The organism is Desulfatibacillum aliphaticivorans DSM 15576, from assembly GCF_000429905.1.
In the GTDB taxonomy this organism is placed as follows: Bacteria; Desulfobacterota; Desulfobacteria; order Desulfobacterales; family Desulfatibacillaceae; genus Desulfatibacillum; species Desulfatibacillum aliphaticivorans.
Genome location: NZ_AUCT01000009.1, coordinates 1 through 57671 on the forward strand (window position 1 = coordinate 1; position 57671 = coordinate 57671).

At 54.8% G+C, this 57671-nt stretch carries 50 protein-coding genes (1 of these 50 running past the window's edge); 25 read left to right on the top strand and 25 right to left on the bottom strand.

The genetic code is table 11. The annotated features are described in order from the left end of the window. The coding region (tnpA, locus tag G491_RS34900) for an IS66 family insertion sequence element accessory protein TnpA (RefSeq protein WP_428829355.1) at positions 1-228 on the bottom strand (228 nt) is incomplete at its 3' end. Positions 229-506: 278 nt separating this feature from the next. Here tnpA and G491_RS30175 point away from each other — a divergent pair. Continuing rightward, positions 507-1055 carry an AAA family ATPase gene (locus G491_RS30175; protein ID WP_248635359.1) on the top strand — a complete coding sequence of 183 codons (549 nt, stop codon included), beginning with the start codon at positions 507-509 and terminating at the stop codon, positions 1053-1055. Between the two features lie 17 nt (positions 1056-1072). On the opposite strand, the gene G491_RS0109860 is transcribed toward G491_RS30175, so the two are convergent. From G491_RS0109860 to carA, 4 genes are all read right to left on the bottom strand, one after another. Continuing rightward, the gene (locus G491_RS0109860; protein ID WP_051327178.1) at positions 1073-1801 is read right to left on the bottom strand and encodes a DUF429 domain-containing protein; all 729 of its coding nucleotides are present in this window, start codon (positions 1799-1801) and stop codon (positions 1073-1075) included. Positions 1802-1874: 73 nt separating this feature from the next. After that, positions 1875-3287: an amidophosphoribosyltransferase gene (gene purF, locus G491_RS0109865; protein ID WP_028314476.1), complete on the bottom strand. Its 1413-nt coding sequence runs from the start codon at positions 3285-3287 to the stop codon at positions 1875-1877. Positions 3288-3415: 128 nt separating this feature from the next. After that, positions 3416-6643, bottom strand: a complete 3228-nt coding sequence (gene carB / locus G491_RS0109870; protein ID WP_028314477.1) for a carbamoyl-phosphate synthase large subunit — start codon at positions 6641-6643, stop codon at positions 3416-3418. Next, the gene (gene carA, locus G491_RS0109875; RefSeq protein WP_028314478.1) at positions 6643-7773 is read right to left on the bottom strand and encodes a glutamine-hydrolyzing carbamoyl-phosphate synthase small subunit; all 1131 of its coding nucleotides are present in this window, start codon (positions 7771-7773) and stop codon (positions 6643-6645) included. The genes carB and carA overlap by 1 nt, the downstream gene beginning before the upstream one ends. A gap of 741 nt (positions 7774-8514) precedes the next feature. On the opposite strand from carA, the gene G491_RS0109885 reads away from it, so the two are divergent. From G491_RS0109885 to G491_RS0109955, 14 genes are all read left to right on the top strand, one after another. Next, positions 8515-9297, top strand: a complete 783-nt coding sequence (locus tag G491_RS0109885) for a hypothetical protein (protein WP_035218414.1) — start codon at positions 8515-8517, stop codon at positions 9295-9297. Continuing rightward, a complete protein-coding gene (locus tag G491_RS0109890) occupies positions 9278-9991 on the top strand; it encodes a hypothetical protein (RefSeq protein WP_028314480.1) in 714 nt (237 codons plus the stop codon). The genes G491_RS0109885 and G491_RS0109890 overlap by 20 nt, the downstream gene beginning before the upstream one ends. 178 nt (positions 9992-10169) lie before the next feature. Next, positions 10170-12107, top strand: coding sequence for a caspase family protein (locus tag G491_RS0109900; protein ID WP_084511473.1), 1938 nt, complete (start codon positions 10170-10172; stop codon positions 12105-12107). Between the two features lie 91 nt (positions 12108-12198). Then, a complete protein-coding gene (locus G491_RS0109905; protein ID WP_248635361.1) occupies positions 12199-13032 on the top strand; it encodes a formylglycine-generating enzyme family protein in 834 nt (277 codons plus the stop codon). Between the two features lie 108 nt (positions 13033-13140). Next, complete coding sequence (locus G491_RS0109910; protein ID WP_015948220.1) at positions 13141-14121, top strand: AAA family ATPase; 981 nt, start codon at positions 13141-13143, stop codon at positions 14119-14121. Positions 14122-14225: 104 nt separating this feature from the next. Beyond that, the gene (locus G491_RS0109915; RefSeq protein WP_015948219.1) at positions 14226-15113 is read left to right on the top strand and encodes a DUF58 domain-containing protein; all 888 of its coding nucleotides are present in this window, start codon (positions 14226-14228) and stop codon (positions 15111-15113) included. Further along, positions 15110-16084 carry a hypothetical protein gene (locus G491_RS0109920; RefSeq protein WP_028314483.1) on the top strand — a complete coding sequence of 325 codons (975 nt, stop codon included), beginning with the start codon at positions 15110-15112 and terminating at the stop codon, positions 16082-16084. The genes G491_RS0109915 and G491_RS0109920 overlap by 4 nt, the downstream gene beginning before the upstream one ends. Before the next feature lie 6 nt (positions 16085-16090). Then, entirely contained in the window at positions 16091-17017 is a 927-nt protein-coding gene (locus tag G491_RS0109925; RefSeq protein WP_028314484.1) for a VWA domain-containing protein, read from the top strand. Next, positions 17014-18024 carry a vWA domain-containing protein gene (locus G491_RS30180; protein WP_035218418.1) on the top strand — a complete coding sequence of 337 codons (1011 nt, stop codon included), beginning with the start codon at positions 17014-17016 and terminating at the stop codon, positions 18022-18024. Before G491_RS0109925 ends, G491_RS30180 begins: the two co-directional genes overlap by 4 nt. Continuing rightward, positions 17996-18919: a tetratricopeptide repeat protein gene (locus G491_RS30185; protein WP_028314485.1), complete on the top strand. Its 924-nt coding sequence runs from the start codon at positions 17996-17998 to the stop codon at positions 18917-18919. Before G491_RS30180 ends, G491_RS30185 begins: the two co-directional genes overlap by 29 nt. Before the next feature lie 14 nt (positions 18920-18933). Further along, a complete protein-coding gene (locus G491_RS0109940; protein WP_169829417.1) occupies positions 18934-20721 on the top strand; it encodes a BatD family protein in 1788 nt (595 codons plus the stop codon). Further along, complete coding sequence (locus G491_RS0109945; RefSeq protein WP_028314487.1) at positions 20718-21500, top strand: SH3 domain-containing protein; 783 nt, start codon at positions 20718-20720, stop codon at positions 21498-21500. Before G491_RS0109940 ends, G491_RS0109945 begins: the two co-directional genes overlap by 4 nt. Beyond that, positions 21501-24323, top strand: coding sequence for an excinuclease ABC subunit UvrA (gene uvrA / locus G491_RS0109950; protein ID WP_028314488.1), 2823 nt, complete (start codon positions 21501-21503; stop codon positions 24321-24323). 72 nt (positions 24324-24395) lie between these two features. Continuing rightward, complete coding sequence (locus tag G491_RS0109955) at positions 24396-24983, top strand: hypothetical protein (protein WP_028314489.1); 588 nt, start codon at positions 24396-24398, stop codon at positions 24981-24983. 205 nt (positions 24984-25188) lie between these two features. Here the strand turns inward: G491_RS0109955 and G491_RS0109960 are convergent, their stop codons facing one another. The 5 genes from G491_RS0109960 to proC form a co-directional block, all read right to left on the bottom strand. Then, positions 25189-25659 carry a hypothetical protein gene (locus tag G491_RS0109960; RefSeq protein ID WP_028314490.1) on the bottom strand — a complete coding sequence of 157 codons (471 nt, stop codon included), beginning with the start codon at positions 25657-25659 and terminating at the stop codon, positions 25189-25191. Positions 25660-25729: 70 nt separating this feature from the next. Then, positions 25730-29206: a UvrD-helicase domain-containing protein gene (locus tag G491_RS0109965; protein ID WP_028314491.1), complete on the bottom strand. Its 3477-nt coding sequence runs from the start codon at positions 29204-29206 to the stop codon at positions 25730-25732. Between the two features lie 22 nt (positions 29207-29228). Next, the gene (locus G491_RS33670) at positions 29229-29711 is read right to left on the bottom strand and encodes a thioredoxin family protein (RefSeq protein ID WP_051327153.1); all 483 of its coding nucleotides are present in this window, start codon (positions 29709-29711) and stop codon (positions 29229-29231) included. A gap of 12 nt (positions 29712-29723) precedes the next feature. Continuing rightward, entirely contained in the window at positions 29724-30482 is a 759-nt protein-coding gene (locus tag G491_RS0109975) for a cytochrome c biogenesis CcdA family protein (protein WP_028314492.1), read from the bottom strand. A 61-nt stretch (positions 30483-30543) separates the two neighbouring features. Next, entirely contained in the window at positions 30544-31389 is an 846-nt protein-coding gene (gene proC, locus G491_RS0109980; RefSeq protein ID WP_028314493.1) for a pyrroline-5-carboxylate reductase, read from the bottom strand. A 153-nt stretch (positions 31390-31542) separates the two neighbouring features. Between proC and G491_RS30195 the strand changes: the two genes are divergently transcribed. After that, positions 31543-32427 carry a cation diffusion facilitator family transporter gene (locus G491_RS30195; RefSeq protein WP_035218421.1) on the top strand — a complete coding sequence of 295 codons (885 nt, stop codon included), beginning with the start codon at positions 31543-31545 and terminating at the stop codon, positions 32425-32427. A 12-nt stretch (positions 32428-32439) separates the two neighbouring features. Here the strand turns inward: G491_RS30195 and G491_RS0109990 are convergent, their stop codons facing one another. The 4 genes from G491_RS0109990 to G491_RS0110000 all read right to left on the bottom strand — a co-directional run bounded on the left by G491_RS0109990 (position 32440) and on the right by G491_RS0110000 (position 34206). Further along, positions 32440-33207 (bottom strand): TIGR02757 family protein, encoded by a 768-nt coding sequence (locus G491_RS0109990; protein WP_028314494.1) that lies wholly within the window; start codon positions 33205-33207, stop codon positions 32440-32442. Then, the gene (locus G491_RS34905) at positions 33161-33352 is read right to left on the bottom strand and encodes a rubredoxin (RefSeq protein ID WP_084511474.1); all 192 of its coding nucleotides are present in this window, start codon (positions 33350-33352) and stop codon (positions 33161-33163) included. Before G491_RS34905 ends, G491_RS0109990 begins: the two co-directional genes overlap by 47 nt. A 43-nt stretch (positions 33353-33395) precedes the next feature. Beyond that, positions 33396-33812 carry a Fur family transcriptional regulator gene (locus G491_RS0109995; RefSeq protein ID WP_282705984.1) on the bottom strand — a complete coding sequence of 139 codons (417 nt, stop codon included), beginning with the start codon at positions 33810-33812 and terminating at the stop codon, positions 33396-33398. Positions 33813-34023: 211 nt separating this feature from the next. Continuing rightward, positions 34024-34206 (bottom strand): hypothetical protein, encoded by a 183-nt coding sequence (locus G491_RS0110000; protein ID WP_015948202.1) that lies wholly within the window; start codon positions 34204-34206, stop codon positions 34024-34026. A gap of 188 nt (positions 34207-34394) precedes the next feature. Between G491_RS0110000 and G491_RS0110005 the strand changes: the two genes are divergently transcribed. Beyond that, on the top strand, positions 34395-36041 hold the full coding sequence (locus G491_RS0110005) for a fumarate hydratase (RefSeq protein WP_028314496.1): 1647 nt from the start codon (positions 34395-34397) through the stop codon (positions 36039-36041). Between the two features lie 152 nt (positions 36042-36193). Here the strand turns inward: G491_RS0110005 and G491_RS0110010 are convergent, their stop codons facing one another. After that, the gene (locus G491_RS0110010) at positions 36194-36772 is read right to left on the bottom strand and encodes a flavodoxin family protein (RefSeq protein ID WP_028314497.1); all 579 of its coding nucleotides are present in this window, start codon (positions 36770-36772) and stop codon (positions 36194-36196) included. Between the two features lie 177 nt (positions 36773-36949). Here G491_RS0110010 and G491_RS0110015 point away from each other — a divergent pair, with 177 nt between their 5' ends. The 6 genes from G491_RS0110015 (at position 36950) to G491_RS0110045 (ending at position 45813) form a co-directional block, all read left to right on the top strand. Next, entirely contained in the window at positions 36950-37933 is a 984-nt protein-coding gene (locus tag G491_RS0110015) for a rhomboid family intramembrane serine protease (RefSeq protein WP_028314498.1), read from the top strand. 256 nt (positions 37934-38189) lie between these two features. Further along, positions 38190-38798 carry a Crp/Fnr family transcriptional regulator gene (locus G491_RS0110020; RefSeq protein WP_028314499.1) on the top strand — a complete coding sequence of 203 codons (609 nt, stop codon included), beginning with the start codon at positions 38190-38192 and terminating at the stop codon, positions 38796-38798. A 121-nt stretch (positions 38799-38919) separates the two neighbouring features. Beyond that, entirely contained in the window at positions 38920-39900 is a 981-nt protein-coding gene (locus G491_RS0110025; RefSeq protein ID WP_035218425.1) for an NAD-dependent epimerase/dehydratase family protein, read from the top strand. Between the two features lie 11 nt (positions 39901-39911). Beyond that, positions 39912-41621, top strand: a complete 1710-nt coding sequence (locus G491_RS30200; RefSeq protein WP_169829418.1) for a thiamine pyrophosphate-binding protein — start codon at positions 39912-39914, stop codon at positions 41619-41621. Positions 41622-41643: 22 nt separating this feature from the next. After that, positions 41644-42912 (top strand): spinster family MFS transporter, encoded by a 1269-nt coding sequence (locus G491_RS0110035; protein ID WP_028314501.1) that lies wholly within the window; start codon positions 41644-41646, stop codon positions 42910-42912. 1929 nt (positions 42913-44841) lie between these two features. Beyond that, the gene (locus G491_RS0110045; RefSeq protein WP_028314503.1) at positions 44842-45813 is read left to right on the top strand and encodes a hypothetical protein; all 972 of its coding nucleotides are present in this window, start codon (positions 44842-44844) and stop codon (positions 45811-45813) included. Positions 45814-45917: 104 nt separating this feature from the next. Here G491_RS0110045 and G491_RS0110050 read toward each other — a convergent pair whose 3' ends face one another. From G491_RS0110050 to G491_RS0110070, 4 genes are all read right to left on the bottom strand, one after another. Then, a complete protein-coding gene (locus G491_RS0110050) occupies positions 45918-46418 on the bottom strand; it encodes a hypothetical protein (RefSeq protein ID WP_028314504.1) in 501 nt (166 codons plus the stop codon). Positions 46419-46504: 86 nt separating this feature from the next. Beyond that, positions 46505-47845: an ATP-dependent 6-phosphofructokinase gene (locus tag G491_RS0110055; protein WP_028314505.1), complete on the bottom strand. Its 1341-nt coding sequence runs from the start codon at positions 47843-47845 to the stop codon at positions 46505-46507. An 87-nt stretch (positions 47846-47932) separates the two neighbouring features. After that, the gene (locus tag G491_RS0110060; RefSeq protein ID WP_028314506.1) at positions 47933-48916 is read right to left on the bottom strand and encodes a KpsF/GutQ family sugar-phosphate isomerase; all 984 of its coding nucleotides are present in this window, start codon (positions 48914-48916) and stop codon (positions 47933-47935) included. Positions 48917-49241: 325 nt separating this feature from the next. After that, positions 49242-51008 carry a glutamine--tRNA ligase/YqeY domain fusion protein gene (locus G491_RS0110070; protein ID WP_028314507.1) on the bottom strand — a complete coding sequence of 589 codons (1767 nt, stop codon included), beginning with the start codon at positions 51006-51008 and terminating at the stop codon, positions 49242-49244. A 198-nt stretch (positions 51009-51206) separates the two neighbouring features. Here G491_RS0110070 and cls point away from each other — a divergent pair, with 198 nt between their 5' ends. Together cls and G491_RS0110080 are read left to right on the top strand one after the other, a co-directional pair. Further along, complete coding sequence (gene cls / locus G491_RS0110075) at positions 51207-52610, top strand: cardiolipin synthase (RefSeq protein WP_015948190.1); 1404 nt, start codon at positions 51207-51209, stop codon at positions 52608-52610. A 7-nt stretch (positions 52611-52617) separates the two neighbouring features. Then, a complete protein-coding gene (locus tag G491_RS0110080) occupies positions 52618-52851 on the top strand; it encodes a hypothetical protein (RefSeq protein ID WP_015948189.1) in 234 nt (77 codons plus the stop codon). 13 nt (positions 52852-52864) lie between these two features. On the opposite strand, the gene G491_RS0110085 is transcribed toward G491_RS0110080, so the two are convergent. The 6 genes from G491_RS0110085 to ccsB form a co-directional block, all read right to left on the bottom strand. Beyond that, complete coding sequence (locus G491_RS0110085; RefSeq protein ID WP_028314508.1) at positions 52865-53491, bottom strand: response regulator transcription factor; 627 nt, start codon at positions 53489-53491, stop codon at positions 52865-52867. Between the two features lie 147 nt (positions 53492-53638). Continuing rightward, complete coding sequence (locus tag G491_RS0110090) at positions 53639-54244, bottom strand: hypothetical protein (RefSeq protein WP_157468154.1); 606 nt, start codon at positions 54242-54244, stop codon at positions 53639-53641. A gap of 120 nt (positions 54245-54364) precedes the next feature. Then, positions 54365-55267: a COG1361 family protein gene (locus G491_RS0110095; protein ID WP_028314510.1), complete on the bottom strand. Its 903-nt coding sequence runs from the start codon at positions 55265-55267 to the stop codon at positions 54365-54367. A 27-nt stretch (positions 55268-55294) separates the two neighbouring features. Further along, positions 55295-56236: an ACP S-malonyltransferase gene (gene fabD / locus G491_RS0110100; RefSeq protein WP_028314511.1), complete on the bottom strand. Its 942-nt coding sequence runs from the start codon at positions 56234-56236 to the stop codon at positions 55295-55297. Positions 56237-56242: 6 nt separating this feature from the next. Next, positions 56243-57547 carry a glutamyl-tRNA reductase gene (gene hemA, locus G491_RS0110105; protein ID WP_028314512.1) on the bottom strand — a complete coding sequence of 435 codons (1305 nt, stop codon included), beginning with the start codon at positions 57545-57547 and terminating at the stop codon, positions 56243-56245. Between the two features lies 1 nt (position 57548). Beyond that, a protein-coding gene (gene ccsB, locus G491_RS0110110) for a c-type cytochrome biogenesis protein CcsB (protein ID WP_028314513.1) crosses the window boundary here: on the bottom strand, positions 57549-57671 show its end. 690 nt of this gene lie beyond the right edge of the window; the window shows 123 of its 813 coding nt (coding positions 691-813); its start codon lies beyond the right edge, outside the window; the stop codon is at positions 57549-57551.

The following is a 57671-nucleotide window of genomic DNA, read 5'->3' on the forward strand; positions in this document are numbered from 1 at the left end:
CGAGACTTTGCCATGATCCTGCATCAGCCGCTTCTTCCAGTAATAAAACTGATGGAGCTTGAGACCGTGTTTTTGGCAATAGGCTTTTTGCGTAAGGCCGCTCTGGCGGCATCGGGCGAGGTGATGCTCCCAGAACCGACGTTTGGCTTTGGGATCGGACAGGTCTTGGCTTGGTGCGAAAAAACGATCTTCTCGGCTCTTCGTCGGATAAATTGCTTCTTGTGACATGGAATCTCCTTTCAAAAGATGGAAATTCTTATGCCACATCCCAACCACCCCGTGAAGATGCGGTTGTTTAGACGGTTACCGAAAAAATCACTCATCTTTTCTCCGGGGAGTTTTACGGCGAGCACGTCAGCCAAGCCCTTGGCGCACATGACCGCCGCGTAGACCCCGACCGGAGGCATCTTCCCGTATCCGGGACGCAAATCCGCCAAGACCTGTTCGCCAATCGTAAGTTTGTGGACCCTCTGGTTTATAGGGATTTAATAACCTGGGTGTGCTTTATGGGCGCGCCCTCCACGGGCAAGACCACCCTGGTCCAGGCCCTGGCCGAAAAATATCAGACCGTATTCATGACCGAGTACGGCGGGGAATACTGGAGGGAAAACCATGTGGACCGCCGCATTACCCTGGATCAATTCGAGGAAATCCCCCTGGAGCACATGCGCCGGGAGGACGTTCTCGTTCAGGACGCCAATCAGTACCTTTTTTGCGACACCTGCCCCATAACCACCTACGTGTTCGCCAAGGATTACCACGGCGAGGCCGGCCCTGTGCTGGAAAAGGCGGCGCGCGATTCCCAAAGCCGGTACGACCTCTTTTTCCTGTGCGATACGGACATCCCCTACGCCGATACCTGGGATCGAAGCGGGGACGTAAAAAGGCGGTGGTTTCAAAACCAGATTATTGGAGACCTGGCCGAGCGGCGTTTACCGTATTTTGTCCTGCGGGGAAGCGTGGAAGAGCGAATCGCCCAGGTGGAGCATGTTTTAAGCCGGCACAAAAAGTTCGGAAACCTGACGGAGCTTTTTGCAGAGCCTTCAACCGAATAACTGCGGCGCGCCAATCTTCAAAGCCAAATCCACCCTTCCTTGCGGGCCAGTTCCTCGTTATCAGGAAAGCACACGTCGCCCATTAAAAAATTGCGCCCGGCTATAAGGCACAGGGCCGCGTCCAGGGCGTCCGCGTTTTTAACCAGCAATTCCAGATTTTCGGCCCCCTTCAATCGAGGAATAATTCCGTCCAGGATTTTCCGGCGGATATCCAGGCATTTTTGGCTTTTATCGTCCTTGTACCCGGAGGAGGGCAGGCCGTATTTGATAAGCACGGCTGCGGGATAGATTTCCCCGGCGCAGACCTTTTCCTGGTAATCCGGGGACCACGCCAAGGGGATGGGTTCTCCCGTCAACATCCGCAATTCCAGCAAAATTTCCAGGGCCGCATGGGCCGTGCGTGCAATTCGGTCCGCTCCTACGTCCAACGGCAGCTTGCCGATTTTTTTCCAGCAGAACCTGTCCGTATGCCTGCGGAAAAGGTCATTGGCCTTGCCGGGCAAGGGATCGCCCGCCTGATGATCGGCCAGTTCCTTGGCCAAAAGGGCGGGCCAGCCCAAAGGCGCGTCCATGGCCAGAAAAACCCGTTCCGCCTTTGCGACAGCGGCCGCCATGTCCTTGACCATTTCCGGGTTGCGGACCTCTACATGGTTGATTCGAAGGTCCGTCCCCTCGCATTCTCCGTATGCGACGCCGGTCCGGGTGTGCGCGGTGGCGCAATCTATGCCGATGATACAGGTTTTCATAATGGATTCATGAATAAAAAAAGGCCCCTGCAAGAGAGGCCTTTTGATTTTTATATATATCAGGAACTGCGTTTTACATAAGTTCCAGACAGTCCTTGGTGACGCTGTCGTCAAAGGCCACGGGGTAGCAGCCGTCAAAGCAAGCCTTGCAGAACATGGTTTCCGGCTCCGGCACGTTGGTGGATTCCAGAAGCCCGGGCAGGGACAGATAGTGCAGGGAATCCAGGCCCAGGTAGTCCCTTAATTCATCGATGCTCTTATCCGACGCCACCAGCTCGCCGCTGGAGGAAAAATCAATGCCGTAATGGCAGGGGAATTTGTGCGGCGGGCAGCTCACCCGCATATGCACTTCCTTGACGCCCAGATCGCGCAGAGCCTTGACCCTGGTCTTGGCGGTCGTGCCGCGGATGATGGAGTCTTCCACAATGATGATTCGTTTGCCTTCCAGCACGCTTTTGATGGGGTTCAGCTTCACCCGCACCCCGAAATCCCGCATGGTTTGGCTGGGCTGAATAAAGGTTCTGCCCACGTAGTGATTGCGGATCATGGCCATTTCAAAGGGCAGGGCGGAATGCTCCGCATAGCCTATGGCCGCGTAGTTGCCCGAGTCCGGAAAAGGCATGACCAGGTCGGCGTCTATATGGGACTCCCGGGCGAGTATCTGCCCCATGCGTTTGCGCATGCTGTATACGTTATGTCCGTAGATATTGCTGTCCGGGCGGGCGAAGTATATGAATTCGAATATGCAGAAGGATTTTTGTTTGGGCACGGGCATGTGGATGCTGCGGATGCCGTCCTTGCTGATGATGACGATCTCGCCCGGATCCAACTGGCGAACGAATTCCGCCTCCACCAGGTCCAGGGCGCAGGTTTCGGAAGCCAGCACGTAGTTTCCGTTATCCAGCTTGCCCAGGCAAAGAGGCCGGAACCCATTGGGGTCCTTAATGCCTATCATCTCTCCTTTGCTGGTGAGCAAAACAAAGGAATAGGCCCCCTTAATCTTTTCCACCGTTTTAAGCAAGGAGCCTTCGAAGCCCAGCTTCAGGTTTTTCACCAGAAGATGGAGAAAAATTTCCGTGTCCATGGTGGTTTGAAAAATTGAGCCGGTCTCTTCCAACTCTTTGCGCAGAATGTGGGCGTTCACCAAATTGCCGTTATGAGCCAGGGCGTAGGTGCGCATATTGTGCCTGACCACAAAAGGCTGGGTGTTGACAATATTGGAGCCGCCCGTGGTGGAGTACCGAACCTGGCCGATGGCGGTATCTCCCGGCAGGCTGGCTATGATGTCGTCGTCAAAAATGTCAGGCACCAGCCCCATAGCCTTATGGGCGTGGAGGGTTCCATCCTGATAAGAAGCTATTCCAGCGCTTTCCTGGCCCCTGTGCTGCAGGGCGTACAAGCCGAAATAGGTCAGTTTCGCCGCTTCCGGATGTCCGAAAACTCCAAAAACGCCGCATTCATCCCGGGGCTTTCCCGATTCTAACATTATCACCGCTCACTTTCCCAATCCTGGTTCTTCAGGCACGGGTAAACCGGGCGCCGGAGCGTCCGGCTTAAAAATTTGGGGGCGGCGCTAAAACGCACGCCGTGACGATCCCCCCGACAAACAAGTATTTATCCTGCGTGGTACTCCTGCAAGCAGCACACACCCAGGGTCTCCTCTTTCATGGAGGCGATGCCTTCGCACATGGCCAAGGCGCCCGGCACGGTGGTTGTATAAGGCACTCCAAATCTCAGGGCGGCCCGGCGGATCTTGTATCCGTCCCTGGTGGAGCGCTCTCCCACGCCGGTGTTTATGATCAGGTGGATCTCCTGATTCTTGACGGCGTCCACAACATGAGGCCGGATTCCCTCGGACACCTTGGATATCATCTTGTTCTCCACCCCGTGGGACGTGAGAAACTCAGAAGTCCCCCGGGTGGCTATAATGGTGTATCCCAGCTGCTTGAGATTGCGCATGGGCTCCAGGATTTTTTCCTTGTCCGAGTCCATGACGCTGCAAAAAATCGTGCCTTCCTCCGGGAGGTTCTGGCGTCCGCCCAACTGCGCCTTGGCGAAAGCAGGACCGAAGGTCCGATCCACGCCCATGACCTCGCCGGTGGATTTCATCTCGGGCCCCAACAAGGTGTCCACTCCCGGGAACCGGTCAAACGGGAAGACCGCTTCCTTGACCGATACATACTCGGGGATGACCTCTCCGGTAATGCCCAGATCCGCGAGTTTGCGCCCCAGCATGACCTTGGTGGCTATCTTGGCCCAGGGCACGCCGGTCGCTTTGCTCACAAAGGGTACGGTCCGGGACGCACGAGGGTTGACCTCGATGACGAAAAGTTCTTCATCCTTGACTGCATACTGGATGTTCATGAGCCCGATGACGTTCAGTTCTTTGGCAAGGGCCTGGGTGGCGGTGCGGATTTGATTCTTGATGTTTTCGGAAAGGCTTTTGGGAGGCAGGACGCAGGCGGAATCTCCGGAATGGATGCCCGCTTCCTCGATATGCTCCATAATGCCCGCCACAATGGTGGTTTCGCCGTCGCACACGGCGTCCACGTCCACTTCCACGGCGTTTTCCAAAAACTTGTCTATCAGAACCGGATGCCCTTCGCTGGCTACGATGGCCTCCCGGGCGAATTCCTCCAAAGCTGAGGAGTCGTAAACGATCTTCATGGCCCGGCCGCCCAGCACAAAGGAGGGCCTCACAATCACAGGATAGCCGATTTCCTCGGCAATGGCCAGGGTTCCGGGAATGTCCATGGCGGTGCCGTTTTCCGGCTGCACAAGGCCCAGTTTTTTTAACATGACCTTGAACAATTCCCTGTCCTCGGCCCGGTCGATGCTCTCGGGCTGAGTTCCTATAATGGGCACGCCGGCCTTGTTAATGGCCGTGGCGATGTTTAAGGGAGTCTGGCCGCCGAACTGGACGATCACGCCCGCGGGCTTTTCCGATTCCGCAATATGCAGCACGTCCTCCGCGGTCAAAGGCTCAAAATAGAGCTTGTCCGAGGTGTCGTAGTCCGTACTGACCGTTTCCGGGTTGGAGTTGACCATGATGCTTTCCACCCCTTCCTCGCGCAGGGCGAAGGAAGCGTGCACGCAGCAATAGTCGAATTCAATGCCCTGGCCGATCCGGTTGGGCCCGCCGCCCAGGATCATGACCTTTTTGCGGTCCGAAATCCTGGCTTCGTCCTCTTCCTCGTAAGTGGAATAATAGTACGGCGTGGCCGCCTCGAATTCCGCGGCGCAGGTGTCCACCAGTTTGTACACCGGCCGGACGCCTTTTTCGTACCGCTTGGCCCGGACGGTTTCTTCATCCGATCCGGTCAGGAAGGCGATCTGCTTGTCGGAAAAGCCGAAGCGTTTGGCTTCCAGCAGCGCGTCCTCATCCATATCCAGCCCGGCGCCCGCGATCTTCTTTTCCATCTCCAGGATGGTGGACAAATGATACAGGAACCAAGGATCGATCTTGGTCAGCTCGTGGATTTCCTCCAGAGGCATGCCGGACTCCATGGCGTACCTCAAATAGAACATCCGCTGGGAGTTGGGAACCGCCAGCCTCTGCCGCATTTCCTGCGGGTCTGGAAATACTCCGTTGCAATAGGCGTCCTTGCCGTCCGCGCCGAATCCGAATCGCCCGATTTCCAGGCTTCGCAGGCCTTTTTGCAGGGCTTCGGTAAAGGTTCTGCCTATGGCCATGGTTTCGCCCACGGACTTCATGGAGGTGGTGAGCAAGTCCTCGGTTTCCGGGAATTTTTCAAAGGTCCACCTGGGGATTTTCACCACGCAGTAGTCCAGGGTGGGCTCGAAAGAGGCCTTGGTTTCCTTGGTGATGTCGTTGGGGATTTCATCCAGGGTGTATCCCACGGCCAGCTTGGCGGCGATTTTTGCAATGGGAAAGCCCGTGGCCTTGGAGGCCAAGGCGCTGGACCGGGACACCCGGGGGTTCATCTCGATGACGATCATGTCCCCGTTTTCCGGGTTAATGGCGAACTGGACGTTGGAGCCGCCCGTATCCACGCCGATTTCGCGCATGACAGCCAGGGTGGCGTCCCGCATGATCTGGTATTGCTTATCCGTCAGGGTCTGGGCCGGCGCCACGGTAATGGAATCCCCGGTATGTACGCCCATGGGGTCCATGTTTTCGATGCTGCAGATAATGACCACGTTGTCGGCCTTATCCCGCATGACCTCCAGCTCGAATTCCTTCCAGCCCAGCACGGATTGCTCCAGCATGACCTGATGGATCAGGCTGGCGTCCAGGCCGCTCTTCACAAAGACGTCCAGGTCTTCTACGTTATAGGCTATGCCGCCGCCGGTGCCGCCCAGGGTGTAGCTGGGGCGGATGATGATGGGAAAGCCGATGTCCTTGGCTGCCTTCCGGGCTTCTTCCAAAGTGTGGACGATTTCGCTCTGGGGAACGCTCAGGCCGATGTTCTCCATGGCTGTGCGAAAAAGCTCCCGGTCCTCCGCTTTTTCAATCACTTCCACCCGGGCGCCGATCATCTCCACGCCGTATTTTTCCAGCACGCCTCGTTTGGCCACCTCAATGGCCGTGTTCAGGCCGGTCTGGCCGCCCAAAGTAGGCAGCAAGGCGTCGGGGCGCTCCTTGGCGATGATTTTCTCCACGGCGTCGGGGGTCACGGGCTCCACGTAGGTGCGATCCGCGGTTTCCGGGTCGGTCATGATGGTGGCGGGATTGGAGTTCACCAGGACGACTTCGTAGCCCTCTTCCTTCAGGGCCTTGCACGCCTGGGTTCCCGAGTAGTCGAACTCGCAGGCCTGACCTATGATAATGGGGCCTGCGCCAATGATAAGAATCTTTTTAATATCGGTTCTCTTGGGCATTATTTCATTAACCCCACAAATTCCTTAAACAAGTAATGGGCGTCATGAGGGCCGGGCGAGGCCTCGGGATGGTACTGCACGGAAAAAACCGGCAACTTGTTATGCCGGATGCCTTCCACTGTGTTGTCATTGAGATTGATGTGCGTCACCGTGGCCTCTCCCTTTGGCAGGGAGTCGAAATCCACGGAAAAGCCGTGATTCTGGCTGGTGATCTCAATGGCGCCCGTCGGCAAGTACTTCACCGGCTGGTTGATGCCCCTGTGTCCGAATTTCATCTTATACGTCTTGCCGCCGAGAGCCAGGCCAAGCAACTGGTTGCCCAGGCATATGCCGAACAACGGCTTGTAGCCGATCAACGGTTGAATGTTCTTCACCGCGTACTTGAGCGGCTCCGGGTCGCCCGGGCCGTTGCTTAAAAACACGCCGTCCGGGTTCATGGCCTTGACTTCATCCGCCGTCGTGGAGGCGGGAACCACAAATACCTCGCAGCCCAGGCCTTCCAGGCAGCGCAGGATGTTGTACTTGATGCCGTAGTCAAAGGCGACCACGCAATGCTTGTCCCCGCGATGACGCCAGATTTTCGGCTGCTGCCATTCGTTTTCCGTGACCGCTTCCACCTTGCCGTCAACCCATCTGTAGGGCCTGTCCGTGGTTACGCCGGTCACCAGATCCGACCCCGCCATGGACGGAATGGCCCGGGCCTTGGCCGCCAAAGATTCGGGATCAAGATCCCGGGTGGATATCATGGCGCGCATGGCGCCTTTGCTGCGTATATGCCGGGTGAGCGCACGGGTGTCGAAATCATGCACACCCAGAACCCCCTGGCTTTGCAAATAATCGGCCAGGCTTCGGAGCGAAGTGAAATTGCTGGGATATGGCTGGTATTGTCGGAGAAGAAAGGCTGCAACCTGGATGCGGTTTGATTCCACATCCTCGTCATTGATTCCATAGTTGCCAATCAGGGGGTAGGTCATGGTCACCATCTGCCCCCGGTAGGAGGGGTCGGTAAGCACCTCCTGGTAACCGCTCATGCCCGTGTTAAACACCACCTCGCCCTGGGCTTCCCCAGAGCCGGTGAATGAGCGGCACTTGAACGTCCGGCCATCTTCTAAAGCCAGCAAGGCTTTCATGTATGATCCTCGTTGCTCAATTCATTGCGAATGATCGCAATCTACAATCCATTAGTATTACTTAATATTTTCCTAACGCGGAAAAAGCGTCGGATTCCGCATATCATACCCACGGTTTTTATCAACCTGTTTTTCCCGGTTTTCAGGGGGGAAAGTCCGGTTGCATCCGCTTCTCCTTTTTCATGGAAAAATGCAACGGACCCATTTTGATATTCAAATATCATACCATATATAGGTCGGCCGGTCTCACCATTTTTAAAATGCGCACGGAAGCCCCATACGTCCAGAGGCCCTCTTGGACTTTTCAATAGTTTTCCCTCAGTTTATTCTTTTCATCCCGGATTGTGTTAACGTTCAAGAAACTGTTAAGGCTATCCCGATAGCTCCCTTTGCTGGACGGCCAACAGGATGGTTTCAGCAAAATGGGAGAATGATGGGGAGCCAGGAAAGCACTTCCTTCCGTTTCTTCAGAAATAAAGATACGGCACGTTTAAGGCAATGCCGCCTGAGGTTAATAGCCATTGCGGCAAGTTAACCGGTCAAGTCTAAAACTTTTTAATCCGATGGAGTAACTGATCGCGATGGTTTTTAAACCCCTTATTGGGACCGAGGCCGATTGCCAATGAGTTTGAAACATTTTGTCATGAATAATTTCAGTTGCACCGGTTCGACTAAGGCTTTACTTTGTAAACGGGATTTGATTTAATAATAATCCTTCTTTTGAAAGGGCGCATACCAAAGATGACAGATTACGCTAAAATAGACCTTTTATTTCAATATATTTTAACCCTGGCTGGGGAAGAGGAATGGGATGACAGGGAACTCGGACCCATTCATCTTATAAAATACCTTTATCTTTCCGACTTGGCCTATGCGGAGCGGAACAACGGAGAAACGTTCACCGGTCTGCCATGGCGATTTTACCACTTTGGTCCGTGGGCCGAGGAAGCTCATGGACGGATAGAGCCTGCTTTAATGGCCATCGGGTCGGAAAAGCGGACTTTTTCCACCCTAAAATACGATGAGGTCAGGCGGTACTCCCCAAAAAAAAGCAGCCATTTACTCCATCAATTGGAGCAACAGGTTCCTCTTTCCATTGACGGACCGCTTCGGAAAGCTGTTCATAAATTCGGTTCCGACACTGAAAGTCTTTTGGATCATACATACAGGACCTTGCCCATGTTGACGGCTGCCCCCAATGAATTGCTAGATTTTTCCCGAGCCGCTTTAAAGCAGGTCGTGCGTGAGGAGGAGGAAAAACCCAAAACGTTGACTACGCGGCAAATGAAAAAACGGAAGCAGGCTATAGAAGACCTTAAAAACAGGTTAAAGAACAGCTCTCCCCCCAAGGACGACGCCTTAGTCACTCCGGAGGAAGAGCCTCGCTATGACGATGTCTTTTTTGAAGGGGTGGAATGGCTGGATCTTCTCGCTGGTGAACCGGTTACGCCCTTGGAAGGGACGGCGCACTTCAGCCCGGATGTCTGGAAATCAAAGGCCAGATATGACTCGGAAATATCCTGAGAACACATTTCAACATTGCTTAGGTGAATGGTGGGAAGAAGATGAGGGTAAAGACTATTGCAGAGGGAGGCTAGTCCGGGTTTTCATCCCTCATGTTGATCAGACGCCTTCCCAAATGATACCCACGGGCCGTGAAGAACCCACAAATCACGAAAAGGCCCAATTTAAAATTAGCCCGCTGCGCACCCATCAGCAGCAGCCCTCCCTAAAACTGCCGGTGGCGGCAATGCCAGCCTATCCCGGCGAAGTCCGGGCCGTATATCGAGCCAAGCTCAGGCCAGCCTTGATAGTCGGTCGGGAAGGTAAAATGGTGGAAAGGACCTTTCGCCAAGGGAAACCCAAATGGCAAACAGCCCCCACCATTCTCGTCGCTCCCTATTATGGAGCCGATGAAGGAGAAAAGAGATCGGGTTTCAAGCGGGAATTCCTGTTGCGCATTTGCGCCGGAGAATACCCTCAGTTTGTTTGGGACAGCCTGCCTATAGGCTCTTCCACAGATGAATCTATTTTAAGGCTGGACCATATACAACCCGTCGGCGCCCATCACGACTCCATCAATCTGACCCAGTTCAGACTGTCTGAACAAGCCCTTGAAGTTATTGATGAATGGATCAGATGGCTGCTTTGGGGAGGATGGAAAAAGGATTCATATTTTGACATGATCAGAACGGTCCTAATGGATTTGCCGGGGTAGAGACTTTTTTTTCCTGAGGCGCCTGTGAGGATCATCCATGAAGCAGACCTTTGCCCCACTGAAATTGCTCTCTCAAAAATTGCCTCCAGCTTGTTATTTCCCGCCGTCTGTGCCATAATGAATATAAACAACGTTTTTTATAATTTTATCCGCTCCGCTTGCCTTGGCCTTGTTAAAAATGCGAGTAGCAACTTCTTTAAAAACAACCGGTTTCGTCCTGGTTTTGTGCATAGTCTGCCTGCTGGCCGGAGTACGCGTTTCAGCCGAGATGGACTGGACGGAGTTGGAGCCCGACGCAGAAGCCGCCTATCAAAAGGAATTTCGCGAAAAAACCACCCATTTGGACGGCCTGATCGAAAAAGGCGAATATGTTGCCGCCGTGGAATACGTCTTTGGCGAGGCGGCGCCCATGCCCAAGGAGTATCGTAAAAAGGCTGTGGACAATGCCGTGGACGAAATCAGGCGCCGATACGATTCCGGCGAACGCGCAGAGGCGGCTCTGGAAATCATGGACCTGGCCATTCGTTTTTCGGACGTCAAGGTGCTCAAAAGGGCCAGAAACCGCCTGTTCGCGTCATTGGCGGAGGACTGGCGGCAAGATGCAAAAAGCGGGGCGGAAAGCGTTCAACTCCCTGAACAGGCCAATGGCGCCATGTGCGTCCTGGCCCGGGGCTTGACTTCGTGGGGGCGGCGAAATTTCCGCAAGCATCCGGACCGGGGCCTGGCCGCCATGGAGTTGGCGCAGTTCTATTGTCCGGAGGGCGCGGACATCGCCTATAATTTGGGAGTAGCCCAATACCGTACCGGAAGCGTTTCCCAGGCTCGAAAAACCTGGGAGGAACTGGCGGGGGATCGCTCCTGGGACACGGTTTTGCTCTGCAATTTGGGCTGGCTTTGCCTGGAGACAGGCGACGTGGACCAGGCTGATCACTACGCCATGCAAGCCCTGGCCGCCGCCCCGGATTCCCCGAACGCCATGGCCATCCGTTTGGAAGTGCTGTTCGCCCGGGGGCAATACACGAATGCCGTGCAGATGGTTTTCGCCAACGAACGCCAGACAACGCCCTGGTATGAAGAACGCGCCGTCGCATATGCGGTTGCAGCAGGTTGGAAGTCGTTTCAGACCGGAGGAGGACAGGACGCCCTATCAAGCATGGAAAGCCTGGCTGAAGAATTTCCCCAGGCGGAGTCTTTCTCTCAGGCGGCGACGACCATGAAGGATGCACTGGAAGGCCGGCCGAAGCATTTGCCCGAGACTGCTCCCTTGCCGCATCTCCGCAACCCCGGAGATCCCATTTATCCCCCGGACCATGGCGTAGCGTTCGATCCTCTATCAGTTGACCAGGGACCGAAATTCCGCCGAAAAGAAGACGGCGCCTTCGCCTTGGTTGTGGGCTTAAAAAATTACAAACACATGATAGGCCCCCGCTACGCCGAAAAAGACGCCCTGATGTTTCGCGACCTGCTGCTCTCCTATATGGGCTTCCCCAATGAAAAGAGGAATATTCGACTTAACCTTGGGACGGAAGCCAAATCCGGCGATCTCCGTCAAAACATCGCCTGGCTGGGAAGAAAGGCTTCCGAAAACCCCGGCGCCCTGGTCATCCTGTACTTTTCCGGCAAAGGCATGCCGGTGTATGCCGAGGACAAGCATACCGTCCTGGATTGCCTGATCATGCCTTATGACGCAGACCCGGACCACCCGGAGAAAGGCCAGCCTATTTCGCTGTCGGAGATCAAGGAGGCTTTTTCCAACAGCGGCTCCTCCAATGTACACATTATTTTGGATGCAGGCTTTTATGGGGACGGAAAATCCGTGGGCCTGGGTAAAGGCGTGGTTCCTGCGCCGGTTACGGATCTTTTTGCAGCCAGGGCGTCCATCCTGACGGCGGCGGGCGTGACGCGAGAGGCGGTGGAGCTTCCTCCTGGCGAGCAGGGGGCTTTCAGCTATTTTTTGTTGGAAGCCTTAATGGGGAAGGGCGATCTAAATCAGGACGGCTGGGTGGACGCCCGGGAGGCGTTTGACTGGACATCCAGGGAAATGAAGGAGCAAGGCGTCATGCAAATTCCCTATGCGGAAATCAACAACCCTGTGAAACTGAGCAAGGTGAAATAAATTGGCAAAACGGCTGCTTTCCATAATCGCTTTAGTTTTCCTGCTCCCTATGTTCGCCGTCCCCGCTGCTGCGCATCAGCCGAAGATAGGCATGGATCTTTCGTGGAGAATCATATCCAGCAAGGGCGACGCCCCCACCGAGCCCCAGGATAAGCCCGGGGATGTATTTGTAGAGCCGGTCACGGGCATGGAGTTCGTGTTCATTCCCGGTAAATGCTTTGTGATGGGCAGCACGGAGAAAACCGATCCGGATCGCTATCAGGACGAAGGGCCGGTCCACAAAGTTTGCCTGGACGGATTTTGGATGGGCAGATACGAGGTGACCAACGCCCAGTATCATTATTTTCGGCCGGGGCACGACAGCGGGGAATACGAAGGCCATCCCCTGAACATGGACGCCCAGCCCGTGGTCAATGTCTCGTGGAAAAACGCCCGGGCTTTCGCCATCTGGCTTTCCGCCCAAAACCAGGGGCAGTACTCCTTTTGGCTGCCCACCGAAGCGGAATGGGAGTTCGCCTGTCGAGCCGGAACCGAGACGTCCAGATATTGGGGCGACGATGTTTCCCAAACCTGCCAGTACGCCAATGTGGCGGACCAAACCGCCGGGAAGTACTGGCCCTCCTGGAATGTGCACCCCTGCAACGACGGCTTTGCCGTGTCGGCGCCTGTGGGCAGTTTTTCTCCCAATGCATTCGGGTTGTACGATATGATGGGCAATGTCTGGGAAGCCTGCCAGGATTGGAAAGCCCCCTACCGTCCGGGCGAGCAAGTCAACCCCGCCGGCCCTCAAACCGGCAAACGCCGCATGGTGCGCGGAGGAAGCTGGGATAATGAAAGCCGGGGCATACGCAGCGCCAACCGCAGTTACGCCACTCCCTCTTTTAAACGCTACAATAACGGATTCCGTCTGGTAAGAACCCGATAAAATTAATTGGGTTGACGCCGCTCAGAATTGCATTAGCTTAATTCTTGGTGGAAACGGGGCCTGTCGGAAACAGTAGTCTTCAGATCTTTTTTGCGAGGACGGTTTCAAATGGAAATCCAAGAAATCACCCAGGAAGTTGAAAAACAAAATGTGGTAATCCGCCAGGTTATGGCGGAGGTGGAAAAGGTGATCGTAGGACAGAAAGACCTGCTGGAACGGCTCATGGTCGGCCTGCTCTGCGACGGACACCTTTTGTTGGAAGGGTTGCCGGGCCTGGCCAAGACCACGGCCATCAGGACTCTGGCGGCGGCCATTGACGTGGGCTTTCAAAGAATTCAGTTCACGCCCGACTTGCTGCCCGCGGACATTTTGGGCACCCAGATCTTTCGGCCGGACACCGGACAGTTCGTCATCCGGAAAGGGCCGATCTTCAACAACATTATTCTGGCCGACGAAATCAACCGTGCTCCGGCGAAGGTGCAAAGCGCCCTGCTGGAGGCCATGAGCGAGCGCCAGATCACCCTGGCCGGCAAATGTTTTGAGCTGGAAAAGCCCTTTATGGTGCTGGCCACCCAAAACCCCATCGAGCAGGAAGGCACCTATCCTTTGCCTGAAGCCCAGGTGGACCGGTTTATGTTGAAAATCAACGTGACCTATCCCACCGAAGCCCAGGAAAAGGAGATCATGAATCGCGTCCGCCAGGGCGTGACCGAAAACGTGTGCTCAGCCGTGTCTTCCCAATCCATTGATGAGGCGAAAAAAGCAGTGCAGGCCGTGCACATGGAAGAAAAAATCACGGACTACATCATCTCTCTGGTCAGGGCCACCCGCGACCCCGCCGCCTACGGCCTGGATTCTCAAAACCTCATACGTTACGGGGCCTCACCCCGGGCTTCCATCTACCTGGGCGCAGCAGCCAGAGCCCATGCGTTCATCAACGGCCGCGCCTATGTAATCCCGCAGGACGTCAAAGCCATGGCTCCGGACGTGCTTCGCCACCGCATTATGGTCAGTTACGAGGCGGAGGCCGAAGGAATCGACTCTGACCAACTGATTAAAACCTTGCTCGAGAGGATCGAAGTCCCCTGACAACTTTGCCAGGCAAGGGCCAGGAGAGTTGTACCTGACCAACTGACATGAAACCTGTTGGAACGGATTGAAGTTCCCCAAAATCAAATGATGGCGATGGAATTATGCTGCCCAAGGAACTAATCGGGAAAATTCAAAAATTCCATTTCCGTACACGCTTTTTGGCCAATGACCTGTTCGCGGGCCAGTACGTGAGCGCCTTTAAAGGCAAGGGTATGGAATTCTCGGAAGTGCGGGAGTACGTCCCGGGCGACGACGTGCGGGACATCGACTGGAACGTCACCGCCCGTATGGGGCATCCCTACGTCAAGGTGTTCTCCGAAGAAAGGGAGTTGACGGTTCTCTTACTCCTGGATCTTTCGGCCTCCAACCTGTTCGGGACCTCCAAGCGCTTCAAACGGGAGCTGGCTGCGGAAGTCGCCGGTCTGCTCGCTTTTACAGCCGTACGCACCAACGACAAAGTGGGCGCCATCCTGTTTTCCGATAAGGTGGAGCGTTTCATCCCGCCGAAAAAAGGCGCCGGCCATGTCTGGGGCTTGATCCGGGATATCTTCTCCCACGAGCCTCAGTCTGCAGCTACTAACCTGAGCGCTCCCCTGGATCATCTAAACAAGCTGGTGCGCCGCCACGCCGTGGTGTTTCTTATTTCGGATTTTATGGTTCCTGAGTTCGACCATAAAACCCAGACCTCCATGTACCTGGCGTCCCGCAAGCACGACCTGACGGCCATCCGAATTCAGGACCCGGCGGAGCGCGTCCTGCCCAACGTGGGGCTTGTCTGGATGCGGGATCCCGAAACTGGGCAGGCCCTGGCCGTCGACACATCCAACAAGGGCGTTCGCCGCCGTTGGGAAGAGGACGTGGCCCACCGGGACGCCGAGTTGAAGACCTTGCTCACAAAGTCCGGCGTGGACAGGGTGGAGCTTTCCACGGGCGGGTCCGTGGTTCAGCCCTTGACCGAGTACTTCCGCAGAAGGGAGGCGCGTAAATGATGAAACGCTTCCTGAACATTCTGCTTATATTGCTAATCTTCCTGTTTTCGTCCTTGCCCTTGTGGGCGGACGAAATTGCGCCGGCTCAGCCCTCCTGGAACGCAAAATTTTTATCGGAAAAAGCCGTGCTGGGAGAACCGGTATCCCTCAGCCTGGAAGCCTCCCTGCCTGAAGGCGCCTCCCTTACCGATCCGGTGGAAATAACCGGCCTGGATGCCTTGGTGATCCTGGATAAAAAACCTACGGATAAAGGCCTGGATCTTTCCTTGCTGGTCAATTCCCTGGACCGCTTTAAAGTCCCTGGTTTCAGCGTGGCTTTCATAAATAAGGACGGAGCCAAGCAATGGCTGGATTTTTCCTCCCAGGAAATTCAGGTGGATAACGGCCTGCCTGACGATCCCTCCAAGATGCAGCCAAGGCCCATCAAAGGCCTGATTCCCGGCAAGTCGTTTTTCAGCAAATACGCGCCGTGGATCGGAGCCGGGCTGTTGTTGCTGGCCCTGGCCGCCTTCGCCCTGTGGTTTTATTTGCGGAGCCGCCGCATCCAAACCCTGGAAATCCAGACAGCGGCGCCCCATGAAGTGGCCCTGGAAAATCTGGACAAGCTGGAGTCGTGGTGGGCCTCCAAAGGCGAGGACAAGGAGGGCTATTTCAGGCTGTCCGCCATTGTCCGGGCTTATATGGGGGCCATCAGGCCCTTTCCCGCCGAGGAATTGACAACCTCGGAAATCCGGACCCGCATCCAGGAGCGGGAGGATTGGGAAATCATGCCCTTGTTGGAAGAGGCGGACATGGTCAAGTTCGCAAAGGCCCGTATCGCCGAAGCGACCCGGAAGGAGCACATCGCCATGGCGCGGGATTACGTGAACAAAACCTATTCCTGGATGGAGGACGTGCAGGAAGTTCAGGCCGAGGTTGTGGACAACGAAGTGAAGCCAAACCCGGCGGATTTCAAAGGAAAGGCGGAGTAGGGCGTTATGTTTGAATTTGCCTATCCATATTTTTTTCTGCTGCTCATACCCATATTTTTGTGGGCCGGAGTCTCCCTGAAAAAAAGGCCTCCTGCGGTGACCTATTCCGCAGCCTCCCGTCTCGGGCGGATCGCCGGAAAAAATGCAGAGATACGGGCGCGCATTCCTCTTCTGGTTAGGACGCTCGCCCTGGTCCTGCTGGTGGCGGCCGTCGCCCGGCCCCAAACCGTGGACGCCTCGCGGGAAATCAAAACTCCGGGCGTGGACATCATCCTGTGCCTGGACGCCTCGGAGTCCATGGCGCAGCCGGACTTCGCCATAGACGGCCAGCGCGTCAACCGTCTCACCGCCGTCAAAAAGGTTGTCCATGACTTTGTAAAACGCCGGGACACAGATCGAATCGGCCTGGTGGTGTTCGGCGATTACGCGTTCACCCAGGCGCCGCTGACCCTGGACAAAGGTCTTTTGCTCAATCTCATCGAAAATCTGCGAATCGGCATGGCGGGCCGTAAGACAGCCATCGGCGACGCCCTGGGCGTCGCCGGAAAACGCATCAAAGACATCCCCGCCATGTCCAAGGTGGTCATCTTATTGTCCGACGGCGAAAACACGGCCGGAGACATGACGCCTCAAGGAGCGGCGGAGGCCCTGGCCGCCCTGGGAATCAAGATTTACACGATTGGCATGGGCACGGAGCAGGCTGGCTCCAAGGAACTGGCCCAGATCGCCGTTATCGGTCAGGGAAAATATTACCACGCCTCCAATACGGAACAGTTGGACTCCATCTATAAGGAAATCGACAAGGCCGAAAAAACCGAAGCCAAGGTTAAGGAGTTCTTTCATTACAAGGAGCATTATCGCTGGTTCTTATTGGCAGCCCTGGCTTTGGTCCTTTTGGAGGCGACCGGGTTGTTGGGGAGGGCCGTCCCATGACCTTTGATAAACTGTGGATACTAAATTTTTTGCTGGCCATTCCGTTGCTGGCGTTCCTGCAAATTCTGGCCAAACGAAGAAGAAGAAAAAGTCTGGCCGCCTATGCGGACGAACATCTGCTGCCGCGTCTGGCGCCCCTGGAGTCCCGAGCCCGGGCCGTGGTGCGGGCGGTGATGTTCATCAGCGCAGTCGCCTTGATGATTTTCGCCCTGGCCGGCCCGCAATGGGGCGAGCATTACCAGGAGGTCTCCCGTAAGGGGGTGGACATCATGGTGTGCGTGGACATCTCCAACAGCATGATGGTGGAGGACGCCCAGCCAAACCGTCTGGAACGAGCCAAACGCGAGGTGGCGGACCTGATTCGGGTGGCCACCGGCGATAGGCTGGGGCTGGTCGCTTTTTCCGGCGTGGCCTTCACCCAATGTCCGTTGACTCTGGATTACCAGGCCATTCAAATGTTTTTGGACCAATTGACCGTGGACCTGCTGCCCTTGCGATTCCAGGGCACCGACCTGGGCGCCGCCATTGAAATGGGCATGACCGCTTTTGATCCCAAGTCTTCCACGGATAAGGTCATCCTGCTCATCACAGACGGCGAAGACAACGAGGAGGCCGGGCTGAAAGCCGCTGAAAAAGCCTCTGACGAAGGCATTCGCATTTTCGTCCTCGGCATAGGAGATCCGGCCGGCGGCCCCGTGCCCAGCCTGGACGGCAGCGGCTTCGAAAAAGACGCCGACGGTAAAATAATCCTGTCCAAGCCGGACGAAAGCACGCTGCAGGCCATTGCCAATGAAACCGGCGGCGATTACATTAGGTCCGAGGCCGGGGATTTCGACCTGGATCAATTGTATTTCAACGGAATTAAAAAGAAAACCGAAGCCGAGATTCTAAAAACCGGCAAAATCACCATCCGGGAAGAGCGTTTTTTTATCTTCCTGATAGCAGCGTGGGCGCTGCTGTTGATTGAAGGGGTGCTCCGTGAAAGAATTCTTGATATCCGTGCTTAGCCTGTTTTTGTGCGCTTCCCTCGCCTGGGGCGCCGCCGACGGCGAGGCCCTGTTCAAGGAAGGGAAGTACAAGGATGCGGCCCAGGCCTTCGCCGACAAGGACATGGAAAATCCGCGGGACGTCCGCTGGCGCTACAACCGGGGCGTGGCCTCGTTCATGGCGGAAGACATGGAAGCCGCCCAGTCCGCCTTCGCCAGCGCCGCCGTACGCAGCGACGACCCTGAAATCCAGTTTCGGTCCGCCTACAACCTGGGCGCGACCATGATGAAAGGCGAGGACTATGAAAAGGCGGCCAAGGAATTCCAAAAAGCCCTGGCCCTGAATCCCCAGGACGAAGACGCCAAGGAGAACCTGAAGCTCGCCTTGTGGCGCCAGGCTCAGGTTCAGCAGCAACAGAATCAGGATCAGCAAGGAGATCAGCAGGGCGATCAGCAACAGCAGCAGGACGGCCAGCAGGGCGACCAAAACGGGCAAGGCCAAAACCAGGACTCCCAAAGCAAGGATAAACAGGACGGCAAGCAGCAGGGCGACCAGGATAAGCAGCAGTCGGGAGATCAGCAACAAAAAAACCAGGGCGAGAATCAGAAGCAAGGCCAGGAGCAGCAACAGCAACAATCTGAAAGCGCTCAGGGTCAACAGCAGGACCAGCAATCCGCCGCCCAGGCCGGTGACGAGGAAAAACAGGATCAGGCCGACCTGGACGGCCAAATGCAGGCCCTGAACAAGCCCGAGCAAGACGCCCAGGATCAGGACGGACAGACTGCAATGTCCTCCATGGAAAAAAAGATGGCCGACACCCTGCTGGACAATGTGAAGGAAAACAGGGTATTCAGACCGGATAACAAAAGCGCGATCATAAGCGACGACCGCGCCAATTCAGGGAAACGATGGTAAAAAAGCCTGCAGCCATGAAATCATTGAGGGAATACATAGCGGAAGCGTGTAAAATCATACCTATCGTGCTGATTCTCGCTTTCCTGCTGGCGCCCGGCTTGTGCATGGCGGACGTCTCCGTCTCCCTGGACGCCGCCCCGAACAGGGTGCAGACCGGGGACGTCTTTAACCTGACTGTCACGGTTTCCGGCTCAGGGTCCGCGGATGACATTCAACTTAGGGGAACCAACGGCCTTCAAGTGGGCAGGCCCGGCCAGTCGTCCCGGACGAGCATCGTCAACGGGCGGATCGACCGCAGCATTACCTACACCTATGGAATCAGCGCCCCTAAAACCGGAACCTACACCTTGGGGCCGGCCATCGTAACCATTGGCGGCAAGCAGTATAACAGCAACACCGTGCGGCTGACCGTGGACCCCTTGGGGGAAATCAAGGGCCGCGAGAACGACGCCATGTTTTTCACTGCGGAAGTCCTGCCCAAGCAGGCTTATGCAGGCCAGGACATTCTTTGCCGCGTCCGGTTTTATTGGAGCATCCCGTTGCGGGACATCCAGTTTGAGGGCTTTCCCGACATGGAAAATCTGGAGTTTGCCCAAATCGGAGACTCCCGCCAATTCCAAAAGACCGTTAACGGCAAGACCTTCAATGTGGCCGAACTGGTGCATCAGGTCATTCCCTCCGCAACCGGCGATTATGAAATTCCCCCCCTGGCCGTCAAAGCCGAGGTGATCAAATCCTCCGGCAGGCCCTCCCGTTTTCCCAGGGGCTTTTTTGACGATCAGTTTTTCGGCAACGAACAAGTCGTTAAAACCCGGGTGTTGTCGGAACCGGTTTCGTTTTCCGTCAAAGCATTGCCCACGGAAGGGGCGCCTGGCGGTTTCAACGGACTCATCGGCCGATTTTCCATCCAAGCGGACCTGGACCCCAAAGAGGTGAAAGCCGGGGACTCAGCCACCCTCACGGTAACGCTGTCAGGCAGGGGAAACGTGCAGTTGCTGCCGGACCTGGATTTGCCGCCTTTGCCCGGGGTGAAGGTGTACCCCAGCGATCCCCAATTGGAGGATAACCGCGACGGGCAAGGCCCCTTTGGAAAGAAAACCATGCAGTGGGCTTTGGTGCCCCAGGCCGAGGGCGACGTGGCCATTCCGGCTTTTTCCGTCCCCTATTTTGATGCCGCAAGCGGCAAGTACGAATACGCCAGAACCCGGGAGATGAACCTGCATGTTCTGCCCGGCGTCGTGCATGCGGCGCCAGCGCCGATCCAGGAAATGCAGGTGAACTCCGCTTCCAAGCATCGTGTGCAAATGCTCGGGGAGGATATCCTTAAAATTCAAGAAACTCCCAAGGCCGTGGCGCCGGGCATGGGCCAGACCATGCCTGTGTGGTTGGGCTTTCTGATCATGGTTTTTCCCTTCCTACCCTTGGCCGGCGCTTTGATTATTCGCAGCGGCGGCAAAAAACGCGCCGAACAGGCCGGGGCCAGGGCCTCGAAAAAGGCTTACGCGGCCTTTGCAAAATCCGTAAAGGACATGGGGCCTGATAAAAGCGTGGAAGCCTTCCGGGCTTTGCAGGAATATCTCGCCCTGCGCCTTGGGCTGGAGGCCGCAACCCTCACGTCTCACGAGGCGGAGGATAAAATGCTGGCCGCCGGCGTCGATCAGGAGTCCGCGTCCCGCTTGAAACAGGTTTTTTCCAGCCTGGAAACCTGCGTATTCAGCCAATGCGGCAGCCAGCTCAGTCAGGAAGTCAGACAAGAGCTTTTGGACGTCGTCAGGGCGGTGGATAAAAAGGTCAAGGTATGAAACGATTACTTGTCATAGCGGCTTTCATAGCATTGATGGCGCCGGCCCTGACCTGGGCGGGAGAGGCCGATCACGCCCTGTTTTACTCCGCCAACCAATCTTATAAGGAAGGCAATTTTCAGGACGCGGCGGCCCAGTATGAAGAAATGATTGCCAAGTCGCCGGTGGGCGGCGGCGTGTATTTTAACCTGGGCGCCGCGTTTTTAAAAATGGACCGGATCGGGCTGGCCATCCTCAATTATGAAAAAGCGAGGATTTTAACGCCCCGGGACCCGGACCTCCATTTCAACCTGGGGTTCGCCCAGGATAAAAGGCTGGATCAAATCGAACAGGAAAACGCATTTTTCATGTCCGATCTTGTGCGCCGTTTTACGGGCATGGAAATTTTTTGGATAGTGGCGGTTCTCAATTTCTTCTTGTGCTTCTTTTATATTGTGCGGCTGTTCAAACCCGCTGAGTGGAATTTTTACGTGGTCATGGCCGTGGGGCTTATCTGGCTGACGGCGGTTTTCTTTGGAATTGCAAAATGGTATGATGCCTCCCAGGATCATCGCGCGGTGGTGATCGCAGATAAGATAGACGTGCGGGCGGGCCCGGGAGAAAATGACACCTTGCTGTTCCAACTCCACGACGGCTCCCCCGTCGTTTTGGAAAGGCGGGAGGGCGATTGGAGCCTTGTCCGCTTTTCCCAGGAAAAACGGGGCTGGACCCCCAACAAAGGCATTGCGGCTATCCGGCCGCTGCGCAACGAGCCGGCCGGACGAAATACAGAGGCATAATTGAAAGAAGACAAGATAATCGTCAGGGGCGCCAGAGTTCACAACCTGAAAAACATCAATGTGGACATTCCCAAGAACCAACTGGTGGTCGTCACTGGCTTGTCAGGCTCGGGTAAATCCACCCTGGCTTTCGACACCCTATACGCCGAGGGGCAGCGCCGTTACGTGGAGTCCCTTTCCGCTTACGCCCGGCAGTTTTTGGAGCGCATGGACAAGCCGGACGTGGACACCATCGAAGGCCTTTCGCCGGCCATTGCCATTGAACAGAAAACCGGCTCCCACAATCCCCGAAGCACCGTGGGCACGGTCACGGAAATCTACGACTACCTGCGCCTGCTTTACGCCCGGGTGGGCCAGCCCCATTGCTACAAGTGCGGCCGCCCCATCACTTCCCAAAGCATCGACCAGATTATGGACCAGATCATGGAGCTTCCCGAAGGGACCAGAGCCATGATTCTGGCGCCCCTGGTTTCCGGCCAAAAAGGAACTTTTGAAAAGCTGTTCACCCAACTGACCAAGCAGGGCTTCGCCCGGGTGCAGGTGGACGGCGAGATCTACGAACTGGAAGAAATCCAGCCCCTGGAAAAAAACAAGAAGCACACCATATCCGTGGTGGTGGACCGCCTGGTCATCAAGGAAGGCGTGGAAAACCGGCTGGCCGACTCCGTGGAGCTGGCCCTCAGCCAGGGCGAGGGATTCGCCACCGTGCATCCCATCGGGGAGGATCCCATCCTGTTCTCCGAGCATTCCGCGTGCATCCAATGCAATATCAGCTACCCGGAATTCACCCCGGCCAGCTTTTCATTCAACTCGCCCCAGGGGGCCTGCCCCAAATGCGACGGCCTGGGCTCCACCATGGAATTCGATCCGGAACTGCTCATCCCCAACCACGAGCTCAGCCTGCGGGAAGGCGCCGTGGCGGTCTGGGCCAACCGCAGTTCCGTGCATTTTTTCGAGTTTTTGGACGCCCTCACCTCCAATTACGGGGTGGACATCTATACGCCTTACAAGGACCTGGACCCAAAGTTTAAAAAGGTCCTGATGAACGGTTCAAAAACGCCCATCAATTTCTACTTTGAACGCAAAGGGCAGCGCTACGTCTACACCAAGCCTTACGAGGGCCTGGTGCCCAACCTGATTCGAAGATACAGGGAAACCACCTCCCAGCAAATCCGGGAGGAGATCGAACGCTTCATGGCCTTTAAGCCCTGCAGCGACTGCAACGGGGCCAGGCTCAAGTTGGAAAGCCGCAATGTGCGGGTGGGCGATCAGGCGATTTTTGAAGTCACGGCCCTTTCCGTAAAAAAGGCCCTGGTCTTTTTTCGGGACCTGAAAATGGGCAAAAGGGACCAGGACATATCCCGCCGCATCCTCAAGGAAATCAACGAGCGCCTGGGATTTTTGGCCAACGTGGGCCTGGACTACCTGACCTTGGACCGCACCGCCGCCACCCTTTCAGGCGGCGAGGCCCAGCGCATCCGCCTAGCCACCCAGATCGGCTCCAAGCTCACCGGCGTCCTGTACGTCCTGGACGAACCCAGCATCGGCCTGCATCAGCGCGACAACATGCGCTTATTGGACACCCTGTGCCATATGCGCGACATCGGCAATACGGTCCTGGTTGTGGAGCACGACGCCGACACCATGCTGGCGGCGGATCACATCATCGATATGGGGCCGGGCGCCGGCATGCGCGGCGGCGAAGTGGTTTTTTCCGGCAATGCAGAAGAGCTGCTTAAAGACGACTGCCTGACCGGCCAGTATCTTTCCGGAAAAAAGCGCATTGAGCTGCCCGAATCCCGCAGAGCCCCCAAAAACGGCAAACTGGTCATCCGGGGCGCCAACGCAAACAACCTGAAGAACATTGACGTGGAATTCCCCCTGTCCCGGCTCATTTGCGTCACCGGCGTTTCCGGCTCGGGCAAGTCCACCCTGGTCATCGAAACCCTTTACAAAGGCCTGACCCAGCACCTTAACCGGACCCGCATCCAGGCCGGAGAGCATAGGGAAATGGAAGGCCTGCACCTGGTGGACAAGGTCATTCACATTGACCAGTCGCCCATCGGCAGGACCCCGCGGTCCAACCCCGCCACCTACACCGGGGTGTTCACCCATATCCGGGAGCTTTTTTCCAAAACCCAGGACTCCCGCGTGCGCGGCTATAAGCCCGGCCGTTTTTCCTTTAACGTAAAAGGCGGAAGGTGCGAAGCCTGCGCCGGCGACGGCATCATAAAAATCGAAATGCACTTTCTGCCCGACGTGTATGTGGCCTGCGACGTCTGCCACGGCAAACGCTATAACCGGGAAACCCTGGAAATCCTGTACAAGGGAAAGAACATCACCCAGGTGCTGGACATGACCGTAAACCAGGCCCGGGAGTTTTTCGACAAGATCGGCAGCATCCGCACCAAGCTCCAGACCCTCATTGACGTGGGCCTGGGTTACATCAAAATGGGGCAGGCGGCCACCACCCTGTCCGGCGGCGAGGCCCAACGCATCAAGCTGGCAAGGGAGCTTTCCAAACGCGGAACGGGCCGGACCATATATATTCTGGACGAGCCCACCACCGGCCTGCACTTCGCCGACATCCAAAAATTGTTAAATGTCTTGAATCGTCTGGTGGATAACGGAAACACCGTAGTGGTCATTGAGCACAACCTGGACGTGATCAAGTCCGCCGACCATGTCATCGACCTGGGGCCCGAAGGCGGCGATAACGGCGGCTTCATTGTGGGCGTGGGTACGCCTGAAGAACTGGCCGCCAATCCCCGATCCTTTACCGGCCAGTTTTTGGATAACATCCTCAAAGCGGAAAAATTATAGTACAATAATATAAGGAAACACTTTTCATAGCTATACGCGTTCCGTAAATCCAAACAAAAGGAGCAAGTTACTATGAATGATAATACAACAGATTTGGAGAAAATGACCAAATCCAAATTGTATAAAGTTGCCGGCACATGTGCGCAATTTGTAACTCAGTTAGCGCATCATAGAGCGATGAATTCGTTCAGAAAGAATGGAATCACGATCAAATGCCCTTTCTGGATCACTATTTTTAACAACAGTATCGATATGGCCGTCCTAAACTGGCTTCACTTGTTCGGTTCCGACAGTGATGAATTGCATTGGAAAAAAAATGTATGTGAAGTGGATTCTTTCAGAGGACAGCTACTTGGACACATTGCCATGTCGCAAGAAGATTGGGAAAATTATTGGAATGAGACAAAAGGATATCGGGATAAAACGGTTGCACATATTGACTCTGTTCCCCATGTCCATGTGCCCGATATGAGTGTCGCTATCAAGGCAGCAGATTTTTATTATCAATGGATTTTTGAGGTGATTAAAAGGGATTATCCAAATGTGTCGTTCGATTATTGGCCTGTTGATCTCAATGATTATCTTAAGCTAAAAATTCAAGCTGTGAAAGAGTTGCTTGAAAAGATTGGTTTTGATGCCGCTTTGGTAGATACTAATTGAGTTGATGATAAGAGGAGTAGTGAGTCGATTATCACCTGACGCCTATGCTCCCAAGAGCTCTTGATCAACAAAAGTGATACAAGCGTAAGCCGTATCAGTTTTTACCCGTCTGACCAAGGCGATAGGGGCGCAAGGGCGCCCCTGCTAAGAAAGATAAATGACGCAAGCGTCCGCAATGGCTTTTGCGGACACCTGTTCTGCTATTTTAATCTTCCAGCTCTTCTTCGTCGTCAAACTCGTCGTACTCATAGTCCTCGTAATCCCTGCCTACAAGAACCGTGTCGATCACGCCGTCCAGCACGTAGAACTGGAGGTTGACGTCATAAAAGGAATAGGCGTCCTCCTCGCCCTCGTCGGTATCGATTTTTTCGATGTCGTCGGGCTCCATTTCCAGGACTTCCAGGGCTTCGTCAGGAGGAAGGCCGATGAGGTTGGCGTTGTTGTAGAAGAAGTTGGACGAGACGATGACGCTTTCCAGCAACCCGTCCTCAAAGTAGAATCGCGCGTCCTCGTCGCCCGGCATGCCGTAGGTTTCCCAGTCTTCATCCTCTTCCACCTCGTCAGGAATCGGAAACAGGGAAAACTTTGACGCGTACTTGTCCACCGGTTCGTTGAACACGAAAGGCCCGATGCCTTCCAGCGGAGTCCATTCATAAATGATTTGGCTGCTTCCCATAATGCCTCGCAAAGTTTGGGTTAGGCGATAAACTGACAGCGACCGTCAAACGGCCGAAGAATATTCCTTTTTATTCCCCAAATAAACCCATTTGTATGGGGGCGGGCTTTTTTTTGCGTTTAAAGGGCTTTTTCAGGTCTTTCATCTCCTCTTTAATGCGCGTGAGGAAAGGACTCGGTTGTTGGGAGACAACCTTGCCGAACATGCGTCGGCGCTTGGCGTAGGTCAGCCACAAGCGCCTCTGGGCGCGGGTGAGGGCCACATAGAAAAGGCGCAGTTCCTCTTCCGGGTCGGACTCCTTGCCTTCCCGGAAATAGGGGATCAATCCGTCTTCGCAGCCGGTTACGAACACCCCCCGGAACTCCAGCCCCTTGGCCGCGTGCATGGTCATGAGGGACACCCGGTCCGCCTCGGGCTCCAGGGTGTCGGCGTCGCTGGCCAGATTCACCATGTCGCAGAACCTGCCCAGATCGCCGTTAAAATCCTGGGCCATGTCCAAAATGCAGGCGCTGGCGGTGCGGCCGTTGCCGCTCCTGGTGTACAAGGGCTCCAGGGGAATGGTGTACATCAGGTGCTCCAGGGCTTCCGGAAGAATAGAGTCCAGGATTTTTTTCCTGGCCTCTGTAATGGTCTTCCAGACGCTGTGCAGCTTGATCTGCTGCGAGTTGGAAAGCCCGGGCAAAGGCAGCCTGCGGGCGACTTCCAGGGCTTCGATCAGGCTTTTCCCCTGGGACTCCCCCCAGGTGCGCAGAGTTTCGATAGTTTTATCCCCAATGCCCCGTTTGGGGAAGTTCATGATGCGCAAAAGGTCCAGGTCCGTCCCGGTTTGATTGACCAGCCGGATATAGGAAAGCAACTCCTCCACGCCCGGATGGTCCACCAGGCGCTTTTTATCCACTACCTGATAAGGGATGCCCGAACGGTCCAGGGCTTCCGTCAAAGGCGGAAGCTGGATGCGGGTGCGGAACAAAACCGCGAAGTCGCCGAAGCTCCAGTCTTCCGAGCCTGCGTCCATGTCGGTCCTCCCCGAATCCAGGGAAAAATGGCTGACCCCGCCCACCATGCTTTCCATGATATGCACAATGGCTTCGGATTCCGCGGCCGAGGTGGGCGTGTCGATTATCATGATTTGGTCCGCGCCCACGATGCCCGAATGCAGGCCGAAATCCTGTCCCGGGTCGCCCATGACCTGGCCGGCGACTTTCAGCACCGTTTCCGTGGAGCGGTAATTGGTGGAAAGCTCGATAACCCGCGCCTGGGGATAATCCTCCCCGAACCGGTTGAAAAAGCCCACGTCCGAGCCCCGAAAACCGTAAATAGCCTGATCCGGGTCTCCGATTACGGTCAGGTCGGCCTCCGGCGGGCAAAGTTGGCGCAGCAGCCGGTATTGCACGTGGTTGACGTCCTGGAACTCGTCCACGCACACATGGGGGAAGCGCTTTTGCAGGGATTCACGATACAGGGAGTCCGCCTCAATGGCCCGGACAGCCTTGTACATGAGATCGTCAAAATCCAATAGCTCCAGCCCGGAGATCATGGTCTGATAAGCCGCGTAAGCCTCCTGCATGGCCCCGGCCTTGTTTTCCAAATCCTTAAATTCCGCCGAGGAGGGGGAGTCCATTTGCTGTTTTGCCAAAGAGATATGCAGGGACGCCAGCTCCGGCTTGATTTTTTTAATCCCGGCTTCTTTCAAGGCCTTTTTGATATAAAAAAGCCGGTCCTTCTCGCCCAAAACGCTTATGGCGCGCCCTTCCGCCTCGGCCAACTCCCGCAGCAGGGTCAGGCAAAAGGCGTGAAAGGTGGCGACAAAAACCTTGCCGCCGTTTTCGCCCAGCATGTCTTCCAGCCGATGGGCCATTTCCCGGGCCGCCTGATTGGTGAACGTGATCGCCAGAATGGACTCGGGCGGCGCTCCGGATTTTTCAACCAATCGGGCGATCCGGTGGGTCAGGGTCCGGGTTTTTCCCGTGCCAGGTCCGGCCTTGATAAGCAGGGGCGAGCCTTCATGATTGACCGCGCTTTCCTGGACCGCATTCAGGGCGAAGGGCTTGGGCGCCGGTCTTTCCTTGGGCGTTTGATTGTGGACGGCCCGGGAAAGAAGCTCCCTGGGCTCCAGGTCGTTTTCCGTGGAAATTTCCTCTTCCGGTTCCTGTGGATATTCCTCAATTTCCTGAGGGGCGTCGAAAAGTCCGGCCTGCTCAATCGTCGGTTCATTGTCTACGGACTTTTTTTTTCCGGATTTTGCTTGTTTTTTCGGCTTGGGAATGTCGAACAAGGCCTGTTGCCCCAGCAGCCCCTCCCGTTCCTGGGCGTCAAAAACCGCCACGGTTCCGTATTCGCCGTCAAAGCCGCCCTTGAGGACGATGTTTCCGGATCGCATGCGGCTGACAGCCTCGGCCAGCAGGGGCAGGGGGGACTTCTCCAACTCCTCGGGCGTGGCGTCTTTGATAATGTAAAGCTCAGGCCCCACAGCCTTGAGGGTTTCGTCATACGCCGCCTTGACCTTTTTGCTGTTCGGCCCAACGCCCAGGATGTTGGATAAAATGTCCACCAAAGGAACCAGGCTGTGAAAGGGGTGGCGCCGCTCGGGCAGTTGGCCCTCCCCCCGATCCGCCAGGGCTTCCACACGATGCAAAACGCCCAGGGTCAGGGGCTTGCCGCAAACCGGGCACAGGCAGCCGTTCGCCAGGCTTTCAGGGGGCATCAGGCAAACGTTGCATTTGCGGTGCCCGTCCAGGTGGTATTTGCCTTCTTCCGGAAAAAACTCAATGGTGCCCAGAAAATCCTCGCCGGTTTTCAAAGCCCTGCTCATGGCGGGAAACGAAAGCTCCGTGCCGAACAGGTTGGCTTCCCTGGCCAGCTTGGAAGGCGAGTGGGCGTCGGAATTGGACACCAGGGTTCTGCCGTCCAGGTCCGAAACCCGCCAGTTCATGGGCGGGTCGGACGAAAGCCCGGTTTCCAGGGCGTAGATGTGGGGCGAAAGGTCTTCAAAGCATTCTTCAATGGAGTCAAAGCCGGATTTGGAGCCCAAAAGGGAGAACCACGGCGTCCAGATATGAGCCGGGATGAAAAGCCCGTCAGGATCGAACTCCAGCATGTATTCCAGCAGGATTTTTGCGTCCAGGCCCAGGATGGGCCTGCCGTCGGACTTGATGTTGCCGATGGAGTCCAGCTTTTCGTTAAACTTGGCGACTTTGTCCAGGTCCGGCATCAGGATGACGTTATGATTCTTTCTCGTGGCGTCTTTTTTTTTGTAGATGTTGCTGATTTCCGCACTGAGGATAAAACGCACCTCGCCCTTGCAGGATTCGGGAACCCGGGCGTTTATGGGCGCCGCCAATTCGGGCTTGAGCCTAAGTAGCCCCGGCTCGGCGGGCTCCAGCTTCTCCCGGATTTCCGCAAACCAGGCGGGATGGGTGAAATCCCCTGTCCCCACCACGGTCAGGCCTTTCAATTGCGCCCAATAATGCAGGTTTTCCAGGTTCAGGTCCCGGGCCGTCGCTCGGGAGTAGCAAGAGTGGATGTGCAAGTCAGCGGCGAATGGCATGAACGGAAATCCGATTTTGGGGTTATTTTCTTTGGCTCATAAAATCCTTGAGCGTGATTTTGTCATAGGATTTTGAGCCCAAATACTCCAGCATGACCATAAATTGCTCCGGCGGCATGAATCCCGGGCTGATCGCCAGGCCGGAGTTGGTGGACAAAGGCGCCAGACCGTCGTTGGAAAACCCGTTGGCCGGAAATCCTCTGACGTAAAATTTGGAGGCCATTTTTTTGGCGGCGTCGCTTTTTTCCGGATTCAGCCTGACGGATAAAAAATTGTCATTCAGGTATTTAACGACTTTAGGATCCTTGAAGGTGCTGGCGTCCATTTTTTTGCAGTAGCCGCACCAGTCCGTATAAAAATGCAGATAAACCAGTTTATCCCCGTTTTTTACGCTGTCCTGGGCCGCCTCCAAGGTGGTCCAGTTAATGGTGGAGGCGCTCAGGCCGGAACTTGCCATGGCAAGGCATAAGGCCAGAGCCAGAATAATGGTTTTCACTGGTTTCATGTCTTGTCTCCTTTAAATCCAGTCCAAAATAAGTGCAACCCCCAGCAGAAACATAACGCCTCCCGCCGTAGGCATAATAAAGCGCATGTATTTTTTGGCCTTGGCCAAAAACTCCAGCAACAGATTTACAAAAATCGCCAAAATCAAAAAGGGCGCCGCCAGCCCAATGGAATAGACCGCCAGCAATGCTCCGCCTCGCAGGGCCGTCTCCTGGTTGGCGGCCATCATGAGCACGCTCATTATAAACGGCCCCATGCACGGCGTCCAGCCCGCGCCAAAGGCCATTCCCACCATAAACATGCCTATCATGCTGGCGGGCCTCTCCGCGAAGTGAAAGCGCTTCTCAACGTCCAGGGCCTTGATGTGGAAAAGCCCCATGACATGCAGGGCCAGAATAATCACCACAATGCCGCCGGCGATCCGGATGGTCGCCATATGCTCCAGCAACAGGGCGCCCAAAGCCGAGGTGGTCATGCCAAAGGCCGTGAACACAAAGGAAAAGCCGGCGCAAAAAAGGACGGTGGATAAAATCAGACGTCTGCGGATTTTTTTCTGGGCGGCCTCAGGCTCCGGGTCGGGCGGACCATCTTCCAGGTCGTGGAAAACCAGGTCCTTGTGCGCCTTTCCACGGGGCCTGTCCACCAATTGGTCCAACGAAGCCCCCGCCAAAAAGGCGAAATAGGCAGGCACCAGGGGCAACACGCACGGGGAAAAAAACGAAAGCAGGCCCTGGAGCAGGGCGGCGAAGAAACTGACATCAGTTTGAAACATGGTTACGCTCTCAGAATCGGTCAGATGATATGGGGCGCAGCCTTTTGCCCCGGCCGGTTCCCTACCCAAGCTCCTCGCCGCGCTTTTTAGCGGCCAGCATGCCCTTGACAATAGCTTCCAGCACCTTGTTTTCATTGAAAACATTGAGAGCGGCAGCCGTTGTGCCTCCTTTGGAGGTTACTTTCTGCCGCAACAGGCCGGGCGCCTCGCCGGTTTCCTCCATCAGCAGGGCCGCGCCTTTGATGGTCTGGATAGCCATTTCAAGCGCTTTATCCTCAGGCAGACCCACTTCCACGCCTCCCTGAACCATGGCTTCGGCCAAATAAAATACGTAGGCCGGGCCCGAGCCGGAAAGGGCGGTTACGCCGTTGATGTCCTTTTCGTCAAACCACAAGGCCTTGCCCGCCGCGTCCATAATTGTCTGGGCGGTTTGGCGGTCTTCTTCAAGGGCGTATGCATTGGGCGCCATGCCGGCCATGCCCTGGCCCACCAAAGCCGGGGTGTTGGGCATCACCCGGACGATGGGCAGCCTGGATTTGGCTTCTTCGTCCAATCCGGCGTAAAGGATGCCTTCCATTTTTGCGCAGCCCACACCGGCGGCAATGGAAATGATCAGCTTGCGCCCTTCTCCGGGGAATTCGGGGGATGCAACCAGATTTTCCAGCACTTCGGGGAGAAATTGGGGTTTGACAGCCAGCACAACGGCGTTGGACTTGGCGAAAACCTGAGCGTTATCCTGCGTGGTTATAATGCCGAATTCCTTTTCCGCAAGTTCCAGGCGCTCCGCTGTAATGTCCGAGGCGATGATGTTTTTTGGGGGAAGAACCTCAGACTTGACCAATGCGCCGATTATGGCCCAGGCCATGTTTCCGGCCCCTATAAAGCCGATAGATAGGTTGTTATTCATGCTGGCGTCTGTTTCTCCTGTTCTTTGAAGTATTGCTATAAATAAACGTCCCTAAAGAGGTAAACACCCTTGCTCTCTTTGTCAATGATAATGGCTTTTTTCACAGCCCATACCCATTGACTTTTATGGAAAAGTTGTGGCAAAATTCCATTTATGGAAGACGTTTCTATTCAAGTAAAAGCCGGTTATAAAGTAACCCTGGTAGGCCTGATTGCCAACGTGGCGCTGGTTGGTCTTAAGCTGGCGCTGGGCGTGATGGGACGCAGCCAGGCTCTTATTGCAGATGCGGTTCACTCGGTATCCGATCTTTTTTCTGACTTTGTGGTTATTTTGGGCCTCCATTTCGGCCGAAAAACCGCCGACGATCGCCATCACTTCGGCCACGGCCGCCTGGAAACCATGGCCACTACAGTGGTCAGCGTCTTTCTTGCGGCGGCGGGCATTGGAATTGGAGTGGATGCCGGCCGGGCGATTTATTTTCACACCACCTGCCCTCCTTCCTGGATAGCCCTTATTGGCGCCGGCCTTTCCATCCTGGTTAAGGAGCTCCTTTACCGTTACACCGCTCACGTGGGTAATAAAATCAAGAGTAAGGTTGTCGTGGCAAACGCCTGGCACCACAGGTCCGACGCCTGGTCGTCCGTCGCGGTATTCGCGGGCGTGGCCGGCGCCCAGTTTAACCCGGACCTTGCCGTCCTTGACTCCTACGCAGCTCTCCTGGTTTCCTTTGTGGTCCTTATGGTGGGCGTTAAAATGTTTTGGGCTACCATTAAAGAACTGACCGACGCCGCCCCGGACCCTGACACCCTGGATAGAATCAACGGGTGCATTTGCGGCGTCCCGGGAGTTCAAAACGTGCATGACCTGAAAGTCCGCACCTCCGCCGACATGCTCCAAATGCAGGTCCACATTGTGGTGGACGGAGACCTGAGCGTCCGTCAGGGCCACAGCATCGCCAAAGAGGTGGAAAAATGCCTTTTTGACGAAATCAGCGAAGTGGTCGACGTGGTGGTTCATGTAGATCCGGCCGATGATTAACGGCTTACGCCCTCACATAAACAACGCCGGCTCAGCCATGGAAATCCGGGTCAAGGCGAAGTCGTAGCGCACCGGATCTTCCGGACAGATCCTTCCAAACGCCCTGGAAGCCTCCAGGGCCGTCTTCAAGTCGTTTTGCTTTCTGCCCGTCAACTTCAAAGAACGGCATATCCTGCCCATATGCACGTCCATGGGGACGATCAACTGCCGGGGATGCACGCAGGTCCATCCTCCGGGATCCACGTCGTCTTCTCGCACAATCCAGCGTAAAAACAAATTCATGCGCTTGCAGGCACTGCCTTTGGATGGATCGGGCGCCAGATGACCGGCGCCTTCCAGGCCAGCTTTCACCATCAGGTCGTAAAAAGCCGCCATGGAAGGCATGACATGCTCATGGTCCGGACTCACGCCCTGGGCGTAGGCCTGCTCCAGGGATCCGTAATCCTGGTTTAAGCGTTTTACGGCCCTGAACAAAGCCGAAAGATGATCCCCTTTGCAAAATCGGTGGCAAAAGCCTTCAAAAAGGCCGGGAAGATCGTTCTCGCTGCATGCGGCCAGAAATTCGGCAGGGCGGGGGCCCAGTGCGTCCAGAACCAGGGAGATGCTCCGGCGGATGAGCGCAACTCTTCCGTACGCCAAAGACGCAGCAAGCAGCGCGACTATTTCCCGGTCTGGAAGCTCTGGATAAAAATGGACGAATTCTAAAGGATCGGTGGAAAGATATTCAGGACGGTTATACTTTTCGTAGGCGGACTCTAAGGTCTTCTTGTCGCTTTTCAAAATGTCTCCTGGACCCGCTGCAGACCGGACACGTCCAATCTTGCTTTAAATCCTGAAATGCGGTCCCGGGCGAAGTCTGGCTCTCCCGGTCCCCTTTGTGCGGATCGTATACGTAGCCGCATACCTCGCAAAGGTACTGGTCCATTAAGGTTCCTCCCCCTGATGGCTTGTTTAATGTGGGTTTTGAGCTAAACGGCTTTTTTGGCCCTGCACTCTTGGCACAACCCTGTCAATTCTAAACGGTATCCGGAAATGTCAAATCCTTCTATGGCTTCAGAGGGAATTTTAGGCATCGGAAACGCCTTGGCAGGTATGTCAATCACCGAACCGCACATGGCGCAACGGGCGTGATGATGCTCGCTCGTGTCGCCGTCGTACCTGCGCTGCGTGCCGGAAACCTCCAGTTTCAAAACCTCTCCCGCTGCCGAGAGGGTCTCCAGGTTCCGGTACACGGTCGCCAAGCTGATTCGGGGGAGACGCTTACGGACCATCTCATAAACCTGATCCGCCGTGGGGTGGCTCGTAACCTTTCTGAGCTCTTCAAGGATAACCTTGCGTTGCCGCGTCATCCTGAATTGCTGTTTGTCGGATTCTATATTCATCATCTCTCACCGCAGGCAGTATTAATTCCTATTTGTATATTAGTCAAGCCTTTTTGCACCACTCGTTGTGTGAAATAGAATACACCTTATATTTGAATGGCTTGACAAAAAAAAACAGGCTCCGGCGAGAGAAAAGGATGGTCTAATAAAGGAATTCAGGGTAAGAAAACGCCCGGAGGCATATTTTCCTCCGGGCGTTGAACTTGGTTACGGTTTAAAAGTCGGCCTTGCATTGGGTGAAGTCAACGGGCTTTTTGCACTTTTTGCAAGTATGGGGCTTGTCGAATTCGTCGGAAAAAATTTCCAGCTCCTCCCCGCATTCAGGGCACTTGCAGGTAAAGGACTTCAGGTCTTTGTTCGCCTCAAAACCAGGACAATGTTGCGGTGTGTTGGACATAACAGCCTCCTTTCATGAGTGAAAGTGCGGGGCGGTGAACAGTCAATGGACGCCGCCCATGACGTTAACGACTTATGTACCAGAACCAGCCAAGCAAAGCTTGTGTTTGAAAATAGAATTTCCTATATTTATGTTTTAGATCCCAGCAAAGCGGTTTGGCCGCGTCCAAAAAAAATAGGAGACTTAAAATGGACAATTGGCAATACCAGGACCCTTTCCCTTTGGCACAAGATAATACCGTTTTTAAAAAAATCACGCCAGATTTTGTTTCTACAACAAATTTTGAAGGCAAAACCGTTGTAAAAGTCGAGCCCGAGGGCCTGAAGTTGTTGGCGAAACAGGCTTTTCGGGACGTCTCCCACCTTTTGCGCACCGCCCATTTGGAGCAGCAGGCGGCCATACTGGAAGACCCCGAAGCCTCGGACAACGACAAATACGTCGCCTTTGAAATGCTTCGCAATGCGGCCATCGCCGCCGAAGGCGTTTTCCCCACCTGCCAGGATACGGGCACGGCCATTGTCATGGGCAAAAAAGGCCAGGCCGTCTGGACTGACGGCTCCGACGCCGCAGCCCTTTCCGAAGGCATCCGGGAAGCCTACCTGGAAAACAACCTGCGCTATTCCCAAAACGCGCCGCTGACCATGTTCCAGGAGGTCAACACCAAATGCAATCTCCCGGCTCAGATAGACATTCTGTCCACGCCCGGCGATCAATACAGCTTTTTGTTCATGGCCAAAGGCGGCGGCTCGGCCAACAAAACCTATCTTTTCCAGGAAACCAAGGCCGTTCTGAACGAAAAATCCATGCTGGCCTTTATGCTGGAAAAAATGGTCAGCCTGGGCACGGCCGCGTGCCCGCCTTATCACCTGGCCTTTGTGGTGGGCGGCACCTCCGCCGAAGCCAACCTTAAGACCGTCAAACTGGCCACTGCTAAATATTACGACAATCTACCCACTCAGGGCAATGATTCCGGTCAGGCTTTTCGCGATGTGGAACTGGAAGCCAAACTTTTAAAGGCGTCCCAGGACCTTGGCATCGGCGCCCAGTTCGGCGGAAAGTACTTCTGCCTGGACGTTCGGGTCATCCGTTTGCCCAGGCATGGGGCTTCCTGCCCGGTGGGGATCGGCGTCAGCTGCAGCGCGGACCGGAACATCAAAGCCAAGATCAACGCGGACGGCATCTTTTTGGAGCAACTGGAAGAACATCCCGAACGCTTTCTGCCCGAAAGCCTCCAATCCTCCACCGAGGCCGTGCAGATCGACCTCAACATGCCCATGGACGAGATCCGGGCCATCCTGACCAAATACCCCGTGGCCACCCGCGTCATGCTGAACGGCGACATTGTCGTGGCCAGGGACATCGCCCACGCCAAACTCAAGGAGCGCCTGGACAGCGGCGAAGGCATGCCCGACTATTTTAAGGATCATCCGGTCTATTACGCCGGCCCCGCCAAAACGCCCGAAGGCTACGCCTGCGGCTCCTGCGGCCCCACCACCTCGGGTCGGATGGACCCCTACGTGCCCATCTTCCAGGCCGAAGGCGGCTCCATGGTCATGCTGGGTAAGGGAAACCGCACCAAGGTCGTCACCGACGCCTGCAAAAAATTCGGCGGCTTTTACCTGGGCTCCATCGGAGGCCCCGCCGCCAGGTTGGGCAAGGAATGCATCACGGCCTTGAAGGTTTTGGAATACCCCGAATTGGGCATGGAAGCCATCCAGCTTATGACGGTCAGGGACTTCCCCGCCTTTATCATCGTGGACGACAAGGGCAACGACTTTTTCTCCGACCTTTCGGAGCGGTATCAGGCCCTGCGCAAGAAAATGAACCTGGACTAATCCACAGCCGGGACTCCTTATAACCAGCAAACGCCCGGCAGGCTTAGGCCCGCCGGGCGTTTTAAGTTTCTCGCTTCTATGCTTTGCGCGGGAGCGGGTCTATTTTGATTGGAGTAAAACCGCAGCAGTACTCAATGAATTATTGCATGCGGCTACTCGCCCTTGACGATTTTCCGCCCCAATTCCCTGGCCTGGTCCATGGCGTCTTCGTGCTCCAGAACCGCGCCCTTGTCTTCCACCCGCCTGAAAAAGATGCCCCCGCCGTATTCCATGTCCATGGCGTCGTAAAAATATTTACAGGTCAGCTCGCACCCTTCAAAGAGGTTCTTGCCCCGGGTGGCGCCCACGCCAATGGCGTAGCCGATCCCGCTTTCATAGGGCACGGACGGCCCCTGGCCCTTTTTCAGCAGCCGGTCCGACCACATGGCCTGGGTGCGATCGATAATGGCCTTTAACTGGGCCGGGAAATTGTAGAAAAAAATGGGCCCGGCAGTCACAATGGCGTCCGCTTCCTTTAAAATAGGATAAAGATCCTGCATCTCGTCCTTGACCACGCACTTGCCGGTTTTGTCGCAGCCGCCGCACTCGCGGCAGCCTGAAATTTTATAGTCGCGGGCGTAAATCGCCTGTGTTTCCGCTCCGGCCCCTTTCGCTGCTTCAAGCAGGGCGTCAAGCAGCAGGTCACTGTTTCCGCCCTTTCTGGGGCTGCCGTATATTCCTAGAACTTTCATGTTTCCGCCTCCGTATAAGAGTATTCAAGATTGAGTATTATTGACATTATAAGAATTCAAGGACGCACGTCAACAAGGCTTCTTATTTGCATGTTCGCTAAAAGAGGTTATATTTAATCAATTCGCGTCCCGAGAGAATAAAAAACGCCGGGGCCATGAAAGGAAAATTAAAGGCCCATGTTTCCTATTCGAGACACCATCCCTTCCAACACTGTGCCGGTTGTTAACAACCTGATCATTGCCGTGAACGTTTTGATCTTTTTGATGCAGTTGAGCTACGGCGAGGCGTCGTCTCAAATTTTGATCCACTATGGGCTCATCCCGGCCCGGTTGACCGTGGAGCAATATTCCGCCCATTTCACCTTATTTCAAAAGGCATTCTGGTTGATTTCGTACATGTTTCTCCACGGCGGATTCATGCACATTTTGGGGAACATGTGGATGTTATATATCTTCGGGGACAATGTAGAAGACAGGCTGGGGCACCTGCGGTATCTGGTTTTCTATTTGGCCTGCGGTGTTCTGGCCGCCATGGTTCATATTATTTCGGACCCATACTCCAAGCTGCCCACCGTGGGCGCCAGCGGGGCCATAGCCGGAGTCATGGGAGCCTATTTCCTGCTTCATCCCCGGGCCAAGGTGCTGACCCTGATTCCCATTATAATCATTCCCTTATTTTTTGAGATTCCGGCCTTTTTCTTTTTGGGCGTCTGGTTCCTCATGCAATTTATAAATGCCGCGGGATCAGCCTCCGAGGGCGTGGCATGGTGGGCGCATGTAGGCGGCTTTATTTTCGGCATGATTCTGGTTCCTCTTTTTTCCACCGTCCCCCAGATTGGAGCGGACCGCGCGGTGCGCACCGTAACCCAGCGCAAGCGCTCGCCCAGGCTCCAGGTGCTGCACCCTGAATCCGCGCCTTCCTCGGCGGATTTGCACGGCGTGTTGAACATCACGCCTTCGGAATCTTTCCTGGGAGCGAAAAAACTGGTGAACGTCCCCTGGGGATATGAAAAGCGGCTGTTCACTGTGGTGGTCCCTCCAGGCATGAATCCGGGCGCCAAGCTCCGCCTGAAAGGCCTGGGCAAAGCCCGGTCAGACGGAACCCGGGGCGATTTGTATTTGGAGATCGCCCTGAACAGAAGATCCCAGGACCGCCAATAATTAACGACTTTCCCGGAAAAAAGGGCGACCCGTTATGGTGTGAGAATAACGGCCGCCATGCGCCGCCAAGAAAAATACATTCATATTTGTTGGTCCATGTTATATAATATTTAATGGTTGCACCCGAATTTTCTTTCTTTGGCCTTGATGCATGGAAAAATAATCCCTTATCGCCGCAGTCCATGAGCGGGATGAATCCCGCGCCTCAGATTGGACGGCCGGCGCGGTTAACGCCTGTTTTGAGGACAAGATGCCCATGGACCCCAATATCTTTTTGGAGCGCGTTCGCAAGGAATTGGAGAAATACGCCCCGATTCCCGATGACGAGTGGGAAAAGACCGACCGCACGGCGTTTACGCCGGTCCGATACGAGAAGGGGGAGCATTTTCTACGCATCGGGGACGTTCCGGACAAAATGGGCTTTATCTGGTCCGGTTTGTTTCGGATTTTTTGCATTACCGAGCAGGGCGACGAGCGGATCATGGCCTTTCGGGGCGAAAACCGCTTCCTTTCCGCCTTCAGCCCCTTTCTGGAAAGCCAGCCTTCCTGGTACGGCATCCAGGCCCTGGAGCCCAGCATTTTACTTTGCTTTGACCTGCAGCAATACCAGCGCCTCATGGCCGGCCATCCCTGCTGGTGCCAAATCAGCCGAAAATACGTTGAAAATCTTTTCATCGAAAAAGAAAGGCGGGAGCGGGATTTCCTGACCGAAAACGCCGAAACCCGGTATTTGAATTTCTTGCGGGAATATCCCGGCCTTGAAGACAGAGCGCCGCAATATCAGATCGCTTCCTATCTTGGAATCACCCCCGTGGCCTTAAGCCGCATCCGAAAAGCCCTTCGCAAAAAAAATCAAATCTCTTAACATAGGTTAATGCCCTAACCCTAGTCCTGACCTAAACTTTCCGTAAATTAAGCGCAACGCCGATTAATCCGGCGCCGCCTCTCGCGGCGGAAGAACAGTCGGCTTGACGACGGGAGGTTTTATGAAAAAGGCATTCATCACCGGCGCCACCGGTTTTCTTGGGTTGAATCTTATCGAGGAGCTGAGCCGTCAGGATTGGGAAATCCATGCTCTGCATCTGCCGGGCGAGGACCTTGGGCAGCTGTTACGGTTTCAGGTTCAAGCCATAGCCGGCGACATCCTTGATCCCGGCTCCATCAAAAAGGCTTTGCCGAAAGACGTGGACGCGGTCTTTCACTTGGCCGGGGACACCAGCACTTGGTCCAAAAACAACGCCCGCCAGTGGAAAATTAACGTTGACGGAACCATTAACGTCCTGAACGCGGCCGTCGCCCAAAACGCGGGCCGGTTCATTTACACCTCGTCCATCTCCGCTTTCGGCTTCCACAACGGCCCCATGTCGGAAGCCACCATCTCCACCGCCAAGGAATCCGGCGTGAATTATCACCTGAGCAAATTCATCGCTGAGCAGGAAATCAGGAAAAAAGCCAACCTAATCCGCTCGGTAATCCTTAATCCCTGCAACGTCATCGGCCCTTACGACCGGGTCAACTGGGCTCAAACCATCAAGGCCGTGCATCAGGATCGCGTGCCAGGCTATCCCCCGGGGACGGGCACTTTCGCCCATGTCAGGGACATCGCCGCCGCTCATATCGCCGCAGCCGAGCATGAAAACCCGGAGATCCAATACGTCCTGGGCGGGACGCCTGCCGCGTTTGAGCAGGTGTTTGCCGTGATTGAAAAGATCCTGGGAATGCCTCATTCCGGCAAGCTCATCTCAAAAAACAAGCTCAAAGCGTTCACGTACTTGCTGCAAATCAAGTCTTGGTTTGACGGCAAGGAGCCGTTGATCACCCTGGAAAAATATAAGCGCCTGGTGGGAACCCAGTTATGTCATGACCAGTTGGCCGTCCATGACCTGGGTCTGCAAAAGGCGCCCCTCGAGGAAATGTTCACCGACAGCTACCACTGGCTGCGGCAGGAAAACCTTTTGAACGATTAATGGAGGATATCATGGAAAACGAACCTAAAAACTTGAAGAAGGGCTGGGAGCTCATCGCTGAAGCCTTTGCCCAAAAGGGCGTGGAATACCTCTTTACCGTGCCGGGGGAAAGCATTTCCCCCATTCAGCGCGCTGCGGAAGCCTCCGGCATCCCCATCGTCTCCGCCCGGCACGAGCAGGCTGCAACCTTTATGGCGGAAACTTACGGCCGCATGACAGGCAAGCCGGGTTTGGTTGCCGTCACTTTCGGCCCCGGCTTCACCAACACGTTGTCGGCGATTCAAAACGCCAACCTGTCCAACTCGCCGCTCATCCTCATGGCCGGAGCCCACGGCGCTCCATCCCCGGACCGGCTGGGCCTGCAGGATATGAAGCAGGAGCCCATCATCGAATCCATCGTCAAAAAATCCCTGGTGTGCCGCCAGACCGAACGCCTGCCGGATTATATCGACATGGCTTTTCGCTACGCAGGAACCGGCAGGCCGGGGCCCGTCTTTCTGGAACTGCCCATCGACGTCCTGGACGGCGCCGTGGAATCCGAAAATGCCGTACGGCTTCACACCGAGGTTGCGTCGCGGCCCATCGATCCCAACGACGTTGTAAAAATGATGACCCTGATAAAGGAGTCTCTAAAACCCGTCATCATGGCGGGCAGCGGGGCCTACTTCTCCCAGGCCGGGCCGGAACTGGCCCAGTTCGTGGAAAAGGCCGGCATCCCGGTTTTCACCGGAAAATTCGGCCGGGGAATCGTTCCGGACTCCCATCCCCTGTGCTTTGAATCGTCGGTGGGCCTTAGGCCGGGCGCCGCAGCGCTGGCGACCATCGACTCCGACTGCATCATCCTGTTGGGAAATCGCCTGTGCCTATACAACGCCACTGGCTCCCTGTATCGGCCGGACGCAAAAATCATTCAGGTGGACATTGAACCCGAGGAAATCGGCCGGAATCGCTCCGTGGACGCGGCCATTTTCGGGGATGTCAAACGGCTGCTGGAGGCGTGCACCCATTGGATTGACGCCAAAGGCGCCGGAGAATCTCTTCGGGAGCGCTTCGCTCCCTGGATCGCGCAACTGCAGAAGGAGCATGACAATAACAAGGAATTGTCCAAGTTTCATTATACAAGCGATCAGGTCCCCATCCACCCGGCCAGGCTCGCCAAGGAAATCGACCGGTTCATGGACCGGCCCGACGACATCATCGTCTACGACGGCGGCGATATGCCCACCTGGATGCTGTCCTACCGCACCTGCGAGGCGCCCTGGAACGAAATGGCCTCCGGCCTCTACGGCTGCCTCGGCTGCGGCCTGCCTTACGCCGCCGCGTCCAAGCTCATCCGCCCCCAAAGCCGGGTCATGCTGTGCACCGGAGACGGGTCCATCGGCTTTAGCTTTATGGAACTGGAAACCTGCGTGCGTAAAGGCCTGCCCATCGTGGTCGTCATCGGCAACAACAATCTGTGGGGCATGACCGCCAACAGCATGATGCTGAAATTCAGGCATCATATCCCCAACACCGTTGAGCTGGATTTCGTCCCCTACCACAAATTGATGGAAGCCATCGGCATTCAGGGCTTTTTTGTGGAAAATCCGGCTGACATCGGCCCGGCCCTGAAAGCCGCTTTTGACACGGGCGGCCCGGCCATCGTCAACGTCATGACCGATCCCAGCATTATGGGGCCGGGCTCCGCCGGACTGGCCATGATTGCCGGCAACGAATTTTAATCCTGATTGAAAAGAGGACGCCATGGACCATCGTGAAACGACGCAATCGAATTACGGCCGATTTTCGGCCTGGTACATCCTGATTATCTGCAGCCTCCTATACATGGTCAATTATATTGATCGCCAGGTCCTGTCGATCACGGTGGTCCATATTCAGGAGGAGCTTGGCCTGAGCGATACCTTGATCGGAATCATCCAGACCGTTTTCTTCATGAGCATGGCCGTCTTCGCCTTTCCGGCCGCCTATCTGGCGGATAGGTGGAGCCGGCCCAAGTGCGTGGCGATTATGGCCGTATTATGGAGCCTGTTCACCTTCATCACCGGCCTGGGGCGGAGCTTCTTGGGCATACTCCTGCCCCGGGCCCTGGTGGGCGTGGGCGAGGCCGGCTTTACCTCCGGCGGCATCCCCCTTATCGCCTCGGCTTTTCCCGAAAAAGCGCGGGGCCTGGCCATGGGGATTTTCAACATGGCCATTCCCATCGGGTCGGCCATAGGCATGCTGTTGGGCGGAGTGATCGCCAGCACTTGGACCTGGCGGGCGGCCTTTTTTATATTCGCCATTCCCGGAGTCGTCCTCGGTGGGCTGGCGCTGTTGATGAAGGATTTTTCCAAACCGGACGAGATGGAAAAGAACGAAGATGACATCTCTTTTTTTCAGGCGGCGATTTCGCTATACCGCATACCGACCCTGCGCTGGCTTTACCTGGGATTCGCCATGCAGAACATCACCCTGTTTTCCTTCCTGACCTGGACCCCGGCCTATGTCATGCGCGCCCATAATGTGGACGCCACAGCAGCAGGCATGAAGATCGGCCTCATCGCCATGATGGCCGTTTTGGGGTCGATCCTGGGCGGGATTGCGGCCGACGCCTGGCAAAAGCGAAACAAACGGGGCCGCATGCTCACGGCCTTCTGGGGGCTGGCGGCGGCATCCGTCTTGCTGGTTCTTTCTCTAATGATGGAACTGTCCGGGATCGGCTTTGTATTGGGCCTGATTTACGGCGCGTCCTCGGTAATCCCCCTGCCGGCCATCACGGCAGTCACCCAGGACGTGGCGCCTTCGCATCTGAAAAGCGTGTCCTGGGGCATGAACGCCTTTTGCTGCTACGTCCTGGGAGGCGCCTGGGCGCCCATGATCGTGGGAGGCATATCAGACGTTCTTGGCGGCGGAGCCTCAGGCCTTAAAATCGCATTGCTCTTTTCCACCCTGGGCGGCTTCCTGGGCGCGGTTTGCTATTGGATCAGCTCCAAAACCTATCACGACGACCTGCAGCGCGCCGCGAAGGAATAGTCAGGCGCCTTTGGCGGATGTATGGACGTCGCTTGCTGCATTATATGTAGGGGCTCTGCTTGCCGCGCCTGTTTATGGGCAGGGTCTCCCTGCCCGATTTTTTTGTCCGTCATTCCCGAGCGTCCCTGTCGGGAATCCAGCGTCGTGTCCTGCGCCAAATGTAGGGGCGCTGCTTGCTGCGCCCGCGTATGGGCAGGGTCTCCCTGCCCGATTTTTTTATCTGTCATTCCCGAGCGTCCCTATCGGGAATCCAGCGTCGTGTCCAGCGCCAAATGTAGGGACGCTGTTTGCTGCGCCCGCGTATGGGCAGGGTTTCCCTGCCCGATTTTTGCCTGTCATTCCCGAGCGTCTCTATCGGGAATCCAGCGTCTCTTTTTTGTTTTTACCACGGAAGACACGGAAAACACGGAAACAAAAATTTCCGCGGCATCCGTGCTTTTCGCGGTTTGACATTTTTGTCGGGTCGCTTCGCACGAGAACGCCGAAATCCGCATCACTCCCGATGCCTCATATCACCCCGGATTTCATTTTTTCCCAAACCGGCTCCGCATGACCCGACCTACGATTATTGGTTAAATTAACGTTATTTCAATATGTTGCGTAGGTCGGGTTACGCGGCGCTGGACAAATGAACCTTGAATCATAAAAATGCATTTTCGCCGCATTCGAATTTAAAAAACGAAAGAATACGTGCGCAGCAACCCGACATTTTTGGCATGTGGAAATAGAGCCCTTTAAGCACATTTGTTTCGGCGCTTTCCGTGGTTTATATTCTTTTCGATCCCGTAACACGGGTAGCCCAGGCAGAGCAGTATCCTGCCTGGGTTGCGTAGCAACATGTTTTGCTGCCTTGCAGAAACAGGAGGCCAAAACCTCTACTCGAACGGAATATCTTTTTTACGGTGAGATGTAAAACAAGGGCCGCCGACACTTTGTTTATAGGCGCTCCCTCTGGGGCCGACTTTTACCAATCTTGTCTGTAGTCGCGCCCCCCTGTGGGCGCCGTTTGAAACGCGCCAACCGCGTTAATGGCAGGCTCCGGGGGCCTGCAACTACACTGCATATCCATCCTTCGCCGCCCCAAAATACGATGTAGCTCCAGGGCTTGCCCTGCGTTGGTTTTTAGCGGCGCCGGCAGCGGAGCTATCGGAACTGCGGTCGCAAGGAGGAATTTTCTTGATTTCAAGTGGTTAAATCGAAATTTGGAATGCTATCCCCCGAGAACTGCTTTAATGATTAAATATGCAAAGAAAAACGCAATGACGAGAGAGGCGATTCCTTGAATTAATAATAATCTTACCTGCTTTTCCTTCTTTTTTATATTTTCTCGAAAAGATTCCGTTGTAAAAAAATCTGATTGTTTATCATAGGTTGGTCTATTGAATATTGCGTAACATATTAAAAAGATACCAATTACAAAGCAAAATAAACAAAATATGACTATGATGCCCATAAAAAGTCTCCAACGGATAACCCCGGTAAGGGCCTTAGAGGCCGCGCGGAGCGCGTCCTAAAGCAGGCGCCGGGGGCCTGCGCTACATTGCAAATTCATCCTTCTTAGCTCCAGGGCTTGCTCTGCTTTAGTTTTTGGCGGCGCCGCCTACCTTAATATTGAAATCGGAGGCGTGAACAGAAATCTTTTTAGCTTTTGCAAGGCACCCTAAAAAGCCTAACAAAGAGATCGTGAAAGTCCAAGAGATCAAAAGTGAGCAATGAGAAACAATACTTGACAGGCAGTAGATAAGCTATTAGGCTATAATTATGATTGATTTAATTATAAATACCCTGGCAAGCATATTCGCGGCAGCCGATAATATTAGCGATCTGATGTGTATCATTTCCTCATCCAGCTTCGCCCTGGCTTGGTATAAAAAAAATGCATTTAGTTGGTTTGCAATGGCGCATAGTTAACCAACACTTGGAATACAAATGTCTTCTGGCCCAGGAATCCTTCAGTCACAGATACTTAACAAGTTAGCAGGGCAAGATTCCTATACTTTTCAGCGTGTCCTTTTATGGGAACTTGCCGCTGATAGGGAAGAGATTACAAAGACCGGATTGTTGTGCCACGGGATCGACACTGGATTAATCAAAAAATCATTTAGTGAAAACTTTAGAAGAGCAGTCAGTCGACTTGCTGAGATCAAAAAGATTGAGATTAAGGATGAGAAACTGACTAATCTTGATGAAGCCCTTACCTATTTTCCTTATCACACGAGCCAACTTGAAATTCATCAGCTTCGGATGCAACTTATTCCATCAATTAAAGATTACATCAACGAAAAAGACCCGCGCCGGCATTGGTACTTTGATATTGAAACAAATCAAATCGAAAGAATGAGAGGCACTAAAAACTTCCAACGTTCAAAAAAAATCTGGAGAGAACTACAAGAAAAGATTTTAATAATATTAAAAGAAGGAGATACAAGCCAGTTTGACCTATGGCTTGAATGTCTTGTGCGTGGCAGATACCTGTTCTACCGGAAAAAATTTAAGCACTCGGAGCCCCTAACCAACTTTTATAATGCCCTTAGTGACAACGAGTCCAGGTCAGCTATTGAAAGTAAAGCCCTAGAATTGTTGAATGAATTGATTGTATCGACCTTTGACCGCAAGGATTGGGATATCGGTGCACTTAAGTCTGTCTATTATGGGATTGCAGATTTTCAAAAAGGATACAGCGACAAACTATCACAAGAGTTGAAACATTACTTGAGAGACAAGCATATGGACTTGATTACGTCCCTGCCAGGGCACGAGGATCCTCCAGAGCCTAAGAATGATAAGCACATAGCAATATATCATCATCTATTTCTGCGAAGGATTAACTACAGCAAGTACTTAGATAAACTTCTTACCAGACAGATATTAAAAACCCAAAGACAAATACGCGCAATATGACATGGTTCTTGTGGTTCTTGGGCATGTCTCTCAAAAACTCAATAACTGTCTTTATGACAACGATCCCCCCTGTTGTTCATTCAGTTATTCCCTGCCGCAATTTCTTATTTCCGAGGCAGCTTTTTTCTGACCAATTCACGGAAGGAATTCCATTGGGCCTCGTTTTCAAAATAATGCGGGAAGAAAAAAAGGACTTGCCTGACCCCTGAATAAATAAGGACAACTTTTGCTGATTCGCGGTATCGCAACAAAAGATCCCATGAAACGTCTACAGACGAAGCCCCTACAAACTCCCATTTAATGCCTTCTTCCGTCACAGAACCCTTGACAGGCAACTGCATTATCTTGTTTTTCCGCCAATTGCGTTTGAGTGCAAAATTTTGCATAAACGGCAAGGCTGGGATGAGAAGCAGCATAGGAAGCCATGTTAGCAACGTTCCAACTGGCCTTGAGGATAATACCTGGAACCCTCCGCTCAGCAGGTCCATTGTCACGACAAGTAATATACAAAGCGCTGAAATGATATATAATTTTTTATAGGAAAAAGAGGCGACGACTTTATAGTCGTTTAGAGTTAACCGCCCTGCAAATTTCAACTCATCCATGAGTTTCAATCCTCCATCCAAATTATTTTGTTGTGAGTCTACCCTGGTGAAAAAAGTCCATTGAATTTTCGGCGCTTCACCGGTTTTTATTCGCACGACTTATGAGCATTGGTCATGCTGCGCTGGCCGGTGGCTTCCTGGACGCTCATCCACAGGCGGCCGTTGGGGTCGATGCGTTTGCGTTTGCCGGCCGAGGCGTCCATGGGCACGTGGACGAACTGATCGTGCCAATACCCGACGAGCAGGCGGGTTTTGCCGGCCATGCCGGCGTGGACGGCGTTTCGGGCCAAAAAGCTGCAAAACACATTGTCGTTGGAATTGGCCGGATGGCTGCGAATCATGTAGCTGGGATCGATGAATTTGAGGTTGATCTCCATGTTGATGGAGTCAAAGTAGCTGGCGATTTCGCTTTTTAAGAACATGCCGATATCGTGGAGCTTCAGGTTGCCTGAGGCGTCCCGCTCGGCGTTTTCCCCTTCAAAAAATTTTTGCCCCGCGCCTTCGGCGGCGACGACCACGGCGTGGCCCCGGTCCAAAAGGCGGGTTTCCAGGGTTTTGAGAAAACCGTTTTCCCCTTCCAGGTCAAAATCCACTTCCGGAACCAGGACGAAGTTCACGTCCTGCTGAGCCAGGGCCGCGTGGGCCGCGATAAACCCGGAATGGCGGCCCATGAGCTTGACCAGCCCAATGCCGTTGGGGTATCCCACGGCCTCGGTATGGGCGGTGCGAATGGCGGCGGTGGCCATTTCCACGGCGGTTTCAAACCCGAAGGAGCGGCCCACCATAAAGATGTCGTTGTCGATGGTTTTGGGGATGCCCACCACGCTGATTTTCAGGCCGCGTTTGGCGATTTCGTCGCAGATTCGGGTGGATGCCATGAGGGTGCCGTCCCCGCCCACGGTGAACAAAATGCCCACGTTCATGCGTTCCAGGCAGTCCACAATCTGGCCGATGTCCTGGGGGCCCCGGGACGAACCCAGCACTGTGCCGCCCGATCCGTGGATGTCCTCCACTTCCGCGGGCGTCAGGTCCACCACGTCGTACCGGTATTCGGGGATGAATCCGGCCAGGCCGTATCTTATTCCGTATATGCCGCGCACGCCGTAGCCGTAGGTGAGCTCTAGGACGATGGCCCGGATGATGTCGTTCAGGCCCGGGCACAGGCCGCCGCAGGTGACGATGGCGCACCGGACCTTGCTGGGGTCGAAAAAGATATGGCTTCTGGGACCGGCCTTTTCAAAGGAAGCGGGCTCGATGCCCAGGCGGATTTGCTCCAGGATTTTTTCGGTGTTGATTTCCACCAGCACCCGGTCCTCGTCAGGCTGAAAGCTGCATTCGGGCTTTCCGTTTTCGGATTTGCGGACCGGGGAGGCGATTCTCGCCTCTCCCAGGGTTTTGATTATGGTGTCGGTTAATTCCGGATTCATTGCCAGTCCTCATGATTACGCGCGCGGTCAGAAAAAATATTAGGGAAACAGCGTCAATACAGTGGATGCAATGTCCATGCCTCGGGATTAATGGCCGTTAAACCGGACCTCTCCCTTGCCCAGAATGTCATGCACATGAAGAATTCCAAGAACCTGATTCTTCTCCCCCACCACGGGCAGCACGGTGATCAGGTGGGCTTCCATCAGGTTCAGGGCCTCGCTCACTTTGGAATGGGAAGTCACCGCCTTGGGCGTGGGCGTCATCACGTCCTTGGCCGTTTTTCTGTCCACCCCGTTGCCCCGGGTGAGAAAACGGCGCAGGTCTCCGTCCGTGATAATGCCTTTAAGGGCGCCGTCCTTGTCCGTGACCAGGGTGGTGCCCAGGTCCAGGCGATCCATCTCGGCGATGGCCTCGGTCATGATGGTGTCTTCCAGCACGCAGGGGACGTCGTCGCCGGTGAGCATGATGTCCTTGATTTTGGCGGACAGGCGCTGGCCCAGGTGCCCGCCCGGATGAAAGCGTTTGAAGTCGCTGGACTTGAAGTTGCGTTTGTTGATGAGCACCACGGCCAGGGCGTCGCCTATGGCCAAAAGCGCGGTGGTGCTGGAGGTCGGGGCCAGACCCAGTGGGCAGGCTTCCCGTTTTACGCCCACGTCAATGACGATGTCGCTGTATTTGGCCAGGGTGGAGTTTACGTTGCCCGTAAAAGCGATGACCTTGCACCCGGCTTTTTGGATGCTGGGCACCAAAATGTTCAACTCATCGGTTTCGCCGCTGTTGGAAAGCGCCAGAAAAAGATCGTCTTCGCAGACCATGCCCAAATCCCCGTGCATGGCTTCCACGGGATGCAAAAACATGGAGCGGGTGCCCGTGCTGTTTAAGGTGGCTACGATCTTCCGGCCCACAATGCCGGACTTGCCGATCCCGCCGACGATCACCCGGCCTTTGCAGTCCATGATCAAATCCACCATGGCGGAAAATCCCTCGTCGATCTTCTCCACCAGTTCCAGCACGCCTTCCGCTTCTATTTTAAGAACTTCCTTAGCCTGTTCTATGGTTGTTTGGCCCATTATTTTTCCCGATTATTATCCACGGCCGATTTTCGCCGGCCGGATAAGTCAGCCGCAGGTTTCGGCTGCATGCGGTTATGACAATGTCAGGCGGATTAGCACTCGCTGACGGCCTTGCCCCAATGTTAAAGAGTCTCAATTTCCCGCCGGAAAATCAAGTTTTGATTTTCTTGGCTTTCATTTCCCTGAAAACGAGCGCATGCGCCGCGGTTTTTCCGCCTGACAAAATTCCGTCTATCCGGGCCGACAAATCATTGACGGCCCCGTCCCCGAACCGAACCGGCTGAAAAGACGGTCCGGTCCGGGGCGCGGCGGATATGGGTCATTATTTCTTCTTTTTCTGCTTATTGTTTTTTTTAGGCTGGGGCTGCTGGGATTTTTGGATTTTCGCCCATTGGTCCCGGAGTGTGACGGTGCGATTGAAAGTAACCATTCCGGTGTCGGGATCGACGGAGTCCACGCAAAAGTATCCCATTCTCTCGAACTGGCACTGGTAGCCGGGTCCGGCATCGGCCAGGCTGGGCTCCACCTTGCAGTCCTTGAGAACCTTCAGGGAGTCGGGATTGATGTAGTCTGTGAAATCCTTGCCTTCCTCCACGTCGTTGGGGTTTTCCTCGGTGAACAGATGCTCGTACAGCCTGACTTCCGAAGTGCAGGCATGCGGGGCCGAAACCCAGTGAAGCGTGGCCTTGACCTTGCGCCCGTCCGGGGCGTCTCCGCCCTTGGTGGCCGGGTCGTAGGTGCAGCGAAGCTCGACAACCTCGCCGTTCTCGTCCTTAATCACTTCCTGGCAGGTGATGAAATAAGCGTACCGCAGGCGCACTTCCTTGCCGGGAGAGAGGCGGAAGAACTTCTTGGGCGGATCCTCCATAAAGTCTTCCCGCTCGATGTACAACTCGCCGGAGAAAGGCAGCATCCTGCTTCCCTGGCTCGGGTCCGTGGGATGCAGCGGACAGTCCAGTTCTTCGGATTGTCCCTCAGGATAGTTGGTGATAACCACCTTCAAAGGATTCAACACGCCCATGACCCGGGGGGCGACCTCGTTCAAATGCTCCCTGACGCAGAACTCCAACAGGGCCATGTCCACCATGGAATCCCTTTTGGCCACGCCGATGCGGTCGCAGAAATTGCGCAGCGCCTCGGGCGGATAGCCCCTTCTGCGAAGCCCGGAAATGGTGGGCATGCGCGGATCGCTCCAGCCGTTTACCAGGCCTTTTTCCACAAGCTGAATGAGCTTGCGTTTGGAAAGGACCGTGTGGCTCAGGTTGAGCCTTGCAAACTCGATCTGTTGGGGATGGCAGGGGGCGTTCACATTATCCAGGACCCAGTCGTACAATGCCCGGTTATTTTCGAACTCCAGGGTGCAAATAGAGTGGGTGATGCCTTCCATGGAGTCGGACAGGCAATGGGTGAAATCGTACATGGGGTAAATCAGCCATTTATCCCCCGTCCGATGATGATGGGCCCTGCGAATCCGGTACAAGGTGGGGTCGCGCATAATCAGGTTGGGGGCGGCCATGTCGATTTTAGCCCTAAGCACCCGGGAGCCGTCCTCGAACTCCCCGGCCCGCATACGCTGGAACAGGTCCAGGTTTTCCTCGGGCGTACGGTCTCTGTATGGGCTGTTCTTTCCCGGCTCTTTCAGGGTTCCGCGGTATGCGCGGATTTCCTCGGGAGACAAATCGCACACGTAGGCCTTGCCCGCTTTGATCAACTCCACGGCAAACTCGTACAGCTTCTCGAAATAATCCGAAGCATAATGCAGTTCGTTCCAGCCAAAGCCCATCCAGCGGACGTCTTCCATAATGGAATCAACGTATTCCACGTCTTCCTTGGCTGGGTTGGTGTCGTCGAAACGCAGGTTGCACGTGCCTTTTTCGTGCTCTCCGGCTATGCCGAAATTCAGGCAGATGGACTTGGCGTGCCCGATGTGCAAATAGCCGTTGGGCTCCGGCGGAAAACGGGTGGCCACTTTACCGCCGTGCTTGCCGGATTCATTGTCTTTGGAGATGATGGTGCGGATGAAGTCCAGGCTTTTTTCCTTGCTCTCGTCATCCGGGCTTGCATTCTGAGTATGGTCGGGCTTTGCCATGGTTGTTATCCTCTTAACTATTCCTAACAATTACAGGTTTGGACTCCCCTATTTAATACAGCCAATAAAAAATGCAACCCATTTTGCAAGTAAAACGCCCTTTGCCTGTTCCAAACATTGTTGACGAATCGTTAAATGCAAGGTACAAACCAAATAACCCTATAACGGCCTATTTTCTCCAACAAAACAACAGAGACTATGGACCTTACCTCCTCTTATTGGGCATGGATATCCGTCAACCTCCTGCCGGCCCTTGGCTTTATTTTGGCGGTGCTCGTTTTGGCCCACATCCTTATGACCCGCCGATCTCCGCCAAGCACCCTGGCCTGGTTGATGGCCATTATCTTTGTGCCGGTGATTGGGGTTACGTTATACCTCCTTTTCGGAGGCCGTAAAACCCGCCACATGATAGAGAGCAAGCCTCTTTTGCCCGACCCGGAGCAAACCATAGACTCGGACGAACTGGCAGCAGGCGCTTACATTCAGCATAAACGCCATGGCGTGTTCAGGCCTTACGCCAAAAACTCCACGGTTTTGCTGTCCGACGGGGTGCACGCCTTTCACGAAACCATTCGCCTTATAGAAGAGGCTCAGGAGTCAGTATACCTCGCCACCTTCATTATGGGCAAGGATAGGACCGGCAGTTGGCTTATTGAAGCCCTGGCCGCCAAGGCTTCCCAGGGAGTCCGCGTGCGCTTGCTCATGGACGCTTTGGGCTCCATGAAGATCAATCGCCGCTTTACGCGCCACTTAACGGCCGCCGGAGGCAAAGTCGATTTTTTTATGCCCATGATGAGGCTGCCTTTCCGGGGTCGGGCCAACTTGCGGAATCACAGAAAAATCCTGACCGTGGACGGCAGGTCGGCCATTGTGGGCGGCATGAACCTGGCCCATGAATACATGGGGCCTAAAATGGCGCCCGGACGTTGGCTGGATATGGCCATGATGGTGGAAGGTCCTAGCGTGGCCAATCTTGAGACGGTTTTCCGCTCGGACTGGAAATTCGTCTCCGGCGAAACCCTGCCTGAGTCGGTAATTCCTCCCTGGGAAAACAACGACAAGCGCCAGGCTACGCTGCAGGTCATTGCCAGCGGCCCGGACGTCAAGGGGGATTCCCTCAGGGACGCGCTGTTAACCTGGATTTTCAAGGCCGAGATGCGTGCCTGGATCGTCACCCCTTATTTCGTCCCGGACGAACTTTTGGTGCAGGCCTTAAGCATTGCAGCCCGGCGCGGCGTGGATGTGAGGATTATCATCCCCAGGCGCTCGAACCATTTGATGGCCGATCTCGCCAGGGCGGCCTACCTGACCTATTTACAGGAGGCGGGCGTCTCGGTCATGCTGTATCAGCCGGGGATGCTTCACGCAAAGGCCATCATTGTGGATGACACCGTGGCCGTGGTGGGCTCCGCCAACATGGATATGCGCAGTCTGTTATTGAATTATGAGGTGGCTTTGGCTATCTATACCCCGGCGGTCATCCGTGAGGTGGACGCCTGGATGGGATGGCTGTTGAGCCACTGTTTGCCCAGGCAAACCAAGGCAAGTCCGTTCAAGGAACTGGCGTACGGCCTGGGTAGAATTTTTGCTCCGTTGTTGTGAGAGGGAAATGGCTAAGAAAAAAGGCAAGAATAATAAGGGTTTTAAGGATGCAAGCCAGGAAGTTCCGGCGAAAAAAACAAAAATAACCCCCGCGGCCGTGATCGCAGGAGGCCTGGGCTTGGCCTGCATTTTTTTTGGGGCGACAGGCGTGGCTAACGGCAAGCCCGGTGGATATTACGCCATGGTGCTGGGCGTCTTGTTTATAGCCGCCATCAGCATTGGGTGGCTGAAAAAAAGCTAGACGGGTTCATCAGTCAATATTCCCTGTGGGCGTCTTCCATATCCTCTTGGGTTATTCCCTCCTCTATCATGCATTTTTCCTTGCATTCAGGGCACAGGCCATGGCTGAACATCACGTCCGTATGGTCCGACAGATATTTCTCTATGCGCTGCCAGCTTTCCTTATCCGTCCGGATTTTATGGCAATACATGCAGATTGGCAGGATGCCCTCCAGGGTTTTGATTTGCGTCATGGCCAATTGAAGGGATTCCACCTGAGCCGCCAGAGCGCGTTGCAGGTCCAGAACCCGGCGGCCGGCCTTGATTCGGGCCTGCAATTCCAATCGGTTGAACGGCTTGCATATGTAGTCGTCGGCGCCCGCTTCCAGGCCGGATACAATGTCCTTGGGATCCTTGCGGGCGGTAAGCAAAATAATGTAATTGTCGCCCTCGCATAAAGACCGGATTTTTTTGCACAGCTCCAATCCATCCATTTCAGGCATCATCCAATCCAAGAGGAACAAGGAAAATTTTTTTTCCTGGAGTATTTTCCAAGCTTCAGCGCCGTTTTCTGCGGTCGTCGTTTCGTAGCCCCATTGGGCCAGGATGGCTTCCAAAAAATGGCGCGAAGTGGCGTCGTCTTCAGCTATCAATATATTCATGGCACACCCTTTTTTTTTGAAGCAGCGTTGTTTTTGCCCATCAGGATTGACATGCAAGAATTGAACCCACGACCGCTTGAGACAAAAAAGCCCGGACAACGCCCCTCGCGCGTCCAGGCTTTCTTTTCAGAAATTTGTATAGAGCTATTATTGCATGGCGGCCAGCTTATCAAAGTCAATGGCCCCGGCGTAAGCCTTGATTTCGTCCAGAGAAACCACATCGCCGTTTATGGTGATGAGATACTTGTTATTGACGACAATGGTCATTTCACCGGTTTGGTTGGCAGCGTCGTATTCGTACATGGCGCGCTGGCCGTTCACCTTGTCCAGCTTCATGCCGGAAGAGGAGGCAAACGCCGGATTGGACAGCATCATCATCATACCCTGCATGGCCGGAGAGTCCGTCATTATGTTGATGGTAATGTTGCTTCCATCCTTGTAATAATTGCGCTGGGCCGTAACGCCGCCGCCGAACATGGCTGCTCCCGCGGCCGTGGAAGTGGCGTCCTCAGCGGTCCATCCGCTCAGGGGTTTAGGGAACATGGTTTCCAGGTCCCCGCCTTTTTTCTGGCGAATCAACTGAGCGGCGTAGTCCAGTTGGCTTGCGGCTTCGGAATAATTGCCCGCTTTGTACTGGCTCACCCCTTCGTTGATAGCGTCGGTTACGTCGTCGGCCATGGCCGGGAAAGCTCCCAGGCACAGCGCCATTGCGAGTACTGCAAACGGAGTCATCCAGGATTTCATAGTCTTCATTTTCACCTCGTATTAAAAGAAAATTTTTTGATCCGGCGTCTTTTGAGATGGATGGAAATCCTTTAGCACAGCTTATAAAAAAAGCAATGGGAATATGAATGGCTTACATGGAGAAATATTTTAAATTGAGGGCCTCCGCCAGGAAAGAAGCCAGACCCCGCCGAATAGGCATGCAAGAATAACATCCAGGCCCATCCACCAGGATCGGGTTCTGCTAAACCAATGGTCGCGAGGCTTTACTTTTAAAGTTGTCGTGGAAAGCAAACAGCGATGATAGCCGCCGTCGTCATACTCCAGGATGAAAAACAGTGCATGATCCCCAGCCCTGTCAGCCAGGTTTTCCACTTCAAAGTCCACCAGGACGGGCTTGCCGGGAAGCAGCGTAAGGCTGCGCAAGGGTTTTTCACAGGACAGAGAGTCCGGCGCGGCCAGACGCGCTTTTGCTTGGATGACGTTTTGGGTCGTGTTGGTCAGGGTAATCAGTATAAGAGGATTTGCGCTGCCGGGCTTTTCCCGGAGTTTAGCCTGGACTCCAGCCTCGGGCGCGCCGGGCGTCTTAACGACTATTCCCGCCAGGGAGGAAAAGGGCAGGCTGTTCATGTCCCTGTAGCCGATGTGCAAAATAGCCGGAAAAGATCCCTGAACGCCCTGGGGAAGCTCCAGCGTGTAGGTAAACACCACGCACTGTTTGGAGTCAAGTTTATCCGCGCTGCTTTGCAATTGAAGGCCGTGATAGTCAAGAAGACTGGCCGCTCCGGCCTTTTTGACGTTTTCGATCACTTTTTCACGCGGGACGGCCTGGCCGGTGAATGTTTTCCCCAACACCTCCAGTTCGGCCGTCACAAAGTTGGCGGGGTCGTTGCCCAGGTTGGAGATTCTGGCAGCTATCTCCACGCGATTGCCCGTGGACTGGGCGCCAAGCTGGGTTTCGAGGGTTACATACCCGGCGGAGCACGGGACGGCGAAGATCGTAAGCAGCAAAATTACGGAAAGCCAAAACGTCCTTGAAATTTGCATGGGCATGATTTTTCCCCGGCTTGATTATATGTTTTAGGCGACGGCTTTCAAAAATGCCTCCAGGCTTTTCAAGTCCTGCACATTATGGACGACGCAAGGCCTTTCCTTGTCGTCCAGGACTTTTTTAACCATGCCCGTAAGTACATTTTTGGGGCCGATTTCCACAAAGACTTCCGTCCCGGACGCCTGCATGCCAAGCAGGGAGTCGCACCACTTGACAGGGCTGGTCAACTGGACCGCCATAATATCCTTGAGCTCGGCGGCGTCGGCGCAGGGCTTGCCGGTTACGTTCATCACCACCGGGCATTCGGGTTTGTTAAAGGCGAACTCGTCCAGGTAGGCGGCGAATTCCTCTTTGGCGCCTTGCATCAATGCGCTGTGCCAGGCGCCGCTCACTTTCAGGGGAATGGCCCGGGCTTTTTGCTCCTTGGCCAAAGCGCAGGCCTGCCTGACCCCTTCTGGCGAGCCGGTGATGACGATCTGGTTTTGGGTGTTGTGGTTGGCTACGGAAACGATCCCGGCGCTTTGCGCCTGCTCCACAATGGCTGACACCGCCTTGATTTCCAGCCCCATGACAGCCGCCATGGTTCCTTTATTGGCGCAGGCCTCCCGATGCATCAACTCGCCCCGTTTAAAGACCAGCTTAAAGCAATCCTCGGCGGAAATGGCCCCCGCGCATTTAAGAGCGCTGTACTCCCCAAGGCTGTGACCGGCCGTCAACGAGGGTTTGACGCCCTCCCTGACTATAGCTTCCATACAGGCCAGGTTAACGGCCGTAATGGCCGGCTGAAGGTTGACGGTTTCCGTCAGGTCTTCCATGGGGCCGTTAAAGCACAGGCGCCGGATATGGCGCTTGCACAACTCCTCCACCATATCGAAAAGTTCGCGGACGAAAACGAATTCGTCGTGAAAATCCTGCCCCATGCCCACAAACTGGGAGCCCTGGCCGGGAAACATGAAAACCGTGTTATTCACTATAGTTTACTCCTCGTCCGGCGTAAAATTGTCCCCATTCTGGGAATTGTTCAAATTAAATATGTCCCGGGTAAAGCCAAGGACTTCCTTTTTTTGCTTTTCCCTATGCCCGCCCGCCTTTAAAAATTGTATGGGGTCGTGCATCACCTTGTTGATAATGGACTGGGTCAACCGGTCGATGGCTTCCTTTCCATTTTCATCCAGGCCGGAAACATGGGCCAGGGTTTTGGCCATTTCGGTCTGGCGGATGGCCTCCAGCTTTTTCTGGAGGCTGACTATGGTGGGGACGATGTCCAGCCCCTCCAGCCAGGTGCGGTATTTGATGACGTTTTCGTCCACAATGCGCTCCGCCCGCACCGCTTCTTTTTGCCTTTCGTCGATATTGCGGTCGATCACGCCTTGCAGGTCGTCAATGTCATACACGAAATTATTGGAAAGATTGTTGATGGCCGGGTCGATGTCCCTGGGCACGGCGATGTCGATGAAGAACAACGGCCTGTTTTTCCTGGCCCGCAGCACCTTCTTTACGTCCTTTTTTTCAAGCACGTAGCCGGGAGCGCCCGTGGAGCTGATGATGATGTCCGCAATTTTAAGGTGCTCCTCCACTTCTTCCAGCCGGATCGGCGTTCCACGGAACCTCTGGGCCAAAGAAACGGCTCTTTCAAAGGTGCGGTTGGCTACAAAAACGCCCGCTGCGCGATGGTTTAACAAGTGCTCCACGGCCAGCTCCGCCATTTCGCCCGCGCCGATGAGCAGCACCTTCTTGTCCGTCAGCTCCCCGAAAATCTTTCGAGCCAGCTCCACCGCCGCGTAACTGATGGACACGGCGTGGTCCCCAATGCCGGTTTCCTTCCTGACCCGTTTGGCGGTCATGAAGCAGCGGTGCATAAGCCGGTTGAGGACTGCTCCCGTTGTTTTTGCCTGGGTGGCGAGCCTGTACGATTCCTTCATTTGCCCCAGGATCTGGGGTTCCCCCAGCACCATGGAATCCAGGCTGGAGGCCACCCTGAAAACATGCTGAACCGCCTCGTCGCCCTTATACACAAACAGGTTTTGCTCAAAATTTTCCAACGGCATGCTTTTGGTGCGGGAAAAGAAATCCTTGATAGCCGAAACGCCTTCGTCCGGATCCTGGCAAGCCGCCGCAACCTCCACCCGGTTGCAGGTGGAAATCAACACGGCTTCCGTGAGTTCAGGAATCCGGCTGAGCTCTTTTAACCCGGCGTCGGCTTCCAAAGAGTCAAAGGCGAAGCACTCGCGGATATCAACCGGGGCTGTTTTATGATTTAAGCCTACTAATACAATATCCATATCAAAACTTGGTGAACTGCGTATGATGGCCGAGTAAAAAGAAATTTACGCCAAAGGTTATAAGAACAACCGCCAGCCCGATTATGGCCATGACCGCCGCGCGTTTTCCTCTCCAGCCCACGGT

Bases quoted from the DNA above. Each gene is read 5' to 3' on its own strand.
- G491_RS0109920 (WP_028314483.1), top strand. From the start codon at position 15,110: ATGATGAAACGCTTCCTGAACATTCTGCTTATATTGCTAATCTTCCTG.
- G491_RS0110020 (WP_028314499.1), top strand. From the start codon at position 38,190: ATGGACCCCAATATCTTTTTGGAGCGCGTTCGCAAGGAATTGGAGAAA.
- G491_RS34905 (WP_084511474.1), bottom strand. From the start codon at position 33,352: ATGGACCAGTACCTTTGCGAGGTATGCGGCTACGTATACGATCCGCAC.
- G491_RS0110070 (WP_028314507.1), bottom strand. From the start codon at position 51,008: ATGGCAAAGCCCGACCATACTCAGAATGCAAGCCCGGATGACGAGAGC.
- G491_RS0109915 (WP_015948219.1), top strand. From the start codon at position 14,226: ATGCTGCCCAAGGAACTAATCGGGAAAATTCAAAAATTCCATTTCCGT.
- G491_RS0110035 (WP_028314501.1), top strand. From the start codon at position 41,644: ATGGACCATCGTGAAACGACGCAATCGAATTACGGCCGATTTTCGGCC.
- purF (WP_028314476.1), bottom strand. From the start codon at position 3,287: ATGTTAGAATCGGGAAAGCCCCGGGATGAATGCGGCGTTTTTGGAGTT.
- G491_RS0109885 (WP_035218414.1), top strand. From the start codon at position 8,515: ATGACAGATTACGCTAAAATAGACCTTTTATTTCAATATATTTTAACC.
- G491_RS0109995 (WP_282705984.1), bottom strand. From the start codon at position 33,812: ATGATGAATATAGAATCCGACAAACAGCAATTCAGGATGACGCGGCAA.
- G491_RS0109940 (WP_169829417.1), top strand. From the start codon at position 18,934: ATGAAATCATTGAGGGAATACATAGCGGAAGCGTGTAAAATCATACCT.
- G491_RS0110085 (WP_028314508.1), bottom strand. From the start codon at position 53,491: ATGAATATATTGATAGCTGAAGACGACGCCACTTCGCGCCATTTTTTG.
- G491_RS0110025 (WP_035218425.1), top strand. From the start codon at position 38,920: ATGAAAAAGGCATTCATCACCGGCGCCACCGGTTTTCTTGGGTTGAAT.
- proC (WP_028314493.1), bottom strand. From the start codon at position 31,389: ATGAATAACAACCTATCTATCGGCTTTATAGGGGCCGGAAACATGGCC.
- G491_RS0109960 (WP_028314490.1), bottom strand. From the start codon at position 25,659: ATGGGAAGCAGCCAAATCATTTATGAATGGACTCCGCTGGAAGGCATC.
- G491_RS0109910 (WP_015948220.1), top strand. From the start codon at position 13,141: ATGGAAATCCAAGAAATCACCCAGGAAGTTGAAAAACAAAATGTGGTA.
- G491_RS0110055 (WP_028314505.1), bottom strand. From the start codon at position 47,845: ATGAATCCGGAATTAACCGACACCATAATCAAAACCCTGGGAGAGGCG.
- G491_RS30175 (WP_248635359.1), top strand. From the start codon at position 507: ATGGGCGCGCCCTCCACGGGCAAGACCACCCTGGTCCAGGCCCTGGCC.
- G491_RS0110050 (WP_028314504.1), bottom strand. From the start codon at position 46,418: ATGGATGAGTTGAAATTTGCAGGGCGGTTAACTCTAAACGACTATAAA.
- G491_RS0110095 (WP_028314510.1), bottom strand. From the start codon at position 55,267: ATGCCCATGCAAATTTCAAGGACGTTTTGGCTTTCCGTAATTTTGCTG.
- G491_RS0109925 (WP_028314484.1), top strand. From the start codon at position 16,091: ATGTTTGAATTTGCCTATCCATATTTTTTTCTGCTGCTCATACCCATA.
- G491_RS30180 (WP_035218418.1), top strand. From the start codon at position 17,014: ATGACCTTTGATAAACTGTGGATACTAAATTTTTTGCTGGCCATTCCG.
- G491_RS0110000 (WP_015948202.1), bottom strand. From the start codon at position 34,206: ATGTCCAACACACCGCAACATTGTCCTGGTTTTGAGGCGAACAAAGAC.
- G491_RS30195 (WP_035218421.1), top strand. From the start codon at position 31,543: ATGGAAGACGTTTCTATTCAAGTAAAAGCCGGTTATAAAGTAACCCTG.
- G491_RS0109945 (WP_028314487.1), top strand. From the start codon at position 20,718: ATGAAACGATTACTTGTCATAGCGGCTTTCATAGCATTGATGGCGCCG.
- G491_RS0110080 (WP_015948189.1), top strand. From the start codon at position 52,618: ATGGCTAAGAAAAAAGGCAAGAATAATAAGGGTTTTAAGGATGCAAGC.
- cls (WP_015948190.1), top strand. From the start codon at position 51,207: ATGGACCTTACCTCCTCTTATTGGGCATGGATATCCGTCAACCTCCTG.
- G491_RS0109860 (WP_051327178.1), bottom strand. From the start codon at position 1,801: ATGAAAACCTGTATCATCGGCATAGATTGCGCCACCGCGCACACCCGG.
- carA (WP_028314478.1), bottom strand. From the start codon at position 7,773: ATGAAAGCCTTGCTGGCTTTAGAAGATGGCCGGACGTTCAAGTGCCGC.
- G491_RS0109890 (WP_028314480.1), top strand. From the start codon at position 9,278: ATGACTCGGAAATATCCTGAGAACACATTTCAACATTGCTTAGGTGAA.
- G491_RS0110045 (WP_028314503.1), top strand. From the start codon at position 44,842: ATGTCTTCTGGCCCAGGAATCCTTCAGTCACAGATACTTAACAAGTTA.
- G491_RS0109905 (WP_248635361.1), top strand. From the start codon at position 12,199: ATGGATCTTTCGTGGAGAATCATATCCAGCAAGGGCGACGCCCCCACC.
- G491_RS0110005 (WP_028314496.1), top strand. From the start codon at position 34,395: ATGGACAATTGGCAATACCAGGACCCTTTCCCTTTGGCACAAGATAAT.
- G491_RS0110015 (WP_028314498.1), top strand. From the start codon at position 36,950: ATGTTTCCTATTCGAGACACCATCCCTTCCAACACTGTGCCGGTTGTT.
- G491_RS0110010 (WP_028314497.1), bottom strand. From the start codon at position 36,772: ATGAAAGTTCTAGGAATATACGGCAGCCCCAGAAAGGGCGGAAACAGT.
- G491_RS0109965 (WP_028314491.1), bottom strand. From the start codon at position 29,206: ATGCCATTCGCCGCTGACTTGCACATCCACTCTTGCTACTCCCGAGCG.
- G491_RS0109955 (WP_028314489.1), top strand. From the start codon at position 24,396: ATGAATGATAATACAACAGATTTGGAGAAAATGACCAAATCCAAATTG.
- G491_RS33670 (WP_051327153.1), bottom strand. From the start codon at position 29,711: ATGAAACCAGTGAAAACCATTATTCTGGCTCTGGCCTTATGCCTTGCC.
- G491_RS0109900 (WP_084511473.1), top strand. From the start codon at position 10,170: ATGCGAGTAGCAACTTCTTTAAAAACAACCGGTTTCGTCCTGGTTTTG.
- G491_RS0110090 (WP_157468154.1), bottom strand. From the start codon at position 54,244: ATGAAGACTATGAAATCCTGGATGACTCCGTTTGCAGTACTCGCAATG.
- carB (WP_028314477.1), bottom strand. From the start codon at position 6,643: ATGCCCAAGAGAACCGATATTAAAAAGATTCTTATCATTGGCGCAGGC.
- G491_RS0109975 (WP_028314492.1), bottom strand. From the start codon at position 30,482: ATGTTTCAAACTGATGTCAGTTTCTTCGCCGCCCTGCTCCAGGGCCTG.
- G491_RS30200 (WP_169829418.1), top strand. From the start codon at position 39,912: ATGGAAAACGAACCTAAAAACTTGAAGAAGGGCTGGGAGCTCATCGCT.
- hemA (WP_028314512.1), bottom strand. From the start codon at position 57,547: ATGGATATTGTATTAGTAGGCTTAAATCATAAAACAGCCCCGGTTGAT.
- G491_RS0110060 (WP_028314506.1), bottom strand. From the start codon at position 48,916: ATGGGCCAAACAACCATAGAACAGGCTAAGGAAGTTCTTAAAATAGAA.